This is a genomic window from Streptomyces pallidus (ex Mingjun et al. 2026), from assembly GCF_051550185.1.
Taxonomy (GTDB): domain Bacteria; phylum Actinomycetota; class Actinomycetes; order Streptomycetales; family Streptomycetaceae; genus Streptomyces.
Genome location: NZ_CP196181.1, coordinates 5249227 through 5304626, shown reverse-complemented (window position 1 = coordinate 5304626; position 55400 = coordinate 5249227). Strand labels below are relative to the sequence as shown.

The following is a 55400-nucleotide window of genomic DNA, read 5'->3' as shown; positions in this document are numbered from 1 at the left end:
GAAGTTCGCGCTGAACACGGGATGGGACCTCGATCGGGGGCGGGGCGGGCGCCGCCGGTTCCGAGAGACCTGGGGTGTGTCAGGGGTCGCTTCGGCTCGGCGGCGCCCTGACGGTGTTCACATGCGTACGCCCCTGTACGGACGGTTGCAGGTGGACCTGGACAGGACACTGCGGCCGAAGGTCTCGCTGGCGGACCCCGCACGTGCGGCAGTCTGCCTCCGGGCGCCGGCTGGGTGACCCAGCAGTATGTCGACGGTCCGGCGAAGAGCTACTCCCCTTCTGCTCTGACCAGCATACGGGAGCCCGGGGCGGTCCGGACCAGGACTTTGGTCACTTGCGCGCCCTTCCGACACGCCTTCCACACCTTCGGAACCTCAACTTCCGTTTGTTGCGGGAAAGTTGGGGACCCAAACGTGACGTGCCCATGTCGCACCCCTGTAACCTTGCGCCCGCCGTCACGCAATCCGGCGCCGCCACCCTGGCCGGGCCCCTCCGGGGGCCACCCGGCCGCACACCCCCCGCACCCAGGGAGCATCCCCATGGCCCTTTCGGCCCGCATACCCACCGTCTACGCGCGTCGCCTTGGCGTGCTCGCGTCAACAGTTGCGCTCGCCGCCCTCACCTCCCTCGTGAACGCCCCGGTCGCACAGGCCGCCCCGCCCACCCCCATCAGCGCCTCGGCCGCCCGGGCCTACCTCGCCACCGTCACGCCGCGCGCCGAGGGCTCGACCAGCGGCTACAGCCGCAGCCTGTTCCCGCACTGGAGCACCGTCTCCGGCAGCTGCAACACCCGCGAGACCGTTTTGAAGCGGGACGGCCGCAACGTCGTCACCGACGCCAACTGCGCCTCGGTCAGCGGCAGCTGGTACTCCGAGTACGACGGCGCCACCTGGACCGCGGCGGCCGACCTCGACATCGACCACGTCGTCCCGCTCGCCGAGGCCTGGCGCTCCGGCGCCAACTCCTGGACCACCTCCAAGCGCCAGCAGTTCGCCAACGACCTCACCCGCCCGCAGCTCATCGCGGTCACCGACGTCGTCAACCAGGCCAAGGGCGACCAGGACCCGGCCGAGTGGCTGCCGTCCACCACCTCCTACCGCTGCACCTACGCCCGCATGTGGGTCCACGTGAAGCAGTACTGGGGCCTGAGCATGGACTCCGCCGAGAAGACGGCCTTGGTGAACGTCCTGAACGGCTGCTGAGGCCCCCCTGCGGACCGGCCGCGGGCGCAGCCGCTTCCGGCCGTCTGCCGGCCCTCGCCCGAATTCCCCCACCAGGGGGAGGCCAGGCTCCCCCTCGCCGTCGTACCGTGATCGAAGTTACGGAGGAGGGGGAGTTCCATGGCCACGCTGCGCCTGGGGCCGCTGCTGCGCCACGTCGACTGGAACACGGGCGCTTCGGCCACCATATGGGTCGAGACCGACCGCCCGTGCACGGCCGAGGTGCGCTGCGCCGACGGGGCCGCCGGCCGTGTGCGCACGTTCCAGATAGCCGGGCACCACTACGCGTTGGTGCCGGTGACCGGCCTGGCCCCGGGGACCACGACCTCGTACGAGGTGCTGCTCGACGGGGTGCGCGTCTGGCCACTGCCCGACGGTGCCTTCCCGCCGAGCACGATCAGCACCCCCGCCGCGGCCGATGCCGGTCGCCCCGGCCCCGGCCTGCGGATCACGTTCGGATCCTGCCGGCAGGCCGCCCCTCCGGCCGACCGGCGCGGGCCGCACGGGCCGGATGCGCTCGACACCCTCGCGGCGCAGCTCGCCGCCGCCCCTCAGGATCCGCGCCCCGACGTCCTGCTGCTCCTGGGCGACCAGGTGTACGCGGACCAGCTGTCCCGGGAGACCCGGCGGTGGCTGGCGGCCCGCCGCGACCTGCGGGAGGCGCCCGGCGCGCAGGTCGCTGACTACGAGGAGTACACCCGTCTCTACTACGAGTCCTGGCTGGACCCGGAGATCCGCTGGCTCCTGTCGACCGTCCCCAGCCTCCAGATATTCGACGACCACGACGTGGTGGACGACTGGAACACCAGCGCCGCGTGGCTCGCGGAGATGCGGGCGACGCCGTGGTGGCAGGAGCGGGTGATCAGCGGGCTGATGTCGTACTGGGTGTACCAGCACCTGGGCAATCTCTCGCCCGCCGAGCTCGCTGCCGACGCGCTGTACCAGGAGGTGTGCAAGGACGCGGACGGTACGGACGCGCTGCGCGCCTTCGCCGCCGCGGCGGACGCCGACCCGAGCTCGGTGCGCTGGAGCTACCGGCGTGACTTCGGCCGGTCGCGGCTGCTGATGGTGGACACGCGGGCGGCGCGGGTGCTCGCCGAGGACGGGCGGGCCATGCTCGACCCGGCCGAGCAGGAGTGGCTCAGGGAGAACGCCCTGGCCGGTCACGGGGGGTACGACCACCTGCTGATCGGGTCCTCCCTGCCGTGGCTGATGCCGCCGCTGATCCATGACGCGGAGGTGTGGAACGCCGCGCTGTGCCGCGGTGAGCGCGGGCCCCGCTGGGCGCGGATCGGCGAGGACCTGCGGCGGCGCAGCGATCTGGAGCACTGGGCGGCGTTCCCGGCCTCGTTCAAGGCGCTCAGTGATCTGATCGAGGAGGTGGGGACGGGGCCGCGGGCGCCGGCGACGGTGGCGGTGCTGTCGGGGGACGTGCACCACGCGTACGTGGCCGAGCCCCGAATACCGAGCACGGCGCGGCTGTTCCAGCTGACGTGCTCGCCGGTGCACAACTCGATCCCGGCGGTGGTGCGGTGGGGGTTCCGGCTGGGTTGGTCGCGGCTCGGCCGCTGGCTGGGGCGCGGTCTGTCGCGGCACGGGAGGACGGGCCGTCCTCCGCTGAGCTGGCGGCGTACGGGCGGCCCCTGGTTCGGGAACCAGCTGATGACTCTGTCGCTGTCGGGGCGGGTGGCGCGGCTGCGGCTGGAGCAGGCGCGCCGGACGGGCGGAAAGCGGCGGCGTGGCGGCCGGGTGGGCGCGGGCGCCCGGCTGGTGACGGTCCTGGACCGCCGGCTGACGCCGGAGCCCTGAGCGCGGGGAGGGGCGGACGCGGGCCGACGGGCCCCTGCGGCTGACGCGCGGCGCGGCGGGGGCGCCCCCGGCCGTCCGGGGCGGCGCTGCCGGGCGTACGCTGTGTGGCTGTCAAGCCGCCCCTGCCGCTTCCGCGCGACGTCGCGGCGCCTCGTGCCGAGGCACGTCAACCGGACCGGGGGGTCTCGTCTTGTGGGAGAGTCTGGGGTCGCTGACCGCGAGCCCATGGATCTACGCCGTGGTGGCGTTGTCCGTGGTGCTCGACGTGTTCCTTCCGGTGCTGCCGAGCGGGGTGCTGGTGATCACCGCGGCGGCGGCTGCGGCTGCCGCCGGGGCGGCGGGGCCGGTGCCGGTGCCGGTGCCGGAGCAGGTCCCGGACATCGCGGCACTCCTGCTGATCGCCACGACCGCTTCGGTGCTGGGTGACATGGCCGCGTTCCGGCTGGCCCGGCGCGGCGGCGACCGGCTGGAGCGGGCCATCGCCCGTTCCCGGCGCCTGACGCGGGCCCAGGAGCGCCTGGGTACGGCCCTGGCCCGGGGGGGTGGAGCCTTGGTCGTGATCGCCCGGTTCGCTCCGGCCGGCCGTTCGGTGGTGTCGCTGGGCGCGGGGAAGACGCACCGCAAGGTGCGGGAGTTCCTGCCGTGGTCGGCTCTGGCGGGCATGGCCTGGGCCGGTTACAGCGTGGCCTTCGGCTATTACGGCACCCAGTGGCTCGGTGCGGCCTGGCTCGGCACCGCCGTCTCGGTGCTCGCCCTGTTCGCCGCGGGAGCCCTCGCCGCGTTCGTCATCCGCCGCCCGGCCCCCGCAGCGGCGCCGACGGCGTAACGTTCCGCCCCCGGCCGTTCCCCCGGGTGGCGCAGAGAGTCACCCGTTCACCCGGCCCCGATCGCCATCGGCGGCTCGGGCTCCTAACGTCCACAGCACGGTGCGCAACCGAATCCGCGTCACATCCGTGGCCTGGCCGCGCCGTTTCGAGGAGCCCGAGGGAGTTCTCGCCATGCCTGCCAAGCCGTCGAACCGCCCGCTGTTGAGCCTCGCGGTCGCGACGCTCGCAGTCGCCGCCACCGCTGCCGCCCCGCTCCCCGCCGCCCACGCCGTCAGCGGCCCCAACCTCTCGGCCAACGTGTCCCCGACCACCGTCGCCCCCGGCAGCCGGGTCCTGCTCGGCCTGCGGGGCTGCGGCGCCGGCAGCGCGCGGGCCGCGTCGAGCGCGTTCGGCGAGGTGCGGCTGTCGGGGGGCAGCAGCTCCGACATCCTGTCCGGGAGCGCCACCATCCTGCGCGGTGCCTCCACGGGCGTGCACCCCGTCACCTTCGAGTGCGGTGACTTCGGCGGGACGCGCATCACCGTCTCCCTCCAGGTCGCCCCCGGTGCGGCCCGCGGCGGCCAGGGCGGCAGCATCGGCACGGTGAGCCCGGCCCAGATCGCGATCGGCGGCACCCTCGCGGCGAGTGCGCTGGGCGCCGGCATCTGGATCCTGCGCCGCCGGGCCCGTACGTTCTGACCTGCCCCTGTCCCCTGCCCCTTCCGCCCCCGGGCCGGCCGCGTCGGCCCCGGTCACAGCACTAGGCAGGGGTGGTGGCGCCGCGCACCCGGAGCCCGTCCAGCAGGTCGCGCGTCGCGTCGGCGACGGCGGTCACGGCCGCGTCGAAGACCTCCTGGTTGTGCGCGGCGGGCGCCCGGAAGCCGGACACCTTGCGCACGTACTGCAGCGCGGCGGCATGGATCTCCTCCTCGGTGGCCTTCTCGGGGATGGCGGGCGGGCGCAGGGTCTTGATGGAACGGCACATACCCCCACTATCCCGCTAGCGGGGCAGCTCGGCCCCGGACAATTTCATGATCAGGCCGGCTTGCAGCCGGGCGCGCAGTTCGGGGTCGGCCACCTCGTCGAGCAGCCCGACGGCCTGCTGCATGGCCGCGGCGGCCCGGCGGTCCTCCCGCAGGGCGGCGGTCTGGTCGGCCATGTGCCGCAGCGCGATGTCGGCGCGCCGGTGGAACAGCTGCCCTACGAGGGTGACGACCACGCCGACCGAGCTGATGACGATTCCGAGGTAGAGCTCCCCGGTGCTCTCCGCCTTCCAGACCCCGAGCGCGACGCCGACCAGCAGGATCGCGGCCCCCACTCCGGCGAACCGCTGGCTGGTGGCGAAACTGCTGCGCGCCTGCGCCAGCCCGTACGCGTAGTACTCGACCAGTACGGCCGTGAAGCCGGCGTCCCCCCGGGCCTCGGGCCGGTCCCGGCCGTACCCGCGCGGGATGCCTCCGACGTCGGCGTACTTCGGATCCCCGGCCGCCGCCCTCCCCGCGGAGCCGGCGCCCGCACCCGGGCCTTCCCCCGTCCCCTCGCCCGCGGCCGCCCCTGCTTCGGCGAGCTGCGCGACGAGCCGGGCCCGCTCCGCCTCCCGCCGCTGCTCGAATCCGGCCCCCGCCCTCCTCTCCCACACCGCCAGCACGCCGGCGACCCCCAGCAGAGCCGCCCCCACGACACCCCACTCGCCCATCCCCCGACCATCCCACGGCCCTGCCCGTCACCGACACCCCTGCGCCGGGATGCGACCGGATGCGCCGGGATGCGCCGTGCTGACGTGCGGCGCACCCTGTGAGGGACCGTGGGCGCTGCGGCCCACAGCGCCCGCACCGGCGGAGGAGTGGCCCGTGAACCGATACCCGCCCATCGCCGACCACGGCATGGTCGGCGACCTCCAGACCGCGGCCCTGGTGGCCGCGGGAGGAACGATCGGCTGGTGGTGCACGCTGCGATTCGACTCCCCCAGCGTCTTCGCGTCGCTTCTCGACGCGGACCGCGGCGGCTTCTGCCGGTTGGCCGTGGACCTCCCGGAGGGGAACGGTTCGACGGTCCGGCATTTGTACCTGTCCGACACGGCGGTGCTGGTCAACCGGTTCTTGGCGCCGGGCGGCGTGGGCGAGGTCGTCGACTTCGTGCCCGTGGTCACGGACAGGACGCCGACCGACCGGCACCGCCTGGTCAGGGTGGTCCGCGTGGTGCGGGGCAGCCTGCCGTTCTCGTTCAGTTGCCGCCCCCGCTTCGACTACGGGCGGGCCCCGCGGGGCGTTGATCAACCTGGGTTTCGAGGAGGAGGCGAACGCCTTCCGCCACTGGTTGCGCGAGCGTTTCGAGGCGGGCAGGACCCCCTCGGGGGCCCCGTTGCAGATCATGTACCGGATCGACGGCGACCCGCACCTCACGGAGGAGACCCTCGACCACCTGGAGGGCTACATGGGTTCGGCCCCGGTGCGGGCCGGCAACGCGGCGGCGGACCAGGTGCAGATCGACATCTACGGCGAGGCCGCCGATGCCATGGCGCAGGGCCGCGACATGGGCGCCATCCGCGGTTGGAAGGCGGTCGCCGCCATCCTCGACTGGCTGGCCGACAACTGGGACCGGCCCGACGAGGGGATCTGGGAGACCCGGGGCGGGCAGAAGGACTTCACGTACAGCCGGCTGATGACGTGGGTCGCGTTCGACCGCGGCATCCGGATGGCCACCGTGCACTCCCGTCCCGCGGACACGGACCGCTGGGCGGAGGTCCGTGACCGCGTCTTCCAGCAGATCGTGGATCGTGGTTGGAACGACGAGCGGCAGGCGTTCGTTCAGCAGTAGGACACGGACGTGTTGGACGCCTCACTGCTGCTGATGCCGCGGGTCGGTTTCCTGTCGCCCCGGGATCCGGCCTGGCTGAGCACCGTCGACGCCATGGACCGCGAGCTGGTCAACGACAGCCTGGTGTACCGGTACGACCCCGCGGCCCCGCCAGACGGCCTGCGCGGCTCCGAAGGCACGTTCAACCTGTGCAGCTTCCTGTACGTGGAAGCCCTGGCCCGTTCGGGCCGGCTGCAGCAGGCCCGGTACGCCTTCGACAAGATGCTCACGTACGCCAACCACGTCGGTCTCTTCGCCGAGGAGATCGGGCCTTCCGGCGAGCAACTGGGGGACTTCCCGCAGGCGTTCACCCATCTCGCGTTGATCGCGGCGGCCCTGCCGCTCGACGAGCAGCTCGATGCGGCCGAGGCGCGGGGGCCGCGCGCCGGCCGGCCGTGACCCCTTCCGGTCCCAGGCTCGGAGGCAACACCGGTGTCCGATAAGCGCAGTTCGAGCAAGCCGTCGAAGGAGCAGCGCCGGGTCCTCGCCCCGCTCGCCCTCGCCCAGTTCATCTGCAGCTTCGCCGGCTCCGACATGAACGTGATGATCAACGACATCAGCGAGGACCTCGACACGACCGTGCAGGGCGTGCAGAACGCGATCACGATCTTCCTGCTGGTGATGGCGGCGCTGATGATTCCCGGCGGGAAGCTGACCGACCGCTACGGCCGCAAGCGCTGCCTCCTCGCCGGTCTCGTCATCTACGGCATCGGCGCCCTGCTCAGCGCGGCCGCGCCCGGGCTGGGCGTGCTGATCCTCGGCAATTCGATCCTGGAGGGCGTCGGGACGGCCCTGCTCATCCCGCCCGTGTAATCCTGACGACGCTGATCTTCACGGACCTGACCTCACGCGCCCGCGCCTTCGGCGTGATCATGGCGTTGGGCGGGATCGGTGCGGCCGCCGGTCCGCTGATCGGCGGGCTCATCACGTCGGCACTGAGCTGGCGGGCGGCCTTCGTGTTCCAGGCGCTGGTCATCGTCGTGATCGTCGCGCTCAGCCGGCGCATCGAGGACCCCCTGCCGCCCGATCCGACGCGCCCGTTCGACACCACCGGCGCGGTCCTCTCGGCGGTCGGCCTCGTCCTCGTCGTCATGGGCATCCTGGCGGCCGACAACAACGTCTGGCTCATGATCGCCCTGCTCGTGCTCGGCGCCCTCGTCCTCTTCTGCTTCTTCCGCTCGATCCGCGCCAAGGAGCGGGCGGGGCAGGAGCCGCTGCTGTCCACCAGCCTGTTCCACGACCGGACGTCCAACCTGGGTCTGGTCACGCAGAACGTGCAGTGGCTGCTGCTGATGGGCACCTCGTTCACGGTCGCCGCGTACCTCCAGGTCGTCCGCGGCTACGACGCCATCCAGACCGGCGTCATCTTCACTGCGGCCACGCTCGGCCTGCTCGTGTCGTCCCTGGCCGCGGAACGCCTCGCCGAGCGGCGGCCCAGCGGACTCTGATCATGACCGGCTTCCGCGTCACCATCGTCGGCATCGTCGTCCTCATCGCACTGGCCGGCGGCACCCCTAACCCCTGGGCGCTGGCTCCGGGGCTGCTGCTGATCGGGCTGGGCCTCGGCGCGATGCTGACCCCGTCGGTCAACGTCGTCCAGTCGAGCTTCCCCGAAGACGAGCAGGGCGAGATCTCCGGCCTCTCCCGCAGCGTGTCGAACCTCGGCTCGTCCCTCGGCACGGCGGTCGCCGGCACGATCCTGGTCTCGGGCCTCACCAGCAGCGCCTACGCCGCCGCCATGATCACCCTGGCCGTGATCGGCCTGGCCGGCCTGACGGCCGCCACCCTCCTCCCGAGAACCCCCCGCTGAGGGCGGGACTCACTTCCTCTTCCGCAGCCTGCGCATCTTGTCCTCGGCTTCCTTCTTCTTCCGCTGCGCCGCCCCGTACGCGGTCCAGGCCCCCTGGTGCTTGGCACACTGCCCGCTCCCGACGATCGCCTTGTTCCGGCACCGCCCGCCACTCTGCGTGACGGCCCCACACCGCGGCTGCGTCATCCCGCCCCCTCCCGAGTAGACCCCCACCAGGCTGGCGCCCCCTTCCAGCGACGGGAAAGGGGCGCATGCCGGGCACCCCGAAGCGCACGGGTCGCACGGCACGGCCCAGCACCGACGAACCGTCAGGACGGAGCAAACTGCACTGTCCGGCATGCCAGTTCGCCCCCTATCGCATTTGACCCGTCAACTAGAACAACCAGCCCAAAAGTGGACAGGCAACCGCACGCTCGATACGGTCGAGTTGTCGTCACACGGCAGCAGCAGTCGTGATCCGCAAGCCGGTTGACGGGCGTCGAACGCCGGACTGCAGCCAGCCGAAACGACACCTCCCGACGAGCACTGCGGGGCCGGACGCCGCCCCGCCGGCAGGCTCGCCCGCGGCCGCAGCACAGAGTCCGACGATTTTCGACTCCTTACCTCAGTGCGGGCCGAAGCAGACGAGTGGAGACTGATATGGGGGAATTCAGCAGCAAGGCGAAGAGGTTCGGCTCCGCTGTGGTCGTGGCCTCGCTGGCAGCCGCACTCCCCCTGGCGACGGCGGGCACGGCGAACGCCAATCCGGCCTCGGGGCGGGTCAAGCTGGCCGGCAACGCGAGCTGCGAGCGGTTCGAGGACGCATCGGTGACCGAGGTGTCTATCACCCCCAGGGGCAGGTCGGCCAAGGCGGTCCAGCTCTCCGGCGAGGACGTGCAAGAGGCCTACTCGCTCACGTTCACGAACATTCCGAAGGGCAAGGGAATGCAGGCCAACGCCACGGTCAACTGCGTGGACGCCGACGGCCAGCCGCACACCTTCAACAAGAGCATCACGATCACGAGGCCGGCGGGCTCCACGGAAACCCAAGCCGTCAACCTCGCCTAGCACCCACCCGAAAACACACACCACGCCACGCAGAGCCCCCCGCACACCGCCGGGGGCTCCGCAGCGCCCCCGAACCGCCTCCGGAAACGACGAAACGGGCTCCCGGAAAACTCTCCAGAAGCCCGCTCGCACGGAAAATGCCCGTTGAGGCACGGTGGGCGCGGACGGTTTCGAACCGCCGACATCTGCTTTGTAAGCTCGCCCACCCACACACCTGACCGCGGATCTTCCCCAGTCGCTGCGGAGGGAGCGGCCTTACCGTCAGCGCGGATCCGTTGATGTACGTCGACGTTGCCGTCAGCGGCTGCCGTCATGCGCGACTGCCAGGTGCTTCGCATGCCGCCCTACGCACGGCTCTGGAGGCCCCGTGCGTCCCAGGTGTTCGGCAGGTCGGGGGCCTGCCGACTTCGCGGACGCCCCCACCAGTCCACGAATGGGCCGCGTGCTCTGCTGGCTACGGCTGGGGAAAGCTCAGCTTGAGCCACTGCCGCACCGAGTCCACGGTCGTCCTACCGTGTTGCCGGAGCACATCGACGATGTCCCTGCCGCAGACCAGCGCGATCGGATGGCCGTCCTCGTGTACTTCGTCCTGCACCTGCTTATTAAAGAACGAGGTAGTGACCAGCACGCCGAAGTTCCGGTGCCGAAGCCTGGAGATCAGCCGCGAGACCTCGCGTACCCCAACCGAGTTGTCCGCTGCATAGCACTTGGCCTCAAGGGCGAAGTCGATTGCAATGCGGTTGGCCACTGGTCCCAGGACGTAGGTTCCGACGGCGTCCCGCCCTCCGTCACGGCTCGGCCTGGTGATGTCAACAGCCCCCGTGCTCGGCGCGATCAGCCGCCAGATCGCCACCGCACATGCCTCGAAGTCGTGCTCACGGCCCCGGAAGTACTCCCGGATCTCCGCCAGCATGGCCCTGCCGTCGGTGTCTTCCGGCAACTGGTCTGTCTTGGAGCGGATGACGGTAGTGGAGGGCGCGAGCAGCGGGCGGTACACGCGGCTCTCAATCCAAGTCCGCCAGACGCCAGGGCAGTTGCCGCCGAGAGGGTCGCCTCCTGCAAGGAGATGCTCGATCCAGTTGCGCGGAATCCGGTCTTGGTCGAGCACGGTGAAGAGTGACCTGTAGTTCTGGAACCTCTGGCCGGCGGTGGCACGCCAGATGGCGGTCAGCTCATCGTCGGACGTCATGTTTGGGCCGCCGGGAGCAAGCAGTCCGCGGAACCTCACAGATCGGCCGGAAGCCCCTGCCTTCTCGAACAGGAAGAACGGCGGTACACCAACAGTTCGCTCTGCCGCACTGCGGTGAGATGCCGCAAATGCGTCCCTGAGCAGGATGTTCCCGGCCCTAGGGGTGTCGTGGAGCGCGCGGCCTGGAGTCCGGTTGTCGCCGTAGTAGGTGAAGGTGCCGGTCTGCTCGTCGAGGTGGTCGGGCCAGTTCACCTCCCCGCCGCTCGTGTACAGCACTGCTAGACGCACTGTGCCCTTGGCTGGAGAGCCGACGCAGCGGAACCCGCCTTGATTACCCACTCCTCTTATCAGCTTGGACATCGGGTCATCCCCTGTGTTGCCTCTCGTCCCGCCGAGGTAGAGCTTGTCCACCACAAGATCAGCAGAGGCAAGGTCTGCGAATGCGACGTGCGGCTCAGTGGCTGGAGGAAGGGTCATGCCTCCAAGGTCTAGCACCCGGCGCTGACACCCATGCACCCGGAGGCCCTTCAAGGCTGTCCTGTAGGACCCCTGCCCGAGTGGGCTGCACGAACTATCCCTCGCAGCGGCCTCGTGACTACTAAGGTTGCGCCATGACTGATGATCAGAACCTGGCTGCTGAAGTTCCCCTCGCCTTCGAGGACCCGGAGGAGAGCCTTGTCGCAGCTGACTCGGACGTCTTGGACCCTGAGGGCGACGATATCGACAGTGAGCCGGTTCGGGCAGACGATGCTCTGCGCTATTTCGGGGCAGATTTTGATGTCGACGGGCTGGTGAAACGCCTCAACAACGGAACCTTCATAATCCCCACCTTCGAGCCTTTGGCCGAGGACGACATCGCGGGGTTTGAGGGGTTCCAGAGGGGGCTAGTCTGGAAGAAAAAGCAGATGGATCGCTTCATTGAGTCCATCCTGCTCGGCTATCCCGTTCCGGGGATCTTCCTGGTTGAACTGGCCGACCGGCGGTACCTCGTACTCGATGGGCAGCAGCGGCTTACGACGCTGCAAGCGTTCAAGCGGGGCCAATACCGGTCCGCGCGGGGGCTGAGTAAATTCGCGCTCCGGTACGTGGGTAACGACTTCAAGGGTCATACCTACGCGAACCTGGAGCCGACTGCGCAACGGCTCTTTGATAACACCTTCATTCAGGCGACCATCGTCGTGCCGAAGGGCGCAGAGGGAAAGCGGGCCGTTTACTCTCTCTTCGAGAGGATCAATAGCGGCGGCACGAACCTCAAGCCTCAGCAGATCCGAGTCGCCCTGTATGCGGGCGAGACGGTAAATTTCGTGCGCGACCTTAATCAGGATCCGAACTGGAGGGCGCTTTTCGGCCCTCACAATCGGGATTTGAAGGATCACGAGCTGATCCTGCGATCCATCTCGCTGATGCCCACGGCGCGCGGCATCCAGGTCTTCCGTCCGCCGATGGCTCGCTTCCTGAACGATTACCTTGAGGTAAACCAGGACCAACTCCCTCCGGATGCGGAGGGAATTCGGAACCGATTCACCGAGGCAGCGCGCCTGCTTAACCAGGCGCGCGGGCGGGAGGCGCTGAGGATCCGAGGCACACAGGTGAACGCTGCGCACGCTGACGCTGTGCTGGTCGGATTGATGACCGCCCTCGATGACGGAAGCAAGATCGGACCCCAGGACGTTGAAGCTGCCCTCACTGCCCTTCTCAAGAATGACCGATACAAGTATGCGGTGTCGGAGAGTACCTCTCACAGTGGTCAGGTAAGTGCGCGCATCAGCCTCGCCACCAAGGCGTTCCGGGGGGAATCGCTTGCCGACGAACAAGAGTAGTGCTCGGGTCGCCGTACTTGCGATGAAATCCGACTTGGATTCGTCTTATCGGCGTTACAGAGAGGGCTTGACGGCAGTCGACATTCCGCTGCAAGAGGACTTGCACAAGTACATGTGCATACGCCTGTCCGGATACTTGGAACAGTTGATGTTCGAGGCCGTATGCGGTTACATTTCCAGCACCACGGGTGGTGCGGCCCGGAGCTTTGCTCTGTCCTCATTCAGCAAGGCGCCCAATCTGACACCGGAGGCACTGGAGAAGCTGGTGGGGAGGTTCGGGGATGCCTGGAAGTCGGACATAATAGATTTCCTGGATTCGCAAGAGCGCCGGAACTCTTTGGGAAATCTGCTTGCGGTGCGGAATAAGGTCGCGCACGGGCAGAGTTATCGAGGTGGCCAAATGAACGTGGCTACATACAAGCAGCTCGTGGATGACCTCCATTCCTGGGTGGTTTCACGCATGCTGGCGTGACTATTCCGCGGTGCCTGCAGGGCCTGAGTGTGACCGACCCTTTCTTTTGCTCGGTGGGGGCGCGATAGCCCTAGCCGCAATGCCCCTGCTGTCATCCCGTCTGCCGTCGACCCACACGGAGTGATAGCGGGGCAGGCTTCTGGGGCCCAGGCGGAGCGCCCTACTGGACGAACGACCTGGGCCCCAGAAGCCTGGTTTGCTATGGCTGCCTGGGTCGACGACAGACGGGATGACAGTTCCCCACCCGAACCACGAACCGGCCGGCGACCGCACGACTGGCCCCGGGCATCCCGGAGCCGGAGCGCCCCCGCCGGAGGCATCCGTTCTGACAGTCAGCCGACAGAACAGCCCGGGTTCGCTCATCAAGCCCGGGCTGGAGGAGGCGTAGACAGGAGAGCAGACCCGGGGCGACGGGCGCGCGACGCCGCCTTGGGCGGCGGAAGCGCCCTTGATGAGGTAGAGAAGCTCTTATCGCGCAACGGCTTTCAAGACCGCGAAGCCTACGCACTCGGCGCCTGACCAGCGGCTTTAACGCCTCAGACGCGCACGCGGCGCCCAACCTGGCCAAAGGTTGGCCAGGCCCCTCCCCTTAAGGCCCCTTCTCGGGGCTCCGCCTACAGCCCGTCCGAGCCTGCCATCGGGACGGGCATCCCGGAAGCGAGAGAGATTCCCATGGCTGAGTCATCCGCGCTCCTCCCCCGTTACGCTGGCGAGCACCAGCCGACGATCCGGGAGTGTGCGCTGAGGATGGGACCCAAGACGCAGAGGGTCTACGAGACGATCAGGTCTTGGATCGAGTCGGGTCGGTTCGCCCCCGGCGACAAGTTGCCGTCCGAACGCACCCTGAGCGCTGAGCTTGAGATCGGCCGTACTGCGCTGCGGCAGGTGCTCGCCCGGCTTGCGAGCGAGCGCTTCATCAAGGCATATGGTCGCAGCGCCTACCGCATCGTGGGCGGATCCGACGTGCCCGCTCCGGGCGAGCTGGAGCCTTGGAAGATCCATGGCTCCCGCCGCATCTACGAGAACCGTTGGGTGAACCTCGACCTGGTGGACGTGGAACCGCCCGGCGTCGAGCGCTTCGAGCACCACGTCGTCCGCCTTCACCACGTCGCGATCACAGCCGTCGTGGACGAGCAGGATCGCGTGCTCATGCTGTGGCGCTACCGCTTCGTGCCAGAGCAATGGGGCTGGGAACTGCCCGGCGGCATCGTGGACGCCGACGAGGATGCCGCCGTCACGGCCGCCCGGGAGACGGAGGAAGAGACTGGCTGGCGGCCGGCCACGGTCGAGCACGTGGTGACCTACCAGCCGATGATCGGCATGGTGGACTCGCCCCACGAAATCTTCGTGGCCCACGGCGCGACGAAGGTGGGGGAGCCGACCGATGCCGAGGAAACCGGGCATGTCGCGTGGATCCCCCTGGACGAGATCCCGGGGCTGATGGCAGAAGGCAAGCTGATGGGCTCTGGAACGCTCGTCGCCCTGCTGCATCTGCTCTCGTCGCGGCCTACAGCCGCCCGGTAAGCAACTCCACGCGCCTGCGATACCGCACGGACCCTGTGCGGTTCGCCAGTAGCCGTGCCTGCTGAAGGTGCGAGCGCGCTTCGTCCAGTTCACCGCGGGCGAGGTGTGCCTGCGTGAGGTCGCTGTGCAGGCCAGACCTGGCACGAACGAACGATGGGTCGACCGTCCCCAGCGCGGCGTACAGCTCTTCCATCGCCGCACTGTCGCCGAGCGTCGCGAGCACGTTGCCACGCCAGCGAGCAAGGTGGCCACCGTTGAGGAAGATGCTCAGCATGTCGGCGTCTCGGGCCTCCACACCGTCCGGGAGCGTGGCTTCCGCCCGCTCAAGAGCGTGCCGGGCATCGTCACCCATGCCTGCCGCAGCGCACAGCTCAGCTTCCGCCGCGCTCAGCCACGCCTTCAGTCGCGGAGAATGCCGGTCGGCGTAGGTGCGCTGTGCGTCCCGGATCAGTTCGACCGCCATCTCCGGGCGGCCGGCGTCGCGCAGCACGTAGGCCTGCTCCCCCATCGCGTGCGCGAGGTAGAGCGGCGCGTCAGCATCCTGGGCCGCCCGCTTCGCAAGTTCGTAGTGTCGCCATGCCCGCTCGACGGCCCCGGCGTCCAGCGCCTGCCACGCCGCAAGGGTGGCTGCACCGGCCAGAGCGGTTGCGATTGGCCGACGAGTCCCGGGGAGCACGGCGAAGGTCAGCGCGTCCTCCATCCCGGCCAGATGGCCTGCCATCTGGTCTACAAGGCCAGCGGCGCCCATCTGCCGGTCCATCGTCCGCAACAACTCGGTCTGGTCGAAGAACGTCTGCACCATGGTCTCGCTAATGCTCCGTGCCGAGTCGATTCGGCTCAGCAGGTCCTCGTACCCGTCCGTCTGCTGAGGGATCAGCTTCGCTGGCTCACCCCGCAGTTCGGCGTCAGTGACGCCAAGCAGCGGCCGCAGGATCATGGCGTACCGCTCGCTGATGGCGCGCTTGCCGTTCTCCCACTCTGAGACGTAGGTCTTCAGGCTGGCCGTGGACGCGATGTCCAGGAGCCGTTGTTGCGCGTACCGCTCCATTTCGAAGATCAGCCGGTCCTGCGACCATCCCCGCGCCGTCCGTACGGTCCGTAAGCCCATGCCCACGTGCATCGCCTCCCAGCGCGTGCGCGCTCCCGGCCGGTCAACCAAATCGCCGCAGGTGGGAGCGGGTTAACTCCCCTGAGGTTAACCCCAGTTGGCTATCGGCGACCCCTGGTTCCGCCGTTTCCTGAAGTCACGCCAGGCAGCACCGAGGCGCCCCACCGAACAGCGAAGGGGTTGCATCTGGTGCGCACCAGATGCCATCCTTCTGGTGCGCACCAGTTGAACCCTACGGGTTCCGACTAGGTCTGCCCGTACACGCCCGGAGGGCTCTGAAAGGGGCTCTATCCAGGCGTTGACCTGCTGAAACGTGCACTACCAGGAGCCCCGCGGTGGTCGGGGGGAGGGTCCCGGATCCCTTGTCAACCGGAGGGCTTGAGGCCGAAAGGCCATGTCTCCATACGCCTGAAACGGGAGCTCGCTCCCGAAGGAGACAGCAGTACGTGTGCAACCTCTCCGCGGCCCGGCCTGGGTCCGCGGCCGGTTGCCTCCTCCGCCCGACCGCCCTTGGGGCGTACGGGCGGGGTGGGGGAGCTGGAGTTCTTCCCGCTTCACAACGACGTGCAGCCCCCGGCGTAGCCGCGCCGGGGGCTGCTGTTCGGTCCCGTTCCTGTGTGAGAGGAGCAAGACCCAATGAAGTTCATCGCTGCACGTCAAAGCACCGTTACGGTGCTGCCGCCGGACCTGGAGCCCACGGCCGCGGAACTGGACGCGGTCGAGGCCGAGATGCCCGTGGTGCTGGCCGAGGTCGAGTTGCTGGACGCGCTGATCGCGCTGCTGGACCGGCCGGCGTCGGAGTTCGACGGCCGCCGGATCCGCCGGGCGCACCGGCGCGTGTCGGCGGCCCGCCGGGACGCGGCGAACAAGGCGCACACGGTCACCGCCGAGGTGGCCTGATGCACCTGAAGGCGCACATGTCGAACCGGGCCGGATGGCACCTGTTCGTCGTCCTGATGAACGAGACCCGGTGGCCGTCGCACGACTGGCCCGACGGCGCCACGATCCCCACGCTGGCTGAGCGCGCCCGCGTGCTGGCCGACCTCGGTTACGCGGTTGAGCCCGGGACGGAGTGGTCCTGGATCGAGGGGGACCCCGCCGAGGACTGGGACGCGCCGGTGCTGCTGATGGCCAGCGTCTCCGTCCGCCCGATCGGGTCGGGGAGCGAGCTGTGAGCGCCCGCGCGCCGGCGGTGCAGATCCGCGCGTTGGAGCGTCTGCTCGCGTCACTGACGCGGGTGCTGGTGTTCATCTGCACGGTGGCGCTGGTCTTCACCGCGACCAACGTGACGACGTTCGCCATCGATCACCACGTCTCGCCGTGGATCGCGTGGCTGCTGGACCCCATGGTGGCGGTCGCTCTGGGCACGGTGCTGCTCTTCGACGGTCGGCTGTCCGAGTACGGGCTGCGGCCGTCGGGGTGGGCGTCGGTGCTGCGCTGGTTCGCCGGTCTGGCGACGTGGGTGATGAACTGCTGGGGTTCCCTCTGGCCGGAGGGGACGCCCTTCGGCGTCCCCCACAGCGTCGACCCCGCCGGGCTGGTCCTCCACTCCATCCCCCCGGTGCTCCTGATCGCGCTCGCTGAGGCGATCAGCCACTACCGGCAGGCGATCCTGAACAAGATCGAAGACCTGCGGGCCGCCCTGGTGGACACCCCGGCCGCCGAGGTGGATCCCCTGCCCGTCCACCCGGCACAGGCTCCTGCTTCCACCGGCCCGGCCGCCGACACAACGGCGGGGGTCTCGGTGGGCGGCCGCCTGGGGTTGTCGCTGGTCATCTGTGGTGGCGAGCGGGTGTATCCCCTGACCGTCCCCCGCACGTCCACCGTCGTCCCCCTCCATCCCGAGCCGGTCGTGAAGCTGCCCGCGGAGGACGCGAAGCGGATCATCCGCGCGTGCTGGGAGAACGGGGAGTCGATCGGGAAGGCGGCCCTGAAGTCCACCCGGTCCACCTCCTACGTCCACAAGGTCTACACCCAGCTCGCCACCACGTCCTCCCCGCCCGGGGAGGCGGCTCAGTGAGCGCCTTCCCTGTCTACCGGTGGCGACTCGCCCCCGACGGGCTGGCCACCATGCGTCAGCTCCGCGCCGCCGGGCTGCGCCCGGGCGGACAACAGGTGGTCGCGCAGGTGGAACGGCCGCGCCGTCGGCGTCCCCCGCTGGTGGCGTTCCTCTACCGCGTCGACCGGGCCAAGCCCGTTCGCCCCATGAGCCCGGCCAGGCAGGCCGCGCTCGACAAGGCCAACGCCGCCCGCCGTACCTGCCCGACCTGCGGGCGGGACGCCGGTTACGTGATCCCGGCCCGGCTGGGTGAGTGCGTGCCGTGCGCCTTCCCCGGCTCCGAACAGTGCGCCGCCTGAACCCCACCATCGTCGTAAGGAGTTCTGCTGTGTCTCGCCGTACGCGGCCCTCGGCCGCTTCGACCGTGCGGATCCCCCGCCAGCGTGGGGGCCAGCCGGTCATTCTCGTTCTCAGCCCCGAGCCCCCCACCCTGACCACCCGCGCCGCCCAGGCCGCGGGCCGGTGGGCATGGAAGCACCGCCGTTCCTGGGCCCCCACCGCCATCGCCACTACCCTCCTGGTCCTGACCAGCGCGATCCACCTGATCGAGCCCCACACCGGCTGGGCCCTGGCCGTGCTCGCGCTGGCCCCGGCCGGCGTGTGGGCGTGGGGCATGCTGCGCCGCCGTCCCACCTCCCGCCAGGCCGCGGTCTGGCGGGCCCTGCTCGCCGCGTTCACCACGACCGCCGGCGCGTGGATCGCACTGGCAGTCGGGTTCGGCCCGGCCCATCCGGCCCTGCTCACCGCGTGGGCCGTGCTGACGCTCATCTCCCAGACGGGCTGGCTCGTGGCCCGCCGCCTGACTGTCGTGACCGAGAAGGAGACCCGCTGATGGCCAACACCACCTCGGGCATGAACTGGGGCGCGGGCGGCGCCGGATGGAAGACCACCGGTGGGCAGCAGGCGCGCACGCAGCGGGCCCGGACCACGCCGCGGCCGGGTGCGAACGGCTCCCAGAGCAAGACGTTCAACAAGTCTTTCTCGCCCGGCTTCACCCTGAACGTCAACGCCAGCGGCGGCCGCGGCCGCGGCAACAACGGGGGCGGGGGCCGCCGCACCACCGCGGCCGGCGGCGGGCAAGGGTCGAACCGGTCCCTGCTGCCCGCGCCGGAGTTCACCTCCCCGGCCCAGGTCCGCGAGTACTGCAACGCCGTCCGCGCCGCCGGCGTCGCCCTCTCGATCGAGGTCGCCATGGGGGCGGAGATCCTCAAGGCCACCCTCGTGACCGTCCCGGACCCCGACGGCCGCATCGGCGGCTCCCGGTTCCGGGCGGCGAAGGTGGCGCGGAAGATGCAGCGCGCCGCGGACGCCCTGCGGGACGCGGCGAAGAACGCCGCCGCCACCTACGCGACGTTCCAGCAGGAGTACGAGGAAGAGATCAACCGCGTCCGCCACCGTGCCCGCCGCCCGTCGGCGCCGCGCATGGACTGGGGCCAGCTCTAAGGGGGAGTGATGGCAACGACTGAACGCACCACACCAGAGCAGCAGTACGAGGACCAGTTGCGCGGCTCCTCCGACGGGGCCGGGCTGGGCGCGTACGTGCTGCACCGGGCGAAGCCGCACCTGCCGCCGTGGCTGTGCGCGGGCGCTCTGGGGCTGGCCGGCCTGCTGGGCAGCCTCCAGTGGGAGGGCAGCGCCGCCGCCGGCGTCGGCCTCACCCTCGCCTCCGTCGCTCTGACCGGGGTGACGTGGTGGGCGGGCAAGAGCACCGGGCAGCAGCGCCGGCTGCACTCGGCCATCACCGTGGCCGCGGGGTCGGCGTGGCTGACCGGGGCCTGCCTCGCAGGACCGGCCACCGGGCCCCTGCCGGACCTGTACCTGATGGGCGGCCCGGCGCTGGCCCTGTCGTGGAACATCCGCATGGTGCTGCGGCGCAACGTCGACGGCACCGCCGCCGGCGGGGCGGACAAGGGCCTGCTGGAGAAGGTCGGACTCGCCCGGGCGCAGATCGGGGCGACGTCGGTGGAGCCGAACCGGGTCACGGCGAAGATGGCCCTGGAGGCCGGTGAGCAGACCAACGACGACGTGGCGAAGGTGCTGCCGCGGATCGCGTCGGCGCTGGACCTGCCCAAGTCCGCCGTCCGCTACATGCCCGACCCCGACTCCGCCCGCCGCGGCGAACTGGTCATCGTCCCCGAGGACATGTTGGCCCAGGTGATCGAGTATCAGGGGCCTTCGAGTCTGGGCGGCAGCATCGCCGAACCGCTGGTCATCGGCCGCTACGACGACGGCTCCGCCCTGGTGTTGTGGCTCCCCGGGGACCCTGAAATCAAGCGCAACGCCACACACGTCCTGATCGCGGGCGGGACCGGCTCGGGCAAGGGCGAGACCGCCCTGAACCTCATGGCGGAGATCCTCTCCCGCCGTGACGTGCTGCTGTGGGTGTCGGACCCGAAGATGTTCCAGGACTTCCGGCCCCTGCTGCCCGGCATCGACTGGGCCGCGGAGGGCGGACCGGACACCGAGGTCATGGTGGAGGCCATCAAGGCCGTCATCCCCGCCCGCACCCGCTGGCTCGGCGCCCACGGCTACCGCCAGTGGATCCCCGAGGCAGCCGAACGGCAGAACAGCCGGAACCACACCTGCCGCCCGGACGGCCGGCCGTGCGGGTGCCCGGGCATGCCGTTCCTGGTCACCTGGATGGAAGAGGCGGCCAACACGCTCCGGCTGATGGGCGACGACGCGTTCACCGGGATCGCCCAAGAGGCCCGCTCCGCCGGCGTCTCCCTGATCGTGTCCCTGCAGCGCCCCTCGTACGACCAGATGTCCACCTCCACCCGGGCGTCCCTGCCGTCCGTGATCGCACTCGGCTGCGACCCCCGCGACGAAGGCTTCTCCCTCCCCGAGGCGGTCATCGACGCGGGCGCCCACCCGGGCGCGTGGGGAAATCGGCGGCCCGGGTACTGCTACGTGGTCTCACCTGGCATCCCGGAGGACCGCTACCCGTCCCCGGGCCGTACCTTCGCCGTCCCCCACACCGCCACCCCGGCCCTGGAAAACCTGGCCGCGTGGGCGCAGTCCAACGGCGCGACCGCGGACCCGGTCACCGCCGGCGCGGCCCGGGCAGTGGCCGGGCAGAACTACGCCGGGCGCACCGCCCCGGGCGCCGCCCCGGCCCTCCCGCCGACCACCGGCGAGGAGGAGGCGGGGGTGGAAGTGGAATCGTCCGGGCTTCTCGTGGATCCGGAGGACGCCGGTATCGACCCCGCGGCCGATCTTCCCGTCGGGGAGGACGGGGACGACACTCCGCTGTGGGAGTCCCCGGGGCACAAGCCGTCCCCCGAGGAGGCGCGGGAGCTGTTCGCGGACGCGCTGGACGACTTCGAGGCGGCCGGGCGGATGGTGGTCGGTCCGAAGGACTTCATGGACTGGTGCGACCGACACAACCTCTCCCGCCCCTGGGTCTCCGCCCGCCTGAAGGACGCGGCCCTGGACGGCCGGCTGGAGCCGACCTCGGCCACCGGCCGGTGGCGGATCGTCCCCAACCTCAAGATCGCCTGACGCCTGACACCTCCTGACGGTGTCAGGCCGCCGTGACACCCAAACCCCTAGGCAAACCCGCTGTCAGACCCCGTGACACCTACGGTCTGACATCCCTGACAGTGACGCCTGACACCTCACCCTCGGGCCCGCGCCACCCGTCTTCGGCGCGGGCCCGACCCATACCCGGGAGGCATGCACATGCCCCACGAACCCGTCATCCACCACCCGACCCCGGCCGTCTGGCAGCCCACCCCGGCCCCCGTGCCTGGGCCCCTCCTCCCGGCGATACCGGCCGGGGCGGACATCCGTCTGGTGACCCTGCCGGACGGCACCCGCACCCTCGCCTACACCCACCCCACCCCGGCCGCACCGGCCCCCGCCCCGGCGCCCGCGGCAGGCATCCCGGGGTGGGCGAAGACCACCGCGCTGCTCGCCCCGACCGTCGGCGGGGGCATCGGCGCGGCGGGAATCGGAATCGCCTACGCCGCCCCGGGACTCATCGCCATGGCCAACGCCCTCTGGGCCCTCGTCGCGCTCATCGCCGCCGGCGCCGCCCTCCCCCTCCTCCTCCGCGCCGGACGCCCCCGCGGACGGACCGGCACCGCCACGACGCACATCACGCAGCACGTCACCGCGACCGGCCTGTTCGGCCGCGCCACCGGCACCATCCACCACCGCTGAAAGGCGCCAGATGCGCAAGCCTCTGCCCGACCTCATCTCCGACACGGCCGCCCTGCTGTTGGGCCAGCGCACCATCCGCTGCCCGCACCCCGACTGCCCGGTGCGTATCCGCCACCGCGGCATCACCCCCGAGGAGGCCAAGCGGCTGACCGCCCTGGCCACCGACCACACCCGCCACTGATCAGGAGGACTGATGGCTACACGGCTCGTCACCTGCTACGTCGCCGTCTGCGACCTGTGCGGCACCTCCCAGCACGACGAGGGCTACACCCCTCACCTCGACAGCCCCGCCGAAGCCATCGAATACGTCACCAACCCCGGCGACGGCAACGACGGATGGACCCTCACCCCGGACGGAACCCTCGTGTGCGACCAGCGCCGCGACACCGCCCACGAGGACGCCCACGCCGCCGCCGGGAAGCGCATGGGCTCCGACGCCATGAGCGTCACCTTCGCCTGACACAGCCGAGGGCGGCCCCCGTCTCGCCAAAGTCCGGGGCCGCCCTCATCCAGCTCCACTCAAGACCTGGAGGACATCCAGCATGACCCATCCCACCGACATCCGGCGAGAGCGCGTGCTGCGCGTTCTGGACGTGTACTGCTGCCAGGGCGGCGCCGGCCAGGGCTACGCCGACGCCGGATTCGACGTGACCGGCGTCGACATCACGCCCCAGCCCCGCTACCCGCTCGCCTTCCACCAGGGCGACGCCATCGACTTCATCCGCGCCCACGGCGCCGGGTTCGACTTCATCCACGCCTCCCCGCCCTGCCAGCACTACTCCCGCACGCAGAAGATCCGCCACCGCACCCACCCCGACCTGATCGCCCCCACCCGCGCCGCCCTGGAAGCCACCGGACGGCCCTGGGTCATCGAGAACGTCGAAGAAGCCCGCACCGAACTCCGCAACCCCGTAGTGCTGTGCGCGGCCGCGTTCGGCATGCGCACCTACCGCCACCGCCTGTTCGAGACCGGCGGCGGCTTCACCCTCACCCCGCCCCCGCACCCCGCCCACACCGCGCCCCTGACCAAGATGGGCCGCCCCCGCCGCCCGGGGGAGTTCGCCCACTACGTCGGCAACTTCTCCGGCGTCCAGGACGCCCGCGACGACATGCGCGTGCCCTGGATGAACCGCGACGGCATCCGCGAGTGCATCCCCCCGGCCTACACCCGGTGGATCGGCGAACAGGCCCTGGTCCAGCTCACCGCGTGGCAGGTGGCGGCATGAGCGACTTCCTGAACGCCGCACTCGCCATCGCCGCGCGCGGCTGGCCCGTTATCCCGCTGCGGCCCGGCTCCAAGGTGTCCGCCCTCCACGGCGAGACCCGCTGCCCCGGCACCGGGCAGTGCGCCGACGGGCACGCCAAGCCCGAGCAGCGCGCCACCACCCATCCGGACCGGATCCGTAACGCATGGGCGGCTGGGGCGTTCAACGTGGGGTTGGCCACCGGCCCGGCCGGGCTGGTCGTCATCGACCTGGACGCCCCCAAGCCGTCCGACCCGCCCGGCACCCTCCACGGCCGCGAGATCCTCCACAGCCTGTGCACGTCCCTGGGCGAGACCCTCCCCGACACGCACACGGTCGCCACACCGTCCGGCGGGCTGCACCTGTACTTCACCGCCCCCAGGGACACCCGTCCCCGCTCCACGCAGGACATTCTCGGTCGGCACATCGACACTCGCGCCTGGGGCGGCTACGTCGTCGCGCCTGGCAGCACGGTCCCGGCCGGGCGTTACGAGATCAGTGACGACCGGCCCCCCGCGCCGCTCCCCGACTGGGTGCATACGCGGCTGGCTGCCCCGCCCCGGATCAAGGCCGTTTCCCTCCGGCAGAAAGGGGACGGCACCCCTGCGGGCCGCCGGGCCGCGTACGCCGCGGCGGCCCTGCGTAACGAGCAGCGCAACGTCCAAACCGCGGTTGAGGGCGGGCGGAACAAGGCTCTCGTCAGGGCCGCGCGGGCCCTGGGGCGGCTGATCGCGTCCGGCGACCTCGACCGCACGGAGGTTGAGCAGGCTCTTAGCTGGGGGGCGGAAGTGGCCGGTCTGAAGCCTTACGAGTACCGCTCCGCCATCACCAGCGCCCTCAGCTGGTCCATCGCCCACAACCCGACCGGCCGGGCGACGGCATGACCGCGCGCCAACGCCCCCCAGCTAAGAGCCCTCCCGACACCCCGACCGGCATCCGCCCCGCTGAACCGGCCCCCGCCCCGGTCGGCAGTGGCGCGTCGAAGGTCGTCGCCCGTCAGGGCGTCCCTTCTGCTGTTCGCCCTGACCCGCACGGTGGCGACGGGCGACGGCCCGTGGCCTGGCTCCACATCGTCGCCCCGCCTTCCTACGGCGCCACCCCGAGCGCCCGTTCCTGGTGCTCCTGCGGCCGCGACCTCTTCGCCGCCGGACGCGCCAAAACCCTCGCCCTGATCGCCGACCACGAACAGCACCGCACCCTCTGCCCCCTGCTCACCTCCTGTGAAGGGACTGCCGCTGATGAGCGACCCGACCACCACCGACATGCCCATCGACGGCGCCGCGCTGCTTGACGACGTGGAAGCCTTCCACCGCCGCTTCAACGTCTTCCCCACCCAGTCCGCCTACGTCGCGGTGACCCTGTGGGACGCCCACACCCACCTGCTGGACTGCTTCGAGGCCACCCCGCGGCTGGCGTTCCTCTCCCCCGAACCCGGATCCGGCAAGTCCCGCGCCCTGGAGATCGTCGAGACGCTCACCCCCCGGGCCGAGACCACCGTCAACGCCTCCCCGAACTCCCTGTTCCGGCTGGTCGACGCTCCCGAGGGACGCCCCACCCTGCTCTTCGACGAAATCGACACCGTCTTCGGGCCCAAGGCAGGCGACAACGAACCCGTGCGCGGGTTCCTGAACACCGGCTACCGCCGCATCGGCGGCATGCACCGCTGCGTGGGCGACGGCGCGAACCAGAGCGTGCAGAAGTTCTCGTCCTACTGCGCCGTCGCCATGGCCGGGCTCGGCTCCCTCCCCGACACGATCCTGACGCGGTCGGTCATCATCCGCATGCGTCGGCGGGCCCCCAACGAGAAGTGCCAGCCCTACCGCCAGCGCATCCACGAGAAGGAGGGCCACGCCCTACGCGACCGCCTCGCCGCCTGGGCCGACTCCGTCCGGGAGCGGCTCAGCGACGCCTGGCCGGTCCTGCCCGAGGGCATCGTGGACCGGCCGGCGGACGTGTGGGAACCCCTCCTCGCCATCGCGGAAGCGGCAGGCGGCACCTGGCCCGAACGGGCCCGAGCCGCCTGCCTGGAACTGGTCAACGCCGCACACGACGGTGACGAAGCCTCCCTCGGGATCCGGCTGTTGACCGACCTTCGCGACAAGGTGTTCTGCGACGAGGACCGGATCCCGACTGCGGTCATCCTTGAGCGGCTGCTCGGCATGGACGACGGGCCCTGGAACGACCTGGACGACAAGCCCATTACCTCCCGGACCCTGGCCAAGATGCTCGGCCAGTACGTCACCCCCGAGAACAAGCCCATCAAGCCCCGCACTTTCCGCACCCCCACCGGCATTCCGAAGGGCTACTTCGCCGAGGACCTCAGCGACGCCTGGACCCGGTACTGCCCCCCTCCCCCCGGAAAGTCCGCAACAGCCGCAACGCCGCAACAACCGCAGGTCAGCGGGGGTGGATCTGTTGCGGATACCCCTGCCCGTGTCCGCAACACCGCACCGGAAACCGCCACACACCCCGCCCCCGCCACCACCTGACAAACCCCGCCCCGGTGCCGCCACATCCGCCGATGTGGCGGCACCCATCCGCAACAACAACCGGATCCGCAACAAATCCGAGGCTCTGACCTGCACTGTTGCGGCGTTGCGGCTGTTGCGGATCCCCCAAGGCGAAGGAAGACACCCCCTTGTCCCGGAGGTCGCATTGAGTTCGCCCCTGCCCACTACCCACCAGGCGCTGACCGTGCCCGAGGTCATGGAGGCGCTGCGGCTGAGCCGCTTCATGGTCTACAACCTCATTCGCTCGAAGCAGCTCCCGAGCATCACCGTCGGCCGTGCCCGCCGCGTGCCCGCCGACAGCGTTCGCGCCTTCATGGACCGCAAGTTGGAGGAGGCAGCCTGATGGCACGCAAGAGGAACCCGAACGGCGCCGGCAGTATCTGGCAGCGCTCGGACGGGCGTTACGAGGCCCGTGTCTACGTACCCCAGCCCGACGGCACACGCCGCCGGAAGACTGTGTACGGCAAGACCTGGGAGGAGTGCGACACCAAGCGTCAGGAGCTGGTCCGCCGTGACCGCCAGGGCGTGCCGACGCCCACCCGATCGGCCAAGCTCTCCGAGTGGCTGCCGTTCTGGCTGGAGACGTTCGTCAAGAACGACCGCAAGAAGACGACGTACGCGAAGTACGAGACGCACGTCCGCCGGTACCTCATCCCTCACTTGGGGTCCAAGCGCCTGGAGAGCCTGGGCACGCCGGACGTGCGGCGGATGCTGGCCGCGGTGACCGCGCAGACGACCGTGGCCACGGCCAAGGAGTCGCACCGCGTGCTGCGCAGTGCGCTCACGGCTGCCAACCGGGATGAGTTGATCAGTCGGAACGTGGCCCAGCTGGTGTCGGCACCCCGCGTGGTCCAGCGGGAGCTGAAACCGTGGGACCTCGACCAGACGCTGACGTTCCTTGAGGCAGCGCGGCGCGACCCGCTGTACGCGGCTTTCGCACTGGCGGTGGCCCTGGGGCTGCGCCGCGGCGAGATCCTCGGACTCCGCTGGTCGGACATCGACCTGGACCGCCGGACGCTCACCGTGCGGAACCAGATCCAGCGCGTGCAGAAGGAGCTGTACGCCGACTCGACCAAGAACCGGCGCACCCGGGCCATCCCCCTCCCGGAGATGTGCGTGGCGCCGCTGCGCTGGCAGCGTATGCGGCAGGCCGCGCTGCGGGATGCCGCAAAGGGGTGGGAGGAGAGCGACTACGTCTTCACCACCCGCACCGGGCGGCCGGTCGAGCCGCGCAACCTCAGTCGGTCCTTCGAGCGGATCGGCCAGGAAGCGGGCCTGCCGCGGATCCGGCTGCACGATGCGCGGCACGGGTGCGCCACGTTGCTCTTTGCCGCTGGGGTGGCGCCGCGGGTGGTCATGGAGATCCTGGGGCACTCGCAGATCGCCGTCACGATGAACATCTACACCCACGTGACCGACGGCAACCGTCGGGAGGCCATGGGGCACATGGATCGGCTGCTGCGCCGACGGCGCCCTGCGGCCGAGTAGGGCGTTGCCGTCATTTATAGCCGTCAAAGGCCCCCAACCATGATCGGTTGGGGGCCTTTGTGCTGGTGGGCGCGGACGGTTTCGAACCGCCGACATCTGCTTTGTAAGAGCAGCGCTCTACCCCTGAGCTACGCACCCGTGGATGAGTGGACAGCCTACATGGCGGGCACGCCCCCGGCGCAAACCCGTTCGTGTGGGAGAGAATGGACCGGGCATGGCGGAGGCGGGCGCGGTACGGGAGAGGGATTGTGACGACGGCATCCCGGCGGTGGTTCGGTGGGCGGGACGACAGTCGGCGGGCGGACGCCCAAGCGGCCAAGGACGCCGCGGCCGCAGCGTTCTACGAACTGGACACGGCGCAGCGGGACCTGCGGATCTCGATCGAGACCATCGCGGCCGCGGACGCTTCGCCCGCGGCGCGGCAGGCGGGCGAGGGGTTCGCCGCGCTGGGGCAGCGGATCGACCAGGCCAGCCACGTGTACATCGAGGCGGTCGACGCCCACGACCTGGACCGGCCCGAGCTGGACGGTGCCGTCGCGGCGCGGGCGCGGGACCAGCTGACGAGGGCCCGCGAGGAGCTCGTACGGGCGAAGGCGGAGCTGGATCGTTTCGCTCGGGGCATCCAGCCGCTGCTGGACCGGGCCGAGACGCAGCTCGCGCAGGTGGCGCCGGCCCGGGAGCGGGCGAAGGCGGCGCTGCTGGCGGCGAGCACGGCGCTGGACGAGGTCCGCGGGACGGGGATGCGGGCCGATGACCTGGCGGCGCGGCTGGCCGCGCTCGGGCCCGAGCTGACCCTGCTGAACCAGGGCGTCGCCCAGCACGGGGTGCAGGACACCCTGCAGCGCGCGGACCGGATCCTGCGGGACGCCGAGGCGATACGCGCCGAGCTGGCGCGGCTGCCGGAGCGGGCAGCGGAGATCGACCGGCGGCTGGTCAGCCTGCGGACCCGGGCGCAGGCGCTGCGCAACCGGGCGGACCGGGTGGATCCGGTGCTCAGCGAGTTGCGCCGGCGGTTCAGCGCGGCGTGCTGGCAGGACCTGCAGCACGTGCCGGAACAGGCCGTACGGGATGTCGCACGAGCGGAGGAGCAGCTGCGGGAGGCCGCGCGGGCGCGGGAGGAGCAGCGCTGGGCGGACGTGACGGCGCTGATCGACGCGGTACGGGCGGCCCTGGACTCCACGGACGAGGCGGTGTCGGCCGCGCAGGACCGGCTGACCCGGCTGGAGGCGGTGGCCCGGGACCCGCAGCAGGAGGTGCAGCGGACCCGGTTCGTGATCCGGGACGCACAGCGGCTGGCGATGGAGGGCCGCAGCGTGCCGGATCCGCGGCACGCCGGACCTCTGGACGAGTCGGTGGCCCGGGTCGAGCGGGCGCTGGCCTCGCTGGAGGGACGCCACCCCGACTACTGGCACTTCCTCCAGGAGATGGAGGACGTCCGGGCGGTGGTGGGCCGGGTGGTGGCCGACCTGCGGGGCCGGCGCGCCAGCGGCTGAGCCGGGCGGGGCACTGCCGGGGTGCGGGCGGAGCGCGGGCGGGGCAGGAGTTGTCCGGGGGTGGGCATCGGCGGATGCTGGGAGGGACAGGGACGGAGCAGAGGAGGCGGGATGGCTGCCCACACTTCCCACACGGCTCGTTCTTCCCGTAGGGCTCGTGCGTCTCAAGCCGCTTCTGCTTCCGCGGCAGCTGCTGCGCCGCGTGAGGGATATGCGCCTCACGCCGCCTACGGGTGTCACGAGGCCCATGAGAATTACGCGCCCTACGTGCCCCACGAGCCCTACGGGCCGCAGGTGCCGCAGGAGACTCACCGGCTGAGGCGCCGCGTGCGCCGCATGGTGCACCCCGTCGAGGCGCAGCTCGACGAGCACCTGCCCGTCGACCACAAGCTCAGCACGGTGTACCGGGTCGGTGCCGGTCTGACGGGGATCCTGCTCGTCGTCTTCGGGATCCTCGGGCTGACGAACCGGATCGGGTTCTTCGACACCGGCGGCGACCGGGTGCTCTCCCTCAACACCAACGGCGCGCTGAGCGTCCTGTCGATCTGTGTCGGCCTGCTGCTCTTCGTCGGGATGGTGATCGGCGGGAACTTCGCGTCGACGATCAACATCGTGCTCGGCCTGGCCTTCATCGCGAGCGGGTTCGTGAACCTGGCCCTGCTGGACACGGGGCTGAACTTCCTCGCCTTCGAGATCCAGAACGTGCTGTTCAGCTTCGTCGTCGGCGTGATGCTGATGTGGTTCGGGATGTACGGGCGGGTGGGCAGCGCCCTGCCGCACGACAACCCCTACTGGCGGGCCCGCCACCCCGAGCAGGCGGCCCGCGAGGACCGGGCCCGGGCCAGGGCGCACCCAGCGTCCCCCGCCACCGGGCACTGAGCACGACGGCTGGCCCCAGCCGGCCCCTACCCCGGACCCCGTCCCGGCGCCTGGTTTGGCCGGCCTCCCGCACCCCCCGGCGCCTCCGCGGCCGCGGCCAGCAGGGCTTCGGCCGCGGTGGTGCGGGCGTACAGCACCGTCCGGCCGGCCCGGTGGGCGCTGGCCAGGCCGGCGTCGCGCAGTGCGGTCAGGCACTGGGAGACCCGCGCCGGGGAGAGGCCCGTACGGTCGGCGAGCTCGGTGGTGGAAGCCGGGCTGTCCAGCTCCGCCAGGAGCGTGCTGCGCGACCGCCCGAGGACGACCGCCAAGGCCGCGGAGGCCGTCCGGGACCGCGTCTCCCACAGGGAGCCCGCGCCCCGCGCGGGATACACGAGCTGGGGCGGGTCCGGCGGCGCCACCCGGGTGGAGAGCCCCGAGGCCTTGAACGCAGAGGGGATCAGCAGCAGCCCCGGCCCCGCCGCCTCCCGGCTGAGCGCGCGCTGCCGGGACCGCGCAGGGGCCAGCCGCAGGGCGACGCCGTCCCAGTCGGCCTGCGGGTCCAGGTCCGTGAGGAGGCGGACGGCGCCGTGCTCGGCGGACTGCCGGGCCCGGTACAGGACGTCGGCGTCGAGCAGGGCCCGGATCCGGGCCCAGTACGGGGACAGGGCCAGCTCCCAGAAGGCCGCGGCCTCCTCGGCGACCCGGGCCAGCCGGCCGCGTGGATCCGCGTGCAGCGCGCGCAGCCGCGGGCCGAGCCGGCCCTGGTGCTGCCCGAGGTGTTCGAGGTCCCGGCGCACCCGGTCCGCCGGAGTCGCGGTGACGGCGGCGAGCTCCTGCTCCAGTGCGGGCGCGGGGCCGGACGGCGCCGGGGTGAGGAAGTCGGGGGCGTAGCGGGAGGCGGCCGGGATCAGCTCGGCGAGCCAGCCCCGGTCCAGGCCGGACGCGGCCACCCGCGGCCGCACCTGCGCGAGCCAGGGCCCGTGCACGCAACGCCCGGGATATCCGACGGGCCCGGCGCGCCCTGTCACCCGCCCACCAGCCGCCGGACCCTGCCCCGGGACCGGCCCCGGAACCGGCGCCGCGCCCCCCGACCGGGCCAGCAGCCGGAAAGCGGCCATCAACTGCCACATCGGGGACACGGCGAACCGCGTCCGCGCCAGATCGTCCGCCGAGAACGACAGCACCGTCGGCCGGCCCATGAAAGCCCCCCGCCTCCCTCTTCCTCCGCTCAGCCGCCGCCCGCCGCCCGCCGCCCGCCGCCCCGCCGCCCCGCCGCACGGATTCAGCTGGAACGGAATCATTGGCGGCCCACCCTACCCACCGTTGATCATTCCGGCATGACCCCACAGAACATCACCGCCGCGGCCTCGGGCACCTGGAACCTCGGCGACCTCCGCGTCAACCGGATCGGCTTCGGCGCGATGCGGATCACCCAGGACGGCGCCGCCTTCGACCCCGACGCGGCCCCGAGCGACCGCGACCGCGCGATCGGCGTACTGCGCCGCGCGGTCGAGCTGGGCGTGAACCACATCGACACGGCCGCCTTCTACTTCTCCCGTCTGCGCTCCGCCAACGAACTGATCAACCGTGCGCTCGCCCCCTATGCGGACGACCTCGTCATCACCACCAAGGTCGGGCCGAGCCGCGGCCCGTCGGGCTCCTGGATGGACCACGCCACTCCCGAGCAGCTGCGCGGGCAGGTCGAGCAGAACCTGCGCGAGCTGGGCCGGGACCACCTCGACGTGGTCAACCTGCGCATCGTCGGCACCGGGTCCATCGCCGAACGCTTCGGCGCGCTGGCCGAGCTGCGTGAGGCCGGGCTCATCCGCCACCTGGGCCTGTCCAACGTCCGGCCCCACCACCTCACCGAAGCACAGGCCATCGCCCCGGTGGTCTGCGTGCAGAACGCCTACGGTCTGGGCTTCGCCCCGGATCAGCGTGCCGAGCAGCGGGAGTTCGTACGGCTCTGCGGTGAACGGGGTGTCGCGTACGTCCCGTTCTACGCGCTGGCCGGGTCGCGCCGCGAGGCCGGCCTGCGCCCCTCCGACGCCGCCCCGAACCCGCCGAACACCCCGGACACCGCCTCCACCTCCGACGCCGACGCCGCGGCCGCCGCCGTCTCCGCCGTCGCGGACGCCCGCGGGGTGAGCCAGGCCCAGGTGCGGCTGGCGTGGACGCTCCACCTCGGGGACCACGTCCTGGCCATTCCGGGGACCGGCAACCCGGACCACCTGGCCGACAACATCGCCGCGGGCGCGCTGCGCCTTTCCGAGGACGAGCTCCGCCTCCTGGACCCCGACGGCCCTAGTGCCGTGACCCGACCAGCACACCCGGCGCCGGGGACCGCGGACCGGGCGGGGCATCCTCGGTAGCCTTGGGCCATGCCTCGATACGAATTCCGCTGCCGGACCTGCGACGACACCTTTGAGGTCAGCCGTCCCATGGCCGAGTCGTCCGCGCCCGCCGACTGCCCCGCCGGGCACTCCGACACCGTCAAGCTGCTCTCCGCCGTGGCCGTCGGCGGGACCAGCAGCGCCCCCGCCCCGTCCGGCGGAGGCTGCTGCGGCGGCGGAGGCTGCTGCTAGGCCGCCCTGCCCACAGGAGGGACCTGACCGCAGGGCCGGTCGGGCGGTCGGGCGGTCGGGCGGTCGGGCGGTTGGTGTCAGCGCTTGCGCGACAGGGTGAGCCCGTCCGAGATCGCCAGCAGTACGGACTCCATCCGCGGGTCCGCCGCGACGTGCTCGTTGTAGGCGCGGACTCCGGCCGCCGACCCGCTCGTCGCCGTCTCGTCCACGACCGTGCCGTGGAACAGCGTGTTGTCGGTGACGATCAGTCCGCCGGGCCGCATCCGCGGCACGAGCTCCTCCCAGTAGGCGATCTGGTTCTCCTTGTCCGCGTCCACGTACGCCATGTCGACGTGCGGCTCGGCGGGCATGGCCCGGAGCGTGTCCAGGGCCGGGGCGATGCGCAGGTCGATGCGGTCGGCGACGCCGGCCGCCTCCCAGGCCTGCCGCCCGTACGCGGTCCACTCCTCGGAGATGTCGCAGGCGATCAGCAGGCCGTCCGCGGGCATCGCCTGGGCCATGGAGAGGGTCGAGAAGCCGGTGAAGGTGCCGATCTCGACGATGCGGCGGGCCCCGGTCAGCCGGACCAGGAAGGCCAGCAGCGGGCCCTGCTCCTCCGCCGACTGCATGCCGGCGACGTCGGGGAACTCGGCGTACGTCGTCTCCACCAGCCCCCGCTGGATCTCGTCCAGCGGGGGGTTGTGGTCGAGCACGTACCGGTAGAGCTCGTCAGTGATCTTCGTCGTGTTGCCCTTGGTCATGCGCCAAGTGTGCCTACTTGACGGGCAGTCCGGGCGAACGCCCGCACGATCTCCTCGCCCGCCGTGACGCCCTTCTCCGCCAGGGCCGTGACCGTGGGCGCGTGCCAGCCGGCGTCGGCCAGTTCGCCGTGCCCGGGCCGCCAGGCCGTGTCGGCGGCGAGCAGCAGGTCGGCGTCGAGCAGCGAGTCACCGGCCGCCAGGGTCGTGGACGCACCCGTGCGCCGGGCCACTTCGCGCATCGCCGCGCTCTTCGTCAGCGGCCGCGGGACCGCGTAGACCTTGCGGCCCTGGAGCGAGACCGTCCAGCCGCGGGCCTCCGCCCACTCGGCCAGCGCCTTGAGCCACTCCTCCGGGAGCCGGTCGCGTTCGACGACGAGGTACGCGAACAGGTCCTCCGCCACCCGTGCCTTGCGCAGCCAGGCCGGGTCTGCGGTCGCCAGCAGGTGTTGGTGCACCTCCTCCAGCGGGGCGCACTCCTCGGCCAGCCGGGCGGCCACCTGTCGGCGCCAGTCCCGGTCCGGTTCCCCGTCCACGAGCAGCTGCCCGCCGTTGGCGCAGATCGCGTACGGTGCCGGGCGGCCGGGGAAGCGGATGCGCTGGTACTGCTTGCGGGTGCGGGTCGTCGTGGGGACGAACACCACCGAGGGGTCCGCGGTCAGTTCGGCCAGCAGGGCCGCCGCGGTCTCCGTCATGTACGACAGCGGCTTGCTCTCGTGCACCTCCACGCACAGCAGCCGCGGCGCGGCCGCGTCGGGCACGGTCAGGCCGAGGGCCGCCGACGAGTAGATGAGCGTACGGTCGAGATCGCTGGCTACCAGGACAGTCACTTGGAGGTCACGGCCTTTCCGTCGGCGCCGGTCGCGCCGCGCGTGTATCGGGGGTGGATGAGTCCCACGCACGTGTAGGGCAGGCCGTCGACCTCCTCCACCGGCACCCCGCGCTGCTCGGCGAGGAGCCGTACGTGGTCCAGGTCGGGGCCGGCGCCGCGCCGGGCCAGCACCTTCCACGGCACCCGGCGCAGCAGCACGCGGGTGGTCTCGCCGACGCCGGGCTTGACCAGGTTGACGTCGTGGATGCCGTAGTCCTCGCTGATCCGCTCCACGGCGGCCCAGCCCTCCCAGGTCGGGGTGCGGTCGGTCGCGAGGAGCTCCTTGACGTCGGCGTCGACGGCGTCGGCGACCTCCTCGAAGCGGGCGGCGACGGCATCGACGAAATCGACGGAGACGTCGGCTCCGGCGAGCTCGCGGTAGAACTTCGCGCCGTGGAAGTCGGCGGGCCCGACCAGGTCGGACCGGAGCACGGTACGGGATATGAGGCCCGAGACGGTGGAGTTGAGGCAGGCCGAGGGGATCAGGAAGTCCTCGCGGGTGCCGTACGTGGGCACGCACGAGCCGGGGTCGGCCAGGACCACGATGTCCGGGTTGAACGCGGGACCGCCCTCCTGGTCCCGGTGGGCGCGCAGGGCGGCGGACAGCTCGCGGGTGATGGCGCCCTTGCCGGTCCAGCCGTCGACGAAGACGACGTCGGCGGGGTCGTGGTGGGCGGCCAGCCAGCGCAGCGCGTTGGCGTCGATGCCGCGGCCGCGCACGATGGAGACGGCGTAGTGCGGGAGGTCCAGGCCGTGCCGGGCCCGGGCCCAGCGCCGCATCAGCACGCCGACGGGCGTGCCGGCGCGGGCCAGGGAGACCAGGACCGGGGAGGGGGTGCGCTCGGCGAGGACGGTCTCGGTGACCGTGCCGACGGCCCGGGCGATCCGGGCGGCGGAGGCCTCCAGCGCGCTCCGGTAGAGCTCCTGGTACTGGTCGGACGGCTGGTACTCGACGGGGAGCGACTCGGCGTAGTGCGCGCCGCCCGCCTGGATGGCCTCCTCGCGTTCCTCGGTCGGGGCTTCCAGGGCCACGCCGGAGAGGTCCTGGAGCAGCCAGCCGACGTCCTCGGCGGCGTACGAGGAGAAGGCGGGGCCGCGCAGCGGCTCGGGCAGGCGGGGCTGCGGCAGGGCCGGCTCGGGCACGGTCCGCTCGGACATGGTCGGCTCCTGCCGGTCGGGAGTGGCGTCGGGGGCGAGCGGGGGCGTGGGAGTGGGCGCCGCGGGCACGTACGAGGGGACCACGGCGAGCAGGACCTGCCCGGTGTGCGGGGCCAGACGGGCGAGGAGCCCGTCGGCGGCGTGCAGCGCGTCGGTGTCGCCCTGGCCGTCGACCACGGCGACGACGGTGTCGAAGCCTGCGCCGGCGACGTTGTAGGCGTACCGGTCCCCCGGCCCGTCGGCCGGGGCGTCGTGGGCGGGGAAGACGAGCCGGGTGCGGATCGCGTAGCCGGGGTCGTCGACGGCGAGGACGGGCGAGCGGGTGGTGGTGGAGAAGCGGACCTCGCGGGCCGCGCCGGACTCCTCCAGCGCGAGCGCGAGGCGCAGCGGCGCGTACATCAGCTCCTCGTTGCCGAGTACGAGGACGCGGCCGCCGCCGCGGCCGGAGGCGGGGCCCCGTCCGGGGGCGGTGCCCAGCGCGTCGGCGAGCTGCCCGGCCAGTGCGGGCAGGGCGGCCTCCAGGCGGTCGCGGTGCGCGGGGGTGAAGCCGTGGCGCCCGCCGTCGGGCAACCCGGCCGGCCAGGCCAGCTCGACCCGCCTGATGGGGGCGAAGCGGGGCGCGGGGACGGAGCCGGCGGGCGCCGCGGACGCCGCCTGCCGTTCGTACTGCTCGACCAGGGCCTGCCCCTTGGCCATGACCCCGTCGGGCAGGTGCACGGTCCCCGAGGCCAGCGCGAGCAGGTCGACCCGCGCGCCGATCTCGGCGGCGAAGGCGCTGAGCCGCTCGCGGTCGGCGGGGGAGCGCACGTCGACGAGGGCGACGACCACGTAGTGCGTACGGGGGTGGCGGGCGTGCAGGTCGCGGATGGTGTTCAGGACGGTGTTGCCGGTGGAGAACTCGTCGTCCACGAGGACCAGCGGCCCGCCGCCCGCCAGGAGCTTCGGGTCCGCGGGCAGCAGCAGGTGGGAGGTGGCGTGCGAGTGGCTCTCCTCGAAGCCGCCGGCGGCGGCCACTCCCGGCACCGGGCGGCGCGTGGAGTGCAGGTAGGGGGCTGCGCCCAGGCCGTCGGCGACGCAGTGCCCGAGGCCGGTCGCGGTCTCGGCGTAGCCGAGGACCACCGCGGCGGCCGGGTCCTCCCCGGCGGCGTCGAGCAGGGCCCGGACCCTCAGGCCGAGCCCGTACCCGGCGGCGTGGACGGTGCGCGGGGACTGCGGGACGTGCTTGCCGAGCACCTGCGAGACCAGGAGGTGGGCGCGCTTGGGGTTGCGCCGCAGGGCGAGGCCGAGCAGGTCCGCCAGCCCGGGGCCGCGGGAGCCGTCCGCTCCCTCCAGGCGTACGCCCAGCCGGTCCGCGACCCAGGTTCCCGACCACACCGCGTCGATCGTCTTGCCCTTCTCCGCCATCACATCCGTCACACCAGTCACGCCAGTCCAGTCATGCCAGTCACATCGGCCTCGTCAGCCATATCAGCCACGTCCGCGCCCGTACACACTCACACCTGGAGCCCGGCCGTGAGCAGGTCGACGAAGCCGACCTGCTCCCTCGCCACCCCGAACACCTCGGCGCGCAGCATGGTGCGTTCGGCCCAGGCGCGGTGGGGCTTCACCTCGTTCATCTTGTTCGTGTAGGCGGAGCGCATGACGCCGCCGCCGGTGCGCTCGGGGCGCAGGATGTCCTGGGCGTCGCTGAACTCCTCGTGGGAGACCACCGACAGCGCGTGCACGGGCGTGACGTGCGCCGGGTGGATGCAGGTCTTGCCGAGGAGGCCGTTGGCCCGGTCGAGTTCGATCTCGCGCAGCAGCCCGTCGAGGTCGTGCTCGATCAGGGTGGTGCGCAGTTCCTCGGCGCCCTCCTCCAGGAAGGGGCTGCGCCGCAGCTGCGGCTTGAAGAGGCGCTGCTGGCGGCGGAAGTACTCCCAGACGGGGCCGGTCACGGTGAAGCCGGTGCCGTCGGCGCGGCTGAGCACGTTGACCACGTCGGCGATGACCCCGGCGACGATCTGGACGTCGTACGCGGTCATGTCGGGGGTGCGGCGCAGGCCGTACACGGAGCAGAAGTCGGTGACGCCGAGCCGCAGGGCGAGCACGCGCTCGCGGTACCGGTTGACCGCGCGGGAGATCCCGGCGAGGGCTTCGACGCGGGTTTCGAGGTGGAGCAGGTCCGGGGTTTCCAGGACGGGCATGGCGTAGAGCCGCGGGAGGCCGGTGAGGGCCTCCGCCTCGGCCACGGCGTCGAGGAAGGCGGCGCCTCGGCTCGCGGTGAACTTGGGCAGGACGAATCCGGCCAGCCGGTGCACGGAGCCGCCGAGCCGGCGGGCGAGGTCGGGGATCTGCTCGGGGGTGCGGACCCGGATGAAGAGGAGGGGGCTCTCCGGGCCGTCCGCGCCCTGCTCGTCGAGGGCGGCGAACTGGCGCACGAGGTTCTCCTCGGCGCCGTCCACGTCGCCGTCGCTGATGGAGTCCTCCAGGCAGAGGACCATGGAGACGACTCCTCGGGCGGCCTGCTTGCGGATGTCGGCGGCGAGGTTCGGGCGGGTGGCCGGGCTGTAGAGGGTGGCTCCGAGCGCGGCGGCGAGCAGGCGTGCGGGGGAGGCGGCAGTGAACTCGGCCGGCTCCATGTAGAAGAGTTCCTTGCGGACCGCGGGCGATATGTGCCCAAAGTGACGCATGTGCTTCCCCCGTACTGCCTCGGCGGCCCAACTGGCGTGGCCGGTAATAGTACGTACGAATCTCGGTCAAGAGTTCCTCAAGCACATGAAGTTCAGGTAACCCTTATGCACCATGCCCACGGTCGGCGGCCGCGGCAAGGCCCTGCGGGGGGCCGCGTTGTTCCGCGCCGCCCCGGGAGGGCAGGATGACGGGCATGACGCACGCGATGCAGAAGGGCTCGAACATCCCGGTGACCACGGTGGCGGTCCGGGCGGTACTGCGCTGGACCGGCGGTCCCGACGTACCGGACGTGGACGCCTCGGCGCTGCTGGTGGGCCCGGACGGACGGGTGCGCTCGGACGGGGACTTCGTCTTCTACAACCAGCCCCGACACCCCTCCGGGTCGGTGTGGCGGCTCGGCAAGAAGCAGGTCGGCGACTCCGTCACCGACGCCGTCCAGGCGGACCTGCGGACGGTGCCCCCGGTGGTGGACCGGATCCTGGTGGTCGCCTCTGCCGAGGACGTGCCGTTCGAGCGGGTCCACGACCTGCGGATCCTGCTGTACGACGCCACCGCGACCGGCGGCGCCGAACCGCTGGCCTACTTCGACGTACGGCCCGAGACCGGCGCCGAGACGGCGCTGATCTGCGGTGAGCTGTACCGCCGGGGCGACGCCTGGAAGTTCCGCGCGCTCGGCGAGGGCTACTCCGACGGGCTGGTGGGGCTGGCGACCGACCACGGGATCTCGGTGGACGAGAACGCCGCCGAGGGCGCCGAGGGCGCGTCCGCCGGCGCGGGCGCAGCCGGACCCACCTCCGAGCAGACGGCCGCGATGCAGCCGCCGACGCCGCCGCCCGGGCACCAGCCGACGCCGCAGACGCAGGCCCCGCCGGCCGCGCAGCCGGCGTACGGGTACCCGCAGCCGGTGTCCCCGGCGCCGGTGCCGGCCCCCGGCGGCGACCCGTCGTTCCGGCTGCCGGTCCAGGGCCCGCAGTTCGTCCGCCGCTGACGCCGACCGGTGGGGGCGGTCAGGCCTTGGCGCTCTTGTAGCCCCGCCCCCACTGCAGGCCCCACCCGTACAGCCGGTCCAGCTCGGCCTGGAACCCGTACACGAACTTCACCTCGCGGCGCACGACCAGCTCGCCCTTGACGTGCTCCAGGGAGACCACCGCGCAGGAGCGGGCCTGCGGGTGGCGCTCCTCCAGGGGGATCTCGATCCGCGGCCCGGTGATCGGGTACAGGGTGACCAGGGCGTGGGTCCGGTCGAAGGCCGGGGTCTCGTCGTAGATGTAGACGAACACCAGCAGCCGCTTGATCTCGTCCGCATGGTCGAGGTTGACGAAGATCGTCTCGCCGGAGGGCGCACCGAACCGGTCGTCGCCGCTGAGCTTCACGTACGGGGGGCTGTTGACGTCGCCCAGGAGGTTGCCCAGCGGCTGGACGACGCCCCGGGTGCCGTCGGCCAGCTCGTACAGACAGCCGATGTCGAGGTCGACGTTGACCACGCCCTGGGTGTGCCCCTGCACCACGTCCGGCTTGAACAGCTTGAAGGGGTGCCGCAGCAGCTGCCCGCTCTGGCCGCTGCGACCGCCGATGTCGGAGCTGCGCATCCGCCAGGACAGGTTGACGCGCAGATTGCCGTGCACGGCCCCCTGCTTGGTCAGCGACACCGTCGGGTGCCGCTTGGTGAGCTCGATCGCCGAAGAGGCGTTGCCCGAGTCGAACTGCAGGGCGCGGCTGCCCCTGATGCCGTCGAAGAATCCCATCCCCTGTCCCCCCTCACTGCCGGGATCCCCTGATCCCCCTGTGGTCCCCGCGCGGGCCCCCGCACGGGCGCGGCTACGCCGACGGGGCGGCCTTCCGGGTCCGTGGACCCAGCAGGCCGCCCCGCATGGAGCGTTCCGCAATACCGCCGCGGTCATGCCTCGGCGGAAGGTCACGCCTCCGCGGAGGCGCCCTCCAGCTCCAGCCGCTTGTTGCGGCGCACGGAGGACCAGAACGAGGCGGCGATCAGGACCACGCCGATGAGACCGGTGATGATCTCGCTGATCTCGTGCTGGATGGTGACGAGCAGGATGACCGCGAGCGCGCCGATCGCGTAGTGCGCGCCGTGCTCCAGGTAGACGTAGTCGTCCAGGGTGCCCTGGCGGACCAGGTAGACCGTGAGCGAGCGGACGTACATGGCACCGATGCCGAGGCCGAGCGCCATCCAGAAGATGTGGTTGGTGATGGCGAAGGCACCGATGACGCCGTCGAAGGAGAAGGAGGCGTCGAGGACCTCGAGGTAGAGGAACAGGAAGAACGCCGCCTTGCCGGCCAGGCCGACCGCGGAGACCTGCTTGCCCGCTGCCTTGGCCTTCTCCTCCTCCTCGTGCTCGCGCTCCTCTTCCTCCTCCAGCTTGTCCTCGAAGTAGGAGGAGAGGCCGCCGACGATCAGGTAGGTGATCAGACCGGCGACGCCGGCGAGCAGGACGGTGGCGGACTTGTCCGCGTGGCCCGTGCTGGTGTGGGCGTTCGTCGCGAAGGTCATCGCGGTGACCAGGAGGGCGATCAGGGCGATGCACACGGAGAGCATGTCGACCTTGCCGAGCTTGGCCAGCGGCCGCTCCAGCCAGGCGAGCCACTTGTGCTCGCGCTCCTCGAAGACGAAGTCGAGGAAGATCATCAAGAGGAACATGCCGCCGAAGGCCGCGATCGCCGGGTGGGCGTCGGTGACCAGCGCCTCGTACTGGTCAGGGTGGTCCAGGGCCAGCTCGATGGCCTCGATCGGGCCCACCTTGGCGCTGATCGCGACGATGGCCACGGGGAACACCAGCCGCATGCCGAAGACCGCGATCAGGACGCCGACCGTCAGGAAGATCTTCTGCCAGAAGGCGTTCATCTTCTTCAGGATTCCGGCGTTGACGACCGCGTTGTCGAAGGACAGCGAGATTTCGAGGATCGACAGGATCAGCACGATCCCGAACGCCTCCCACCCCCACTGCCAAGCGGCGAAGGCAAGGCCGAGCGCCGTGATGGCGAACGACCAGCCGAAGGTTTTCAGAACCACTGGCACCCCATGTTCTCGTACGGCTTTACGAAACGTTGACCCCGAAGTCTAGAGCGATGCCCCTCAGGCCCGACGCGTACCCCTGACCCACTGCCCGGAACTTCCATTCGCCGCCGTACCGGTACACCTCGCCGAAGATCATTGCGGTCTCGGTCGAGGCGTCCTCGGTGAGGTCGTAGCGGGCCAGCTCCTGGCCGTCCGACTCGTTCACCACGCGGATGAAGGCATTGGTGATCTGCCCGAACGTCTGCCGACGGGCGTCCGCCTCGTGGATGGAGACCGGGAAGACGATCTTGTCGACCTCGGTCGGCACCTTGGTCAGGTCGACGATGATCGACTCGTCGTCGCCGTCACCCTCGCCGGTGAGGTTGTCGCCCGTGTGTTCGACGGAACCCTCGGGGCTCTTGAGGTTGTTGTAGAAGACGAAGTACCGGTCCCCCAGGACCCGGCCGTCGCGGCACATCAGCGCGCTGGCGTCGAGGTCGAAGTCGGCCCCTGTCGTCGAACGCGCGTCCCAGCCCAGACCGACCAGGACCCGGGTGAGGTTCGGTGCGGCCTTGGACAGGGAGACGTTGCCCCCCTTGGCGAGTGTGACGCCCATGTTGAAGTCCTCCCCGGACGACGTGGTGGTCGTGGCCCGCCGCGTGGGCGCGGGCGGGCCGGCAGTGCGGTGGCGCAGTGGTCCAGCAGCGCGGTGGTGCGGCAGTGCGGTGGTGCAAGCGCGTCCGGCGCCGTACACGGGGTGTGCACGGCGCCGGACGGGTGAACAGCAGGCGGGATCAGACGTTGACGCCGAAGTCCCGCGCGATGCCGGCCAGGCCGGAGGCGTAACCCTGGCCGATGGCGCGGAACTTCCACTCCGCGCCGTTGCGGTAGAGCTCGCCGAAGACCATGGCGGTCTCGGTCGAGGCGTCCTCGGAGAGGTCGTAGCGGGCGAGCTCGGTGTTGTCCGCCTGGTTCACGACGCGGATGTACGCGTTGCGCACCTGGCCGAAGCTCTGCTGGCGGCTGTCCGCCTCGTAGATCGAAACCGGGAAGACGATCTTGGCGACGTCGGCCGGGACGCCGGCCAGGTTCACCTTGATCGCCTCGTCGTCGCCCTCGCCCTCACCGGTGAGGTTGTCACCGGTGTGCTCGACCGAGCCGTCCGGGCTCTTCAGGTTGTTGAAGAACACGAAGTTCGAGTCGCTGGTGACCTTGCCCTGGTCGTTGGTCAGGATCGCGCTGGCGTCGAGGTCGAAGTCGACACCGGTGGTGGTGCGAGCGTCCCAGCCCAGACCGACGAGCACTGCCGTCAGGTTCGGCGCGGCCTTGGTCAGCGAGACGTTACCGCCCTTGCTGAGGCTGACTCCCACGGGTCCTCCAATGAATTCATGTCCGGGGCGGTGCCCCTGCCGTGCGATGGGGGCCCTCCCAGCGAGGGCTGGGGGAGCTACCGGATCAACGTGCTGATCCTAGTGACGGGTTCCCGCCGGCATACGGTTTTTGCCCGCGGAACCGCCAGGCCGAACGGGAAGGCGGCTCACAGGCTGTCGAGCGCCTTGATGTACTCGTTCAGGTCACGCGCGTCGGGCAGCCCGTTGACGACGGTCCAGCGCACGGTGCCCTCCTTGTCGATGATGAAGGTGCCGCGGACCGCGCAGCCCTTCTCCTCGTCGAAGACGCCGTACGCGCGGGAGGTCTCGCCGTGCGGCCAGAAGTCGGACAGCAGCGGGTAGTCGAGGCCCTCCTTCTCGGCGAAGACGCGCAGGGTCGGCACCGAGTCGTTGGAGACCGCGAGGAGCTGGACGTCGTCGTTCTGGAAGCGGGGCAGCTGGTCGCGCAGCTCGCACAGCTCGCCGGTGCACACACCGGTGAAGGCGAACGGGTAGAACAGCAGCACCACGGCCTTCTCGCCGCGGAAGTCGGCGAGCCGGACGGTGGCGCCGTGGTTGTCCTTGAGCTCGAAGTCCGGGGCCTTGCTGCCGATCTCGATGGCCATCTGTCGCATCCCTTCGTTCCCGCATCCCTGCGTTCGACTGTTCGAGTGAGAGTGCCAGCCTAGGGGCCGGGACCCGCAGACGCACACACCCCGCCGACGGGGGTCGGCGGGGTGTGTTTCCGCTTGGCTGCGGCGCTCGGCTACGGCGCGTCGTTCAGCGCTTGGACTTGGCGGCCTTGGGGGTCACCAGCTTGCTGGCGGCCCACTCCTTGCCGACGCTGACGGGCCTCGTCTGCGACAGGCCGGCGGTCTCGGCGGCCTCGCTGATGTCGCTGGCCTCGACGTAACCGGGACGGCCCGTCTTCGGGGTCAGCAGCAGGATCAGCGCCGCCTCCTCGACCATCTCGGTGGCGTCGACGAGGGCGTCGGTCAGATCGCCGTCCTCGTTGCGGAACCACAGCAGCACCGCGTCGGCCACGTCGTCGTAGTCCTCGTCGACGAGGTCGTTGCCGATCAGTTCCTCGATCTCATCGCGGAACTCCTGATCGACGTCTTCGTCGTAGCCGATCTCCTGGACCACCTGTTCGGACTGGAAACCCAGCCGGGCGGCCAGGCTCTCCGCGTGGTCCGCGGTCGCGCTCACGGGGTGCCTCCTGCTCATGTTCGGTGAATGTTCTTCGGCCGCGCGCGTACGCGCAGCATTGGGCGTAGTCCACACGGGCGCGGCGGATCGCGCAAGTACCCGGCCGCCGGGACCGCCGAAACGGTGACGATTGCGGCCGTCTCGCCGCAACTTTCAGCCTTCCCGCACGGCCCCGTGGTGATTCATCCCACACCATTGCAGCTGATTCGGCATCGCCTGGGAACTTCTTACCTGTTTGAGGGACCGGACATCCTTGCGGACGGGTGATCGCCGGCTACCGGGAGCGATCCGCTGCCGTGCGGTCGCCGGCGTCCTCACCGAATCGCCCGACTCCAGGGATTACCCACTGGTAAAGATGACGATTCCGACCGAGCGTAAGACCATGGGAGGCGGCGAACCAGGCACGACTCCCCTGACAGCGAAGGAACAGCGTGGCTTCCGCATCCGATCGCAACCCGATCATCATTGGCGGCCTGCCGAGCCAGGTCCCGGACTTCGATCCGGAGGAGACGCGGGAGTGGCTCGACTCCCTCGACGCCGCCGTCGACGAACGCGGCCGTGAGCGGGCCCGCTATCTCATGCTGCGCCTGATCGAGCGGGCCCGCGAGCGGCGCGTGGCCGTGCCCGAGATGCGCAGCTCGGACTACGTCAACACGATCGCGACCAAGGACGAGCCGTTCTTCCCCGGCAACGAGGAGATCGAACGCAAGATCCTCAACGCCACCCGGTGGAACGCGGCCGTCATGGTCTCCCGGGCCCAGCGCCCGGGCATCGGCGTCGGCGGCCACATCGCGACCTTCGCCTCCTCGGCCTCCCTCTACGACGTGGGCTTCAACCACTTCTTCCGGGGCAAGGACGAGGGCGACGGCGGCGACCAGATCTTCTTCCAGGGCCACGCCTCCCCCGGCGTCTACGCCCGCGCCTACCTGCTGGACCGGCTCTCCGAGCAGCAGCTCGACGCGTTCCGCCAGGAGAAGTCGAAGGCCCCGTACGGCCTGTCCAGCTACCCGCACCCGCGGCTGATGCCGGACTTCTGGGAGTTCCCGACGGTCTCGATGGGCCTGGGCCCGATCGGCGCCATCTACCAGGCCCGGATGAACCGCTACATGGAGGCGCGCGGCATCGCGGACACCTCCGCATCACACGTTTGGGCGTACCTCGGCGACGGCGAGATGGACGAACCGGAGTCGCTGGGCCAGCTGTCGCTGGCGGCCCGGGAGGGCCTGGACAACCTCACGTTCGTCGTCAACTGCAACCTGCAGCGCCTCGACGGCCCGGTGCGCGGCAACGGCAAGGTCATCCAGGAACTGGAGTCGATCTTCCGCGGGGCCGGCTGGAACGTCATCAAGCTGATCTGGGACCGCTCCTGGGACCCGCTGCTGGCGCAGGACCGCGACGGCATCCTCGTCAACAAGATGAACTCGACGCCGGACGGCCAGTTCCAGACGTACGCCACCGAGACGGGCGGGTACATCCGGGACCACTTCTTCGGCGACGACCAGCGGCTGCGCGCGATGGTCGCGGACATGACCGACGACCAGATCCTGCACCTGGGGCGCGGCGGCCACGACCACCGCAAGATCTACGCGGCGTACGCGGCGGCCCGCGCCCACAAGGGCCAGCCGACGGTGATCCTGGCGAAGACGATCAAGGGCTGGACGCTCGGCCCGAACTTCGAGGGCCGCAACGCCACGCACCAGATGAAGAAGCTGACGGTCGACGACCTCAAGCGCTTCCGCGACCGCCTGCACATCCCCATCACCGACGGGCAGCTGGAGAGCGGCGCCCCGCCGTACTACCACCCGGGCCGCAACTCGCCGGAGATCCAGTACATGCACGACCGCCGCAAGGCGCTGGGCGGCTACGTCCCGACGCGGGTGGTGCGGGCGAAGCCGCTGGAGCTGCCGGACGACAAGGCGTACGCGGCGGTCAAGAAGGGCTCCGGCCAGCAGTCGATCGCGACGACGATGGCCTTCGTCCGGCTGCTGAAGGACCTGATGCGGGACAAGGAGATCGGCCGGCGGTTCGTGCTGATCGCGCCGGACGAGTACCGCACCTTCGGCATGGACTCGTTCTTCCCGAGCGCCAAGATCTACAACCCGCTGGGGCAGCAGTACGAGTCCGTCGACCGCGAGCTGCTGCTCGCGTACAAGGAGTCCCCGACCGGCCAGATGCTCCACGACGGCATCTCGGAGGCGGGCTGCACGGCCTCGCTGATCGCGGCCGGCTCTGCGTACGCGACGCACGGCGAGCCGCTGATCCCGGTCTACGTCTTCTACTCGATGTTCGGTTTCCAGCGCACGGGTGACCAGTTCTGGCAGATGGCCGACCAGCTGGCCCGCGGCTTCGTCCTGGGGGCGACGGCGGGCCGGACCACCCTGACGGGTGAGGGCCTCCAGCACGCCGACGGCCACTCCCAGCTGCTGGCGGCGACGAACCCGGGGTGCGTCGCGTACGACCCGGCCTACGGCTACGAGATCGCGCACATCGTCAAGGACGGCCTGCGGCGCATGTACGGACCCGAGGCCGAGGACGTCTTCTACTACCTGACCGTCTACAACGAGCCGATCCAGCACCCGGCCGAGCCGGCCAACGTCGACGTGGACGGCATCCTCAAGGGCATCCACCGGGTGGCGACGGGCACGTCCGGCTCCGTCCCGGCACAGATCCTGGCCTCGGGCGTGGCGGTGCCGTGGGCCCTGGAGGCACAGCGGATCCTCGCCGAGGAGTGGAACGTCAAGGCGGACGTCTGGTCGGCGACCTCCTGGAACGAGCTGCGCCGCGAGGCCGTCGCGGTGGAGGAGCACAACCTGCTCCACCCGGAGGAGGAGCAGCGCGTTCCGTACGTGACGCGGAAGCTGTCGGCCGGCGACGGCCCGTTCGTCGCGGTCTCGGACTGGATGCGGGCGGTCCCGGACCAGATCGCACGGTGGGTGCCGGGCGCGTACACCTCCCTGGGTGCGGACGGGTTCGGCTTCGCGGACACGCGGGGTGCGGCGCGGCGCTTCTTCCACATCGACGCCCAGTCGGTGGTGCTGGCGGTGCTGACCGAGCTCGCCAAGGCGGGCCGGGTGGACCGCTCCGCGCTGAAGCAGGCCGTGGACCGCTACCGGCTGCTGGACGTGGCCGCCGCCGATCCGGGCGCGGCGGGCGGCGACGCGTAACGGCGGACCGGGAGGGCCCGGGGGGCTGCGGTGACGGTCGGCGGGCCGGGGTGCGGGTGTGCGCCCCGGCCCGCCGCCGTGCGACGGCCTCCGCACCGCCTGCGCCGGCCAGTGAGCTTTACGCGTTCCTTACGATGCTGCGTATGAAGGAACCGTCCCGCCAGCTGCGGTGGGAGCGGCGGAGCCAGACCCCGCTGCTCGTCCTCGCCGTGGCGTTCGCCGTCGCCTACGCCGTACCGATCGTGGTCCCCGACGCGGACGCGCGGGTGCACCGTGCCTGCACGGTCACCGAGTGGGTGGTGTGGGCGTCGTTCGCCTTCGACTACCTGGTGCGGCTGGCCCTGTCGGAGTCCAAGAAGAGCTTCGTCCGCGGGCACTGGCTGGACCTGACCGCGGTGCTGCTGCCGATGATCCAGCCGCTGCGGCTGCTGCGGCTGGTGTCCACCCTGCTGCTGGTGGGCCGGCGGGCCCGGATGGCCCCGCAGATCAGGCTCACCACGTACGTGGCGGGCGCGGTGGTGGGGCTGATGATGTTCGGCTCCCTGGCGGTGCTGAGCGTGGAGCGGGACGCGCCCGACGGCAACATCCGGAACCTGGGCGACGCCGTGTGGTGGAGCTTCACCACGATGACCACCGTCGGGTACGGCGACCACTCCCCCACCACCGGGCTGGGGCGGGTGCTCGCGGTCGGGCTGATGCTCTCCGGGATCGCCCTGCTCGGGGTGGTCACCGCGAACATCGCGGCCTGGTTCATCGCCCGCTTCGAGTTCGACGACCAGGCCGAGCGCGCGCAGACCGCGGCCATCGCCGAGCTGACCGCGGAGGTACGGGCCCTGCGCGCCGAGGTCGCCCGGCTGGGCGGGACCGCCCCGGACGGGCGGACCGGGGCTCCGGCCCAGGGGTCCGAGGCGGCCCCGGCGGCCGCGGTGGCTCCGGCGGCGGGGCCCGCTAGCGTTCCCACACCTTGAAGGCACGCACCAGGTAGGGCGACTCCGGGAGCTGGACCCCGTCACCGGGGTAGGTCTGGAACTCGCCCGTCTCGGCGCACTCGGCCGACTGGTAGGTGGTCACCGGCCGCCCGGTGCGGTTGACGAGGGACTGGACGCTGGTCCCGGCGGGCAGCGCGGTGCAGCTGTTGACGTCCAGGCTGCTCAGCTCGTGGACGTGCCGCTTGCCCTTGAAGTCGGGCTGCGCCCACAGGCACAGCTGCCCGCTCGCGCAGGGCACCGCCCTCTTCGGCGGCGGGCCCGCGGCGTGCGCGGTGGTGGAGGCGCCGGGCAGGAGGGCGGCCAGCACCAGGGCGGCCACGGCCAGGACCGCATGGGCGCGTCCGGAGGTGGCGCGGGCCGTGGCCGTGGCCGTGGCCGTACGGGACGTGGTGCGGGCGGCGGAGGCAGTGAAGGTGCGGGCCAGCGTGACACCTGTGGGGGAACTCGTACGCATGACGGGTCGACTCCTTGTGGACGTGCCGCCCCGGACCTGTTCCGCAGCGGCTCGGCCACCACGCTGACCTGCGCGGACGGTCCGACGGAAGGGGGTTCGGGCGGGTCCACCCTGATAGGCGACAGCCCCGCCGGAACCGTCCGGCGGGGCTGTGGTGCACAGCGGGTTGACGGCGCAGGGCTCAGACGTGGGCCGCGCCCGCCCCCGCGGCGGCGTTCTCACCGCGCTTGGTGAAGCAGGCCACGACCGCGGCGAGGACCGCGACGACGCCGGCGACGGTGAAGGCGGTGCTCATACCGGACACGAAGGTGTCGTGCGCGACCTTGCTGATGGCGTCGGCGACCGGCTGCGGCGCGCCCTGCGGGACGGGTGCGATGCCGACCTGGACCCCCTTCTCGACGAGGGCCTGCTGCTCGGGGGCGAGCGGCGGCAGCTCCGCGGCCCGCCAGTTGTCCCCGAACGAGTCACCGACCGTGCGGGCCATGACGGCGCCGAGGACGGCGGTGCCGAGGCTGCCGCCGACCTGCATGGCGGCCTGCTGGAGCCCGCCGGCCACACCGGACAGCTCCAGCGGGGCGTTGCCGACGATGACCTCGGTGGCGCCGACCATGACGGGGGCGAGCCCCACGCCGAGGAGGCAGAACCACAGCGACATCTCCAGGGTGCCGGTGCCCGGGGTGAGGCCGGACAGCCCGAAGCAGGCGGCGGCCGTGGCGACCATGCCGGCGACGAGCGGGACGCGCGGTCCGACGGCGGTGATGGCGGCGCCGGCCAGCGGCGAGCCGACGATCATCATGCCGGTCAGCGGCAGCAGGTGCAGGCCGCTGTCGACGGGGCTCATGCCGTGCACGTTCTGCAGGTAGAACGTGACGAAGAACAGGCCGCCCATGAAGGCGAACGCCATCAGGACCATGAGCACGGTGCCCGCGGACAGCGGCAGCGAGCGGAACATCCCCAGCGGGATCAGCGGCTCGCCGGCTCTGGCCTCCCAGACGGCGAAGAGCACGAAGCAGAGCACGGACCCGCCGAGGAACAGCACGGTCAGGGTGTCGCCCCAGCCCCATTCCGAGGCCTTGATCAGCGCCCAGACGAGGGAGAACATCCCGAGCGACAGCAGGCCGATGCCGGGGAGGTCGAAGGAGCGCGGGGCGTTCTCGGCGCGGTGGTCGCGCAGGATGACCAGGCCGAAGACCAGGGCGATGACGCCCACGGGTACGTTGACGAAGAAGACGGACTGCCAGTTGACGTGCTCCACGAGCAGTCCGCCGACGATGGGCCCGCCGGCGGTCGAGGCGCCGATGACCATGCCCCAGATGCCGATGGCCATGTTGAGTTTCTCGGCGGGGAAGGTGGCGCGCAGCAGGCCGAGCGCGGCGGGCATCAGCAGGGCGCCGAACAGGCCCTGGGCCACCCGGAAGCCGACGAGGAACTCGACGCTGGAGGACAGGCCGATCGCGGCGGACGCGCCGGCGAAGCCGACGATGCCGAGGAGGAAGGTCTGGCGGTGGCCGAAACGGTCACCGAGCTTGCCGGCGGTGATGAGGGAGACGGCGAGCGCCAGCAGGTAGCCGTTGGTTATCCACTGGACGTCGGAGAGCGAGGCGCCGAGGTCCTTCTGGATCTCGGGGTTGGCGACGGCGACGATCGTGCCGTCCAGCGTGACCATCATGACGCCGATGGCCACGGCGAAGAGGGTCAACCACGGGTGGCCGCGCAGCCCCGACCGGGACGGCGCCCCACCCGGCTCCTTGGCGGGTGTCCGGTCGTCGCGGCCGTCGACGGTGATCTGATGAGTCATGCGAACAGGCTAGTGACAGCGACTGACACTTCACAGACGGCTTAACGGGGCAGCGGCTGTCACGTCGGTCACAGGTACCCTGACCGCTCACTCAGCGTCAGATCGGGCAGGTGGTCCCGGGCGTTGGAAACCCCGCGCCCGGCACCCGAACCGGGCGGAACCAGCCCGGACCCAGCCCGGACCCAGCCTGAACCCAGCCTGAACCCAGCCCGAGACCAGCCTTGGAAGGACTCCCGCGGTGATGACCGACGAGCGGCCGGCCCCGTCGCCCGGACTGCGCGAGCGCAAGAAGCGGCGCACCCGGGACGCGCTGTTGCGCGCCGCCCTCCTCCTCTTCATCTCGCAGGGGTACGAGCACACCACCGTCGACGAGATCACCGACGCCGTGGACGTCTCCCAGCGCACCTTCTTCCGTTACTTCGCCAACAAGGAGGAGGTCGCCTTCGCGGCCCAGGACCTGGCCGAATCCCACCTGCTCGCCGCCCTGCGGGCCCGGCCCGCCTCGGAGGGCCCCCTCGCGGCCCTGCGCGCCGCGACGCGCGACGTGTGGGACACCCTCGGCGAGGCCCTCGCCGACGTCGTCCCGCTCGACCTGTACATGCGCACCTACCAGCTCATCGAGTCGACCCCGGCGCTGCTCGCCGTCCACCTGCGCCGGGGCGCCGAACTGGAGGAGCAGTTGGCCCGGCTGATCGCGGAGCGCGAGGGCCTGGACGTGGACGCCGACCCGCGCCCCCGGGTGGCCGTCGCCGCGTTCTCCGGTGTGATGCGGGTCACCGGACGGCTGTGGGGGCAGGGCGGGGACGCCAGCGTCGCCGCGCTGCGGGACATGACCGACGCGTACCTCGACGGGATCGGCCCGGCACTCGCCGCGGACTGGCGCTGACACACGGTCAGCAGGAGCGGGGGCGATCGTGAGCCGGGTCACGACGGCCGGGGTGCGGCGGGCCGTGTGGTCGTGAGCCCCGTCACCGTGAGCCCCGTCACCGTGTTCCGGCTCACCCCGTGGCCCCCATCACCCTGTGCCTCAGGGCCCGTTCCGGTCTCATACGCTGGTCCCAGTGAACCTGCCCGGCCTTGCCCACCCCACCGCCATCGGCGCCGATCCGCGCCCTGCCGTCCTGCGCATGCTGCTCGCGCTGGCGGTCGTCTTCATCATGCTGGCGACCACCGGCTGGACCGCCGTCCACCGGCCCGATGCCGGCACCTCGCTGCGGGCCGCCGCCCTCACCGCCTGGTCCACGGCCCGGATCGATGGCCGGCTGGTGCCGTCCGCCGACGCCCCGGTGCGCACGGTGGCCCGGTTCTTCGCCGGCATCGACCCCGGCCAGCGGGCCCGGCTCGCCGACGCCCACCCGTTCGTCGTCGGCAACCTCGACGGGGCGCCCGCCGCCCTGCGCTACCGCGCCAACCTGCGCGCCCTCGCGCTGGCGGAGAAGGCCGAGGAGGCCCGCAGCCGCGACGTCAGCCTGACCCCGGCCGACCGCACCGCGGCCGGTCGGCGCGCCCACCGTTTCGCCTCCCTCGCCCAGCCCGGCCGGCAGATCCTCGCCTTCAACCCCACCGGCGGCGGCCGCGTCGCCGAGGTCTTCGGCGACCTCGACCGGGCCGAGCGGGTCTCGGTGATCGTCCCCGGCGTGGACACCGACGTCCTCACCTTCGAGCGCACGCAGCGCCGGCTGACCGCCCCGGTCGGCATGGCGCAGTCGCTGTACGCGGCCGAGCGCGCCGCCGATCCGGGCAGCCGGACCGCGGTCGTCGCCTGGGCCGACTACACCGCCCCGTCCGGAGTCGGCGTGGACGCGGTCACGGGGCGGATGGCGGTGGACGGCGCCGTACGGCTGGAGGCCCTCGCGGCGGCGCTGCCGGGGGACGCGAGCGTGGCGCTGTTCTGCCACAGCTACGGGTCGGTGGTCTGCGGGGTCGCCGCGCACGCGCTGCCCGACCGGGTGACGGACATCGTCGTCGCCGGCAGTCCGGGGATGCGTGCGGGCTCGGTGGCCGAGCTGCGCACCTCGGCGCGGGTGTGGGCCATGCGGGACTCCGACGACTGGATCGCGGACGTGCCGCACCTGGAGGTCGGCGGTGTGGGGCACGGGGCGGACCCGGTGTCGCCGGAGTTCGGCGCGCGGTTGCTGTCCTCGGCCGGGGCCAAGCGGCATACCGGCTATTTCGAGCCAGGCACGAGCTCCCTGGACAACTTCGCCAAAATCGGAACCGCCACCTTCGACTCGGTGGTCTGCGCGACCGGGGACGATGCCTGCCGCCGTGGAATTTCCGGTACAGAAGCGGACCGACACGCGTAGAGTCCCGGAAATCGGGCCCCGCGCCGAGGGGGACGCACAGGGGCGTGTCCCTTTACCATGTGCCGCATGGGTGACGTACTGGCCGGAAATCATGCCGTCTGGGAGTTCGACTCGGACTCGGTGCTCATCTGCTTCACCCGGGGGATGCGAACGCCAAGGCTGTGGAATGCCCTCGGGGAGCGGCGGATCCCCTTCGAGGCGCTCTCCGCGGTGGAGCTCACCGCCCGCTCGGCCACGGGCCGACGGGACGCGGTGGTGCTGCAGGCTGCGCCGAGACCGGGCGCGGACCCGCTGATGGAGGCCGCCGCGGGGCAGCTGCGCGAGGTCTGCGACCCGTACCGCCTGGTGGTGCCGGGTGACCGGGCCGAGCAGGCGCGGGAGTTCGCCGACCGGCTGCGCGAGCGGCTGGGCCCCGAGGCGGACGAGCCGTCCGAACGCTTCCTGGTGCCGGTCGCGGAGCCGCCGCTGCAGCTGAAGGCGTACGACGCGCGCGTCGGCTTCGACGGCTCGGCGGTCAGCTTCCACTGGTCGCGTACGGGTGCCACCGGCACCAAGTGGAAGGCGGGCGACCAGCGTTATCCGCTCGCGGAGCTGGCCGGAGTCGAATGGCGTTCGCCGGAGGGGCCGGGCGGCCACCTGCGGCTCATACGCCGGGACGGCACCGGGGCCGACCCGCGGCCGGACCACGACCTGGCCGCCGCCGTCTTCGGCACCGGGTACGGGGCCGTGCACGAGTCGCTGCCGTTCGCCGCGGCCGTGCTGGCCGCGCTGCGCGTGCGCACCCCGGTCGCCTCCGTGCCGGCGCCGCGCGCGGACGAGCGCCTGCACCACCTGAGCGAGCTGCACAGCGCGGGCCTGCTGACGGACGCGGAGTACTCGGCCCTGCGGGATCGTTTCACCATCGACCTCCCCGGGGCGTAGCCCCCGGGGAGGTCGCGGCGCCGGCCCGCGTCTGCGGCTACCCCTCGCGGGCCGCCGAGGTGAAGGTCATGTCCGGGTAGCGGTCCCCCGCCACCTGCCCGGCGATCGGCTCCAGCAGGGCCAGCTCCGGCCCGGTGAGCGTGATCCGGGTCGCCGCGGTGTTCTCCGCGAGCCGCTCCGGCCTGCGGGTGCCCGGGATCGGGACCACGGTCAGCGTGTGCACCTGCGCCCGCTGCTGCACCCAGGCCAGCGCGATCTGCGCCGGGGTGGCCCCGTGGGCCCGCGCGACCTGCCGCACCGGCTCCAACAGCGCAGCGTTGGCCTTGGCGTTGTCGCCGGTGAACCGCGGCTGGAAGAGCCGGAAGTCGCCCTCGGACAGCTCCGCCGCGTCCGCGAAGGCGCCGGTCAGGAAGCCGCGGCCGAGCGGGGAGTACGGCACGAAGGCCACGCCCAGCTCCGCCGCCGCGGCCACCGCGCTGCGCTCCACGTCCCGGCTGAACAGGGACCACTCCGACTGGAGCGCGGCGATCGGGTGCACCGCGTACGCCTCGCGCAGCTCCCGCCCGGTGACCTCGCTGAGCCCCAGGTGGCGCACCTTGCCCTCCTGCACCAGCTCCGCCATGGCTCCCACGGATTCGGCCAGCGGGACCTCCGGGTCGCGGCGGTGCATGTAGTACAGGTCGATCACCTCGGTGCCGAGCCGCCTCAGGCTGTCCTCCGCCGCGCGGCGGATGTAGGTCCGGTCGTTGCGTATGCCGCGGTGGTGCGGGTCGTCGGTGCGCTCGATGCCGAACTTGGTGGCGAGGGTCAGCTCCTCGCGGTGCGCGGCGACGAAGGGTGCGAGGAACTCCTCGTTGCGGCCCCGCCCGTAGACGTCCGCGGTGTCGAAGAGGGTGACCCCGGTGTCGAGCGCCGCCCCGAGCGTGGCGCGGGCCGCCGCCTCGTCCGTCTCCCCGTAGAACTCGCTCATGCCCATGCAGCCGAGGCCCTGGACGCCGACGCGCGGGCCACCCTTGCCGAGTTCGACCTGTTCGATGGTGCTGTTCTGCGTCACTGCTGTGCCGCCTTCCCCGTGTAGAGCTCGATCTTGAAGTCCAGTACGGCGAGCGCGTCGCCGAGTTCCGCGATCCGCGCCCGCACCTCGCGCCGGGTCCGCTCCAGGAGCTCGCGCCGCCGGTCGACGGTGTGCTCCCCCTCGCGGACCAGTTCGGCGTAGGTCACCATGTCGGCCACCGACATCCCGGTGGCGCGCAGCTTGCCCACGAAGGACAGCCATTGCAGGTCGGCGTCGCTGAACCGCCGCTGTCCCGAGTGGGAGCGGTCCACGTGCGGCATCAGGCCGATGCGCTCGTACCAGCGCAGGGTGTGCTGGCTCAGCCCGGTCAGGGCCTCGACCTCGCTGATCGTGTACCGCGTCTGCGTCCCTGTCAGGCTCATGGCGACCACGCTAGAACCCTTGAGTGCACTCCAAGCAAGTAGGCTCGGCGGCATGGAGAGCGTGGAGACCCTGGACAGCCTGCGGATCATCGACACCTGGCCGGTACCGACCGCCGCGGCGGCCGTCGTCCGGGCCGACGGGAGCCTGGCGGGCTCCCACGGACCCGTCGACCACCGGTTCGCACTGGCCTCGGTGACCAAGCCGCTCGCGGCGTACGCCGCGCTCGTCGCGTACGAGGAGGGGGCCGTCGAGCTGGACGAGCCCGCGGGCCCCGAGGGTTCCACGATCCGTCACCTGCTGGCGCACACCAGCGGTCTGGCCTTCGACGAGCACCGGGTCATGGCCCCGCCCGGGACGCGCCGGCTGTACTCGAACGCCGGCTTCGAGGTGCTCGGCGACCACATCACCAAGGCCACCGGCATCCCCTTCGCCGAGTACGTGCACCAGGCGGTGTTCGAGCCGCTGGGCATGGCCTCGACCACCCTGGAGGGCTCGCCCGCCAAGGACGGCGTCTCCACCGTGTCGGACCTGGTCCGCTTCGCCGCCGAGCTGCAGGCGCCCCGCCTGCTCGACCCGCGCACGGTCGCCGAGGCCACCACCGTGGTCCACCCCGGCCTCAAGGGCGTGCTCCCCGGCTACGGGCACCAGTCCCCGAACGACTTCGGGCTGGGCGTGGAGATCCGCGGCACCAAGAGCCCGCACTGGACGGGCGCCTCCTCCTCACCGGCCACATTCGGACACTTCGGCCAGGCCGGCACGTTCCTGTGGGTGGACCCCGCCCTGCGCGCCGCCTGCGTGGCGCTGACGGACCGCGCCTTCGGCCCGTGGGCCGTGGAGGCCTGGCCCGGGTTCACGGACGGGGTCGTCGCCGAGCTCTCCGGTCCGCTCTACCGCTGAGCGGACCGCAGGACTACGGGAGCTCCCAGATCAGCAGCTCCCCCGGGGACCCCGCCACCGCCTGGAGGCCCTGCTCCCCGGTGATGCGCGCCGAATCCCCGGGCCCGAGCTCCACGCCGTCCAGCCGCAGGTCGCCGCGGACCACGTGCAGGTAGACCCGCTCCGCGGCGGGAACGGCGACGTGCTCACCGGCGCCCGGCCGCCGCACGTGCAGGACGGCCCCGGCCGCGGGGACCTCGTACGGGGTGCCGTCGGCGAGGCCGCGGACGAGCCGGTACGCGGGCTCCCCGCCGGGGACCAGCGGCGCGAGCCACGTCTGCACGAAGCGCAGCGGCTCCGCGC

Annotated in this window: 56 protein-coding genes, 1 tRNA gene and 2 pseudogenes (2 of these 59 only partly in view); 36 read left to right on the top strand and 23 right to left on the bottom strand. The window is 71.5% G+C overall.

What is annotated here, in order from left to right:
* Positions 1-18, bottom strand: partial view of a TMEM165/GDT1 family protein gene (locus tag ACSHWO_RS23500; protein ID WP_438314568.1) — the 5' portion only. The gene continues 576 nt to the left of window position 1, outside the view; 18 of the gene's 594 nt are visible here — the first part of the coding sequence; it begins with the start codon at positions 16-18; its stop codon lies beyond the left edge, outside the window.
* Between the two features lie 540 nt (positions 19-558).
* Between ACSHWO_RS23500 and ACSHWO_RS23495 the strand changes: the two genes are divergently transcribed.
* The 4 genes from ACSHWO_RS23495 (at position 559) to ACSHWO_RS23480 (ending at position 4535) form a co-directional block, all read left to right on the top strand.
* Positions 559-1203 carry an HNH endonuclease family protein gene (locus tag ACSHWO_RS23495; protein ID WP_438319253.1) on the top strand — a complete coding sequence of 215 codons (645 nt, stop codon included), beginning with the start codon at positions 559-561 and terminating at the stop codon, positions 1201-1203.
* Between the two features lie 138 nt (positions 1204-1341).
* Entirely contained in the window at positions 1342-3030 is a 1689-nt protein-coding gene (locus ACSHWO_RS23490; protein ID WP_438314565.1) for an alkaline phosphatase D family protein, read from the top strand.
* Between the two features lie 190 nt (positions 3031-3220).
* Positions 3221-3856, top strand: coding sequence for a DedA family protein (locus ACSHWO_RS23485; protein ID WP_438314562.1), 636 nt, complete (start codon positions 3221-3223; stop codon positions 3854-3856).
* A gap of 172 nt (positions 3857-4028) precedes the next feature.
* Entirely contained in the window at positions 4029-4535 is a 507-nt protein-coding gene (locus tag ACSHWO_RS23480) for a hypothetical protein (protein ID WP_438314559.1), read from the top strand.
* Between the two features lie 61 nt (positions 4536-4596).
* Here the strand turns inward: ACSHWO_RS23480 and ACSHWO_RS23475 are convergent, their stop codons facing one another.
* Together ACSHWO_RS23475 and ACSHWO_RS23470 are read right to left on the bottom strand one after the other, a co-directional pair.
* Positions 4597-4821, bottom strand: coding sequence for a DUF2277 domain-containing protein (locus ACSHWO_RS23475; protein WP_361083597.1), 225 nt, complete (start codon positions 4819-4821; stop codon positions 4597-4599).
* 15 nt (positions 4822-4836) lie between these two features.
* On the bottom strand, positions 4837-5532 hold the full coding sequence (locus tag ACSHWO_RS23470; RefSeq protein ID WP_438314556.1) for a TRADD-N-associated membrane domain-containing protein: 696 nt from the start codon (positions 5530-5532) through the stop codon (positions 4837-4839).
* Positions 5533-5686: 154 nt separating this feature from the next.
* Between ACSHWO_RS23470 and ACSHWO_RS23465 the strand changes: the two are divergent.
* A pseudogene (locus ACSHWO_RS23465) lies at positions 5687-7091 on the top strand (glycoside hydrolase family 15 protein).
* 135 nt (positions 7092-7226) lie between these two features.
* Positions 7227-8502, top strand: a pseudogene (locus tag ACSHWO_RS23460) (MFS transporter).
* A 9-nt stretch (positions 8503-8511) separates the two neighbouring features.
* Here ACSHWO_RS23460 and ACSHWO_RS23455 read toward each other — a convergent pair.
* On the bottom strand, positions 8512-8688 hold the full coding sequence (locus ACSHWO_RS23455; protein ID WP_438314553.1) for a hypothetical protein: 177 nt from the start codon (positions 8686-8688) through the stop codon (positions 8512-8514).
* Between the two features lie 453 nt (positions 8689-9141).
* On the opposite strand from ACSHWO_RS23455, the gene ACSHWO_RS23450 reads away from it, so the two are divergent.
* Positions 9142-9549 carry a hypothetical protein gene (locus tag ACSHWO_RS23450; RefSeq protein ID WP_438314550.1) on the top strand — a complete coding sequence of 136 codons (408 nt, stop codon included), beginning with the start codon at positions 9142-9144 and terminating at the stop codon, positions 9547-9549.
* 454 nt (positions 9550-10003) lie between these two features.
* Here ACSHWO_RS23450 and ACSHWO_RS23445 read toward each other — a convergent pair whose 3' ends face one another.
* The gene (locus ACSHWO_RS23445) at positions 10004-11215 is read right to left on the bottom strand and encodes a restriction endonuclease (RefSeq protein WP_438314547.1); all 1212 of its coding nucleotides are present in this window, start codon (positions 11213-11215) and stop codon (positions 10004-10006) included.
* A 134-nt stretch (positions 11216-11349) separates the two neighbouring features.
* On the opposite strand from ACSHWO_RS23445, the gene ACSHWO_RS23440 reads away from it, so the two are divergent.
* The 3 genes from ACSHWO_RS23440 to ACSHWO_RS23430 all read left to right on the top strand — a co-directional run bounded on the left by ACSHWO_RS23440 (position 11350) and on the right by ACSHWO_RS23430 (position 14554).
* Positions 11350-12558 carry a DUF262 domain-containing protein gene (locus ACSHWO_RS23440; protein WP_438314544.1) on the top strand — a complete coding sequence of 403 codons (1209 nt, stop codon included), beginning with the start codon at positions 11350-11352 and terminating at the stop codon, positions 12556-12558.
* Positions 12559-12625: 67 nt separating this feature from the next.
* The gene (locus ACSHWO_RS23435; protein ID WP_438314541.1) at positions 12626-13030 is read left to right on the top strand and encodes a HEPN domain-containing protein; all 405 of its coding nucleotides are present in this window, start codon (positions 12626-12628) and stop codon (positions 13028-13030) included.
* A 747-nt stretch (positions 13031-13777) separates the two neighbouring features.
* On the top strand, positions 13778-14554 hold the full coding sequence (locus tag ACSHWO_RS23430) for an NUDIX domain-containing protein (protein ID WP_438314538.1): 777 nt from the start codon (positions 13778-13780) through the stop codon (positions 14552-14554).
* Here ACSHWO_RS23430 and ACSHWO_RS23425 read toward each other — a convergent pair.
* The gene (locus tag ACSHWO_RS23425; protein WP_438314535.1) at positions 14538-15668 is read right to left on the bottom strand and encodes an XRE family transcriptional regulator; all 1131 of its coding nucleotides are present in this window, start codon (positions 15666-15668) and stop codon (positions 14538-14540) included. The two genes, ACSHWO_RS23430 and ACSHWO_RS23425, sit on opposite strands and share 17 nt — an antisense overlap.
* Before the next feature lie 630 nt (positions 15669-16298).
* On the opposite strand from ACSHWO_RS23425, the gene ACSHWO_RS23420 reads away from it, so the two are divergent.
* The 15 genes from ACSHWO_RS23420 (at position 16299) to ACSHWO_RS23350 (ending at position 27127) form a co-directional block, all read left to right on the top strand.
* On the top strand, positions 16299-16562 hold the full coding sequence (locus ACSHWO_RS23420; protein ID WP_438314532.1) for a DUF6284 family protein: 264 nt from the start codon (positions 16299-16301) through the stop codon (positions 16560-16562).
* Positions 16562-16837 carry a DUF6303 family protein gene (locus ACSHWO_RS23415; protein WP_438314529.1) on the top strand — a complete coding sequence of 92 codons (276 nt, stop codon included), beginning with the start codon at positions 16562-16564 and terminating at the stop codon, positions 16835-16837. The genes ACSHWO_RS23420 and ACSHWO_RS23415 overlap by 1 nt, the downstream gene beginning before the upstream one ends.
* On the top strand, positions 16834-17682 hold the full coding sequence (locus ACSHWO_RS23410) for a hypothetical protein (protein WP_438314526.1): 849 nt from the start codon (positions 16834-16836) through the stop codon (positions 17680-17682). Before ACSHWO_RS23415 ends, ACSHWO_RS23410 begins: the two co-directional genes overlap by 4 nt.
* Positions 17679-18020 carry an RRQRL motif-containing zinc-binding protein gene (locus ACSHWO_RS23405; RefSeq protein ID WP_438314523.1) on the top strand — a complete coding sequence of 114 codons (342 nt, stop codon included), beginning with the start codon at positions 17679-17681 and terminating at the stop codon, positions 18018-18020. The genes ACSHWO_RS23410 and ACSHWO_RS23405 overlap by 4 nt, the downstream gene beginning before the upstream one ends.
* A 29-nt stretch (positions 18021-18049) precedes the next feature.
* Positions 18050-18553 carry a hypothetical protein gene (locus ACSHWO_RS23400; RefSeq protein ID WP_438314520.1) on the top strand — a complete coding sequence of 168 codons (504 nt, stop codon included), beginning with the start codon at positions 18050-18052 and terminating at the stop codon, positions 18551-18553.
* Positions 18553-19164 (top strand): plasmid transfer protein TraA, encoded by a 612-nt coding sequence (traA, locus tag ACSHWO_RS23395; protein WP_438314517.1) that lies wholly within the window; start codon positions 18553-18555, stop codon positions 19162-19164. Before ACSHWO_RS23400 ends, traA begins: the two co-directional genes overlap by 1 nt.
* Before the next feature lie 9 nt (positions 19165-19173).
* Positions 19174-21222, top strand: a complete 2049-nt coding sequence (gene traB / locus ACSHWO_RS23390; RefSeq protein WP_438314515.1) for a plasmid transfer protein TraB — start codon at positions 19174-19176, stop codon at positions 21220-21222.
* Between the two features lie 174 nt (positions 21223-21396).
* The gene (locus ACSHWO_RS23385; protein ID WP_438314512.1) at positions 21397-21885 is read left to right on the top strand and encodes a hypothetical protein; all 489 of its coding nucleotides are present in this window, start codon (positions 21397-21399) and stop codon (positions 21883-21885) included.
* Positions 21886-21895: 10 nt separating this feature from the next.
* The gene (locus tag ACSHWO_RS23380; protein WP_438314509.1) at positions 21896-22066 is read left to right on the top strand and encodes a hypothetical protein; all 171 of its coding nucleotides are present in this window, start codon (positions 21896-21898) and stop codon (positions 22064-22066) included.
* 12 nt (positions 22067-22078) lie between these two features.
* Positions 22079-22345 (top strand): hypothetical protein, encoded by a 267-nt coding sequence (locus tag ACSHWO_RS23375; RefSeq protein WP_438314506.1) that lies wholly within the window; start codon positions 22079-22081, stop codon positions 22343-22345.
* Positions 22346-22427: 82 nt separating this feature from the next.
* The gene (locus ACSHWO_RS23370; protein ID WP_438314503.1) at positions 22428-23111 is read left to right on the top strand and encodes an SAM-dependent methyltransferase; all 684 of its coding nucleotides are present in this window, start codon (positions 22428-22430) and stop codon (positions 23109-23111) included.
* Entirely contained in the window at positions 23108-24013 is a 906-nt protein-coding gene (locus ACSHWO_RS23365; RefSeq protein ID WP_438314500.1) for a bifunctional DNA primase/polymerase, read from the top strand. Before ACSHWO_RS23370 ends, ACSHWO_RS23365 begins: the two co-directional genes overlap by 4 nt.
* 354 nt (positions 24014-24367) lie before the next feature.
* A complete protein-coding gene (locus ACSHWO_RS23360; RefSeq protein ID WP_438314496.1) occupies positions 24368-25618 on the top strand; it encodes a DUF3631 domain-containing protein in 1251 nt (416 codons plus the stop codon).
* 166 nt (positions 25619-25784) lie between these two features.
* Positions 25785-25982, top strand: a complete 198-nt coding sequence (locus ACSHWO_RS23355) for a helix-turn-helix domain-containing protein (protein WP_438319251.1) — start codon at positions 25785-25787, stop codon at positions 25980-25982.
* Positions 25982-27127, top strand: a complete 1146-nt coding sequence (locus ACSHWO_RS23350) for a site-specific integrase (protein WP_438314493.1) — start codon at positions 25982-25984, stop codon at positions 27125-27127. The genes ACSHWO_RS23355 and ACSHWO_RS23350 overlap by 1 nt, the downstream gene beginning before the upstream one ends.
* 63 nt (positions 27128-27190) lie before the next feature.
* On the opposite strand, the gene ACSHWO_RS23345 is transcribed toward ACSHWO_RS23350, so the two are convergent.
* Positions 27191-27265: transfer RNA gene (locus ACSHWO_RS23345), tRNA-Val, on the bottom strand.
* 65 nt (positions 27266-27330) lie between these two features.
* On the opposite strand from ACSHWO_RS23345, the gene ACSHWO_RS23340 reads away from it, so the two are divergent.
* On the top strand, positions 27331-28620 hold the full coding sequence (locus ACSHWO_RS23340) for a hypothetical protein (protein WP_438314490.1): 1290 nt from the start codon (positions 27331-27333) through the stop codon (positions 28618-28620).
* Positions 28621-28956: 336 nt separating this feature from the next.
* The gene (locus ACSHWO_RS23335) at positions 28957-29499 is read left to right on the top strand and encodes a DUF4383 domain-containing protein (protein WP_385842252.1); all 543 of its coding nucleotides are present in this window, start codon (positions 28957-28959) and stop codon (positions 29497-29499) included.
* 26 nt (positions 29500-29525) lie between these two features.
* Here the strand turns inward: ACSHWO_RS23335 and ACSHWO_RS23330 are convergent, their stop codons facing one another.
* A complete protein-coding gene (locus ACSHWO_RS23330) occupies positions 29526-30428 on the bottom strand; it encodes an ArsR/SmtB family transcription factor (protein ID WP_438314487.1) in 903 nt (300 codons plus the stop codon).
* A gap of 387 nt (positions 30429-30815) precedes the next feature.
* Between ACSHWO_RS23330 and ACSHWO_RS23325 the strand changes: the two genes are divergently transcribed.
* Together ACSHWO_RS23325 and ACSHWO_RS23320 are read left to right on the top strand one after the other, a co-directional pair.
* Complete coding sequence (locus ACSHWO_RS23325; RefSeq protein ID WP_438314484.1) at positions 30816-31850, top strand: aldo/keto reductase; 1035 nt, start codon at positions 30816-30818, stop codon at positions 31848-31850.
* A 9-nt stretch (positions 31851-31859) separates the two neighbouring features.
* Positions 31860-32063, top strand: coding sequence for an FmdB family zinc ribbon protein (locus ACSHWO_RS23320; protein WP_179172463.1), 204 nt, complete (start codon positions 31860-31862; stop codon positions 32061-32063).
* A 77-nt stretch (positions 32064-32140) separates the two neighbouring features.
* On the opposite strand, the gene ACSHWO_RS23315 is transcribed toward ACSHWO_RS23320, so the two are convergent.
* The 4 genes from ACSHWO_RS23315 to ACSHWO_RS23300 all read right to left on the bottom strand — a co-directional run bounded on the left by ACSHWO_RS23315 (position 32141) and on the right by ACSHWO_RS23300 (position 37498).
* Positions 32141-32803, bottom strand: coding sequence for an O-methyltransferase (locus ACSHWO_RS23315; RefSeq protein WP_361083631.1), 663 nt, complete (start codon positions 32801-32803; stop codon positions 32141-32143).
* Positions 32800-33630 carry an HAD family hydrolase gene (locus ACSHWO_RS23310; RefSeq protein WP_361083634.1) on the bottom strand — a complete coding sequence of 277 codons (831 nt, stop codon included), beginning with the start codon at positions 33628-33630 and terminating at the stop codon, positions 32800-32802. Before ACSHWO_RS23310 ends, ACSHWO_RS23315 begins: the two co-directional genes overlap by 4 nt.
* Positions 33627-36233 (bottom strand): phosphoribosyltransferase, encoded by a 2607-nt coding sequence (locus tag ACSHWO_RS23305; RefSeq protein ID WP_438319249.1) that lies wholly within the window; start codon positions 36231-36233, stop codon positions 33627-33629. The genes ACSHWO_RS23310 and ACSHWO_RS23305 overlap by 4 nt, the downstream gene beginning before the upstream one ends.
* An 89-nt stretch (positions 36234-36322) precedes the next feature.
* Complete coding sequence (locus tag ACSHWO_RS23300; protein ID WP_438314480.1) at positions 36323-37498, bottom strand: HpcH/HpaI aldolase/citrate lyase family protein; 1176 nt, start codon at positions 37496-37498, stop codon at positions 36323-36325.
* A 194-nt stretch (positions 37499-37692) separates the two neighbouring features.
* Between ACSHWO_RS23300 and ACSHWO_RS23295 the strand changes: the two genes are divergently transcribed.
* Positions 37693-38487: a TerD family protein gene (locus ACSHWO_RS23295; RefSeq protein WP_438314477.1), complete on the top strand. Its 795-nt coding sequence runs from the start codon at positions 37693-37695 to the stop codon at positions 38485-38487.
* A gap of 19 nt (positions 38488-38506) precedes the next feature.
* On the opposite strand, the gene ACSHWO_RS23290 is transcribed toward ACSHWO_RS23295, so the two are convergent.
* The 6 genes from ACSHWO_RS23290 to ACSHWO_RS23265 form a co-directional block, all read right to left on the bottom strand.
* Positions 38507-39244 carry a TerD family protein gene (locus tag ACSHWO_RS23290; protein ID WP_385841892.1) on the bottom strand — a complete coding sequence of 246 codons (738 nt, stop codon included), beginning with the start codon at positions 39242-39244 and terminating at the stop codon, positions 38507-38509.
* Positions 39245-39414: 170 nt separating this feature from the next.
* Positions 39415-40527 carry a DUF475 domain-containing protein gene (locus ACSHWO_RS23285; RefSeq protein ID WP_361083646.1) on the bottom strand — a complete coding sequence of 371 codons (1113 nt, stop codon included), beginning with the start codon at positions 40525-40527 and terminating at the stop codon, positions 39415-39417.
* A 25-nt stretch (positions 40528-40552) separates the two neighbouring features.
* Positions 40553-41128 carry a TerD family protein gene (locus ACSHWO_RS23280; RefSeq protein ID WP_361083649.1) on the bottom strand — a complete coding sequence of 192 codons (576 nt, stop codon included), beginning with the start codon at positions 41126-41128 and terminating at the stop codon, positions 40553-40555.
* 178 nt (positions 41129-41306) lie between these two features.
* Positions 41307-41882, bottom strand: coding sequence for a TerD family protein (locus ACSHWO_RS23275; protein ID WP_361083652.1), 576 nt, complete (start codon positions 41880-41882; stop codon positions 41307-41309).
* 167 nt (positions 41883-42049) lie between these two features.
* Entirely contained in the window at positions 42050-42508 is a 459-nt protein-coding gene (locus tag ACSHWO_RS23270) for a peroxiredoxin (RefSeq protein ID WP_361083655.1), read from the bottom strand.
* A 154-nt stretch (positions 42509-42662) separates the two neighbouring features.
* Positions 42663-43091, bottom strand: coding sequence for a DUF3052 domain-containing protein (locus ACSHWO_RS23265; protein ID WP_361083658.1), 429 nt, complete (start codon positions 43089-43091; stop codon positions 42663-42665).
* A gap of 431 nt (positions 43092-43522) precedes the next feature.
* Here ACSHWO_RS23265 and aceE point away from each other — a divergent pair, with 431 nt between their 5' ends.
* Entirely contained in the window at positions 43523-46255 is a 2733-nt protein-coding gene (gene aceE, locus ACSHWO_RS23260; RefSeq protein WP_361083661.1) for a pyruvate dehydrogenase (acetyl-transferring), homodimeric type, read from the top strand.
* A gap of 143 nt (positions 46256-46398) precedes the next feature.
* On the top strand, positions 46399-47223 hold the full coding sequence (locus ACSHWO_RS23255; RefSeq protein ID WP_385841913.1) for a potassium channel family protein: 825 nt from the start codon (positions 46399-46401) through the stop codon (positions 47221-47223).
* Here ACSHWO_RS23255 and ACSHWO_RS23250 read toward each other — a convergent pair.
* Complete coding sequence (locus ACSHWO_RS23250; RefSeq protein WP_438314470.1) at positions 47204-47698, bottom strand: peptidase inhibitor family I36 protein; 495 nt, start codon at positions 47696-47698, stop codon at positions 47204-47206. The two genes, ACSHWO_RS23255 and ACSHWO_RS23250, sit on opposite strands and share 20 nt — an antisense overlap.
* Before the next feature lie 181 nt (positions 47699-47879).
* Positions 47880-49496 carry an MFS transporter gene (locus tag ACSHWO_RS23245; RefSeq protein WP_438314467.1) on the bottom strand — a complete coding sequence of 539 codons (1617 nt, stop codon included), beginning with the start codon at positions 49494-49496 and terminating at the stop codon, positions 47880-47882.
* A gap of 241 nt (positions 49497-49737) precedes the next feature.
* Between ACSHWO_RS23245 and ACSHWO_RS23240 the strand changes: the two genes are divergently transcribed.
* The 3 genes from ACSHWO_RS23240 to ACSHWO_RS23230 all read left to right on the top strand — a co-directional run bounded on the left by ACSHWO_RS23240 (position 49738) and on the right by ACSHWO_RS23230 (position 52723).
* Positions 49738-50382, top strand: a complete 645-nt coding sequence (locus ACSHWO_RS23240; RefSeq protein ID WP_438314464.1) for a TetR/AcrR family transcriptional regulator — start codon at positions 49738-49740, stop codon at positions 50380-50382.
* Positions 50383-50623: 241 nt separating this feature from the next.
* Complete coding sequence (locus ACSHWO_RS23235; protein ID WP_438319247.1) at positions 50624-51802, top strand: alpha/beta hydrolase; 1179 nt, start codon at positions 50624-50626, stop codon at positions 51800-51802.
* Between the two features lie 66 nt (positions 51803-51868).
* Entirely contained in the window at positions 51869-52723 is an 855-nt protein-coding gene (locus tag ACSHWO_RS23230) for a DUF4429 domain-containing protein (protein WP_385841930.1), read from the top strand.
* A gap of 37 nt (positions 52724-52760) precedes the next feature.
* On the opposite strand, the gene ACSHWO_RS23225 is transcribed toward ACSHWO_RS23230, so the two are convergent.
* Both ACSHWO_RS23225 and ACSHWO_RS23220 read right to left on the bottom strand, forming a co-directional pair.
* The gene (locus ACSHWO_RS23225) at positions 52761-53777 is read right to left on the bottom strand and encodes an aldo/keto reductase (RefSeq protein ID WP_438314460.1); all 1017 of its coding nucleotides are present in this window, start codon (positions 53775-53777) and stop codon (positions 52761-52763) included.
* Entirely contained in the window at positions 53774-54160 is a 387-nt protein-coding gene (locus ACSHWO_RS23220) for a MerR family transcriptional regulator (protein WP_361083682.1), read from the bottom strand. The genes ACSHWO_RS23225 and ACSHWO_RS23220 overlap by 4 nt, the downstream gene beginning before the upstream one ends.
* Before the next feature lie 70 nt (positions 54161-54230).
* On the opposite strand from ACSHWO_RS23220, the gene ACSHWO_RS23215 reads away from it, so the two are divergent.
* The gene (locus tag ACSHWO_RS23215; RefSeq protein ID WP_438319245.1) at positions 54231-55058 is read left to right on the top strand and encodes a serine hydrolase domain-containing protein; all 828 of its coding nucleotides are present in this window, start codon (positions 54231-54233) and stop codon (positions 55056-55058) included.
* A gap of 13 nt (positions 55059-55071) precedes the next feature.
* Here ACSHWO_RS23215 and ACSHWO_RS23210 read toward each other — a convergent pair whose 3' ends face one another.
* Positions 55072-55400: the 3' portion of a pirin family protein gene (locus ACSHWO_RS23210; RefSeq protein ID WP_361083685.1), read on the bottom strand. It continues 325 nt past the right edge of the window; the window shows 329 of its 654 coding nt (coding positions 326-654); its start codon lies off the right edge, out of view; it ends in the stop codon at positions 55072-55074.

Coding starts and splice junctions, on each gene's coding strand:
- ACSHWO_RS23350 (WP_438314493.1), top strand. CDS start 25,982: ATGGCACGCAAGAGGAACCCGAACGGCGCCGGCAGTATCTGGCAGCGC.
- ACSHWO_RS23380 (WP_438314509.1), top strand. CDS start 21,896: ATGCGCAAGCCTCTGCCCGACCTCATCTCCGACACGGCCGCCCTGCTG.
- ACSHWO_RS23340 (WP_438314490.1), top strand. CDS start 27,331: ATGGACCGGGCATGGCGGAGGCGGGCGCGGTACGGGAGAGGGATTGTG.
- ACSHWO_RS23415 (WP_438314529.1), top strand. CDS start 16,562: ATGCACCTGAAGGCGCACATGTCGAACCGGGCCGGATGGCACCTGTTC.
- ACSHWO_RS23385 (WP_438314512.1), top strand. CDS start 21,397: ATGCACATGCCCCACGAACCCGTCATCCACCACCCGACCCCGGCCGTC.
- ACSHWO_RS23440 (WP_438314544.1), top strand. CDS start 11,350: ATGACTGATGATCAGAACCTGGCTGCTGAAGTTCCCCTCGCCTTCGAG.
- ACSHWO_RS23280 (WP_361083649.1), bottom strand. CDS start 41,128: ATGGGCGTCACACTCGCCAAGGGGGGCAACGTCTCCCTGTCCAAGGCC.
- ACSHWO_RS23375 (WP_438314506.1), top strand. CDS start 22,079: ATGGCTACACGGCTCGTCACCTGCTACGTCGCCGTCTGCGACCTGTGC.
- ACSHWO_RS23235 (WP_438319247.1), top strand. CDS start 50,624: ATGCTGCTCGCGCTGGCGGTCGTCTTCATCATGCTGGCGACCACCGGC.
- ACSHWO_RS23370 (WP_438314503.1), top strand. CDS start 22,428: ATGACCCATCCCACCGACATCCGGCGAGAGCGCGTGCTGCGCGTTCTG.
- ACSHWO_RS23325 (WP_438314484.1), top strand. CDS start 30,816: ATGACCCCACAGAACATCACCGCCGCGGCCTCGGGCACCTGGAACCTC.
- ACSHWO_RS23245 (WP_438314467.1), bottom strand. CDS start 49,496: ATGACTCATCAGATCACCGTCGACGGCCGCGACGACCGGACACCCGCC.
- ACSHWO_RS23255 (WP_385841913.1), top strand. CDS start 46,399: ATGAAGGAACCGTCCCGCCAGCTGCGGTGGGAGCGGCGGAGCCAGACC.
- ACSHWO_RS23250 (WP_438314470.1), bottom strand. CDS start 47,698: ATGCGTACGAGTTCCCCCACAGGTGTCACGCTGGCCCGCACCTTCACT.
- ACSHWO_RS23300 (WP_438314480.1), bottom strand. CDS start 37,498: ATGCGTCACTTTGGGCACATATCGCCCGCGGTCCGCAAGGAACTCTTC.
- ACSHWO_RS23470 (WP_438314556.1), bottom strand. CDS start 5,532: ATGGGCGAGTGGGGTGTCGTGGGGGCGGCTCTGCTGGGGGTCGCCGGC.
- ACSHWO_RS23455 (WP_438314553.1), bottom strand. CDS start 8,688: ATGACGCAGCCGCGGTGTGGGGCCGTCACGCAGAGTGGCGGGCGGTGC.
- traA (WP_438314517.1), top strand. CDS start 18,553: ATGGCCAACACCACCTCGGGCATGAACTGGGGCGCGGGCGGCGCCGGA.
- ACSHWO_RS23480 (WP_438314559.1), top strand. CDS start 4,029: ATGCCTGCCAAGCCGTCGAACCGCCCGCTGTTGAGCCTCGCGGTCGCG.
- traB (WP_438314515.1), top strand. CDS start 19,174: ATGGCAACGACTGAACGCACCACACCAGAGCAGCAGTACGAGGACCAG.
- ACSHWO_RS23490 (WP_438314565.1), top strand. CDS start 1,342: ATGGCCACGCTGCGCCTGGGGCCGCTGCTGCGCCACGTCGACTGGAAC.
- ACSHWO_RS23290 (WP_385841892.1), bottom strand. CDS start 39,244: ATGGGATTCTTCGACGGCATCAGGGGCAGCCGCGCCCTGCAGTTCGAC.
- ACSHWO_RS23475 (WP_361083597.1), bottom strand. CDS start 4,821: ATGTGCCGTTCCATCAAGACCCTGCGCCCGCCCGCCATCCCCGAGAAG.
- ACSHWO_RS23365 (WP_438314500.1), top strand. CDS start 23,108: ATGAGCGACTTCCTGAACGCCGCACTCGCCATCGCCGCGCGCGGCTGG.
- ACSHWO_RS23220 (WP_361083682.1), bottom strand. CDS start 54,160: ATGAGCCTGACAGGGACGCAGACGCGGTACACGATCAGCGAGGTCGAG.
- ACSHWO_RS23240 (WP_438314464.1), top strand. CDS start 49,738: ATGACCGACGAGCGGCCGGCCCCGTCGCCCGGACTGCGCGAGCGCAAG.
- ACSHWO_RS23230 (WP_385841930.1), top strand. CDS start 51,869: ATGGGTGACGTACTGGCCGGAAATCATGCCGTCTGGGAGTTCGACTCG.
- ACSHWO_RS23420 (WP_438314532.1), top strand. CDS start 16,299: ATGAAGTTCATCGCTGCACGTCAAAGCACCGTTACGGTGCTGCCGCCG.
- ACSHWO_RS23430 (WP_438314538.1), top strand. CDS start 13,778: ATGGGACCCAAGACGCAGAGGGTCTACGAGACGATCAGGTCTTGGATC.
- ACSHWO_RS23360 (WP_438314496.1), top strand. CDS start 24,368: ATGAGCGACCCGACCACCACCGACATGCCCATCGACGGCGCCGCGCTG.
- ACSHWO_RS23305 (WP_438319249.1), bottom strand. CDS start 36,233: ATGGCGGAGAAGGGCAAGACGATCGACGCGGTGTGGTCGGGAACCTGG.
- ACSHWO_RS23295 (WP_438314477.1), top strand. CDS start 37,693: ATGACGCACGCGATGCAGAAGGGCTCGAACATCCCGGTGACCACGGTG.
- ACSHWO_RS23315 (WP_361083631.1), bottom strand. CDS start 32,803: ATGACCAAGGGCAACACGACGAAGATCACTGACGAGCTCTACCGGTAC.
- ACSHWO_RS23270 (WP_361083655.1), bottom strand. CDS start 42,508: ATGGCCATCGAGATCGGCAGCAAGGCCCCGGACTTCGAGCTCAAGGAC.
- ACSHWO_RS23445 (WP_438314547.1), bottom strand. CDS start 11,215: ATGACCCTTCCTCCAGCCACTGAGCCGCACGTCGCATTCGCAGACCTT.
- ACSHWO_RS23320 (WP_179172463.1), top strand. CDS start 31,860: ATGCCTCGATACGAATTCCGCTGCCGGACCTGCGACGACACCTTTGAG.
- ACSHWO_RS23335 (WP_385842252.1), top strand. CDS start 28,957: ATGGTGCACCCCGTCGAGGCGCAGCTCGACGAGCACCTGCCCGTCGAC.
- ACSHWO_RS23450 (WP_438314550.1), top strand. CDS start 9,142: ATGGGGGAATTCAGCAGCAAGGCGAAGAGGTTCGGCTCCGCTGTGGTC.